The organism is Kitasatospora sp. NPDC092039 (assembly GCF_044756065.1).
Classification (GTDB): domain Bacteria; phylum Actinomycetota; class Actinomycetes; order Streptomycetales; family Streptomycetaceae; genus Kitasatospora.
Map to the genome: position 1 here is coordinate 508,361 of NZ_JBIVSD010000004.1, position 40,402 is coordinate 548,762.

Here is a 40,402-nt window from a genome sequence, read left to right on the forward strand (position 1 = left end):
TCGTACGGCTGCTGCTCGTACGACTGCGACTGCGGCTGCGATTGCGGCGGCTGCTGCTGCGGCTGCTGCTCGTAGCCCTGGTACGGCTGCTGGTACTGCCCGGTGGACCAGTCCTCCGGCCGCCGGCCGTCGTTGCGATCAGTCATGCACCGCTCCTGGATCAGTCCCCGCGCGGCGCGTACAGCGCCCGCTTGTCGATGTAGCGGACCACGCCGTCCGGGACGAGGTACCAGACCGGCTCGCCCTTGGCGACCCGGTTGCGGCAGTCCGTGGAGGAGATGGCCAGCGCCGGGACCTCCACCAGGGAGACCCCGCCCACCGGGAGCCCGGCGTCCGACAGAGTGTGCCCCGGGCGGGTGCATCCGATGAAGTGGGCCAGCGAGAAGAGTTCGTCGGAGTCACGCCAGGACAGGATCTGGGCGAGCGCGTCGGCGCCGGTGATGAAGAAGAGGTCGGCGTCCGGGTGCAGCGCGTGCAGGTCGCGCAGGGTGTCGACGGTGTACGTCGGGCCCTCGCGGTCGATGTCGATCCGGCTGACCGAGAACTGCGGGTTCTCGGCGGTGGCGATGACCGTCATCAGGTAGCGGTCCTCGGCCGGGGTGACGTGCCGGTCGCTCTTCTGCCACGGCTGCCCGGTCGGCACGAAGATCACTTCGTCCAGGTGGAACGCGCTCGCGACCTCACTGGCGGCGACGAGGTGGCCGTGGTGGATCGGGTCGAAGGTGCCGCCCATCACGCCGAGGCGCTTCTTCACCGGTTCCGGTCCGCCGGGATTCCCGGCCTGCTCTCCCATGCCGCCACACCTTACGCGACGCCCGTTACGGTGCGGGAACGGCCGGGTGAGGGTTCTCAGCGGACGCGTGAGGGAGCGGCCGGCCCGGTGGCCGGACGCTCCCCGAGCGGCCCCAGGACCAGGTTCAGCGGTCCCGGTTGAAGCGGGTGGTGATGTAGAGCAGGACCAGCAGGATGACCAGCGCGGCGCCACCGGTCAGGGCCGGGTTCAGGCTGTCGTGGTTGCCCCCCTCGCCCTCGGCGAGAAGGTTCAGAACGGGGAGTGCGGCAGCAGTGCTCATGGTCGGCGGGACCTTCTCGGCTCGGTGAACGGACCTGGGGGTTTGTTCCGGGCCGGTGAGGGCCCACCCGTCATCGTACGGGGGGTCACACGGCAACCGCTCGGCGGCCCACCGCCGCTGACCGGGCGTGAGCGCGAGCCGGCCGGAGCACCGGGACCGGGCCGGGGACGGCCGCGGAGGGGCCGGTCCTAGTTGTTCTTGAACGCGCGGGCCATGAGCCAGACCAGCAGGCCGATCCCCACGAAGGACGCGACCACGATGATCCGCAGGAACAGGCCCGGGCCGGCCTCCTCGGAGATGGGCGCGGCCAGGCTGACAAGGGTGTCGGTGGACATCTGCGGGGGCTCCTCGAACTGCTCGGTACCGCGGCCGGGTCCGGTCTCGGTCGTCCAGTCCTCAGGTTAGACCGGCCTCACACCGGCGCCACCCACCGGCCCCGACGGCCCGCCCGTCGGGGCCACCCGCACCGCCCGCCGCCGCCCCACCGGCACCACCCACCGCCGCCCCGGGCACCGCCCGCCACCGCCCGCCGCCCGCACGGCGGACCGCGCGTACGCTGACCCCGGGGACGAGTACGCAACCACGCGCGTTGCAAAGACAGTCGTTGCAGGCGAAGACCAACGGGGGGCGGGCCAGCGGGCCGCGGCCGCCGTCGACCAGGAGGTACTCAGACCATGACCGACACGACCGCGAAGAGCCCGAGCCGCCGCCGCGAGCGCTTCCCCGGGATCTCCACCCGGGCCTGGGAGCACCCGGCGGACCGCTCGGCCCTGGTGGCGCTGCGCAAGCTGACCGGCTTCGACGACATCCTGAAGAAGCTGGCCGGCCTGGTGTCCGAGCGGGCGATCCGGCTGATGTTCCTGGCCACCGCCGTGAAGACCTCCGAGCGCCAGTTCCCGGAGCTGCACGAGATGGTGCGCGACGCCGCCTACGTGCTCGACCTGGAGAAGGTCCCCGACCTGTACGTCTCCCAGGACCCGGCGGTCAACGCGTACTGCATCGGCATCGACACCCCGATCATCGTGGTCACCAGCGGCCTGGTCGAGCTGCTCGACGAGGAGGAGCTGCGCTCGGTCATCGGCCACGAGGTCGGCCACGCGATGTCCGGCCACGCCGTCTACCGGACGATGCTGATGATCCTCACCAACATCGCCGCCCGGATCGCCTGGGTGCCGCTCGGCAACCTGGCGATCACCGCGATCATCACCGCGCTCAAGGAGTGGTTCCGCAAGGCGGAGCTGTCCAGCGACCGGGCCGGCCTGCTCGCCGGGCAGGACCTCCAGGCGTCCATGCGGGCGCTGATGAAGCTGGCCGGCGGCCACAACCTGGCCGAGATGAACGTCGACGCCTTCCTGGAGCAGGCCGAGGAGTACGAGAAGGCCGGCGACCTGCGCGACGGCGTGCTCAAGGTGCTCCAGCTGCTGCCGCAGACCCACCCGTTCGCGGTGGTCCGGGTCGCCCAGCTGAAGAAGTGGGCGGAGAGCGACGACTACCGCTCGATCATGGCCGGCGCCTACCCGCGCCGCTCGGACGACCCGGACGCCTCGGTCGGCGAGCAGTGGAGGGCCGCCGCCGAGCACTACACGACCTCGGTCAAGGAGAGCAAGGACCCGCTGATGGGCCTGCTCCGGGACGTCGCCGGCGGCGCCGCGACCGTCGGCGGCAAGCTCCGCGACACCTTCACCGGCGGCGCCGGCCGCAACGGCTCCCCCGGCAACGGCTCCTCCGGCGGCAGCTCCGCGGGCAACGGCTCCGCGGACCGCGACGGCAGCTGATCCCACCGGGACGGCCCCACCGGGACCGCGACGGCGGCCGGTGTCCCGCCCGGGGCACCGGCCGCCGCGCCGTTCCACCGCCCGGCGGGTGCGCTCAGCCGCCCGCCAGCACCCCGCACACCTGCCAGCCCGGCCGGGCGTGGTCGGCGGGGTCGACCGGCGCCGGCGGCGCGACCACCGTGCCCTGCCCGGTGGCCAGCACCGGCTGCAGGAAGCCCGCCATCGAGGTGCCGCAGGGCGCCGGCCCGGCCTGCACCACAGAGTCCACCAGCCGCAGCTGCGCCGAGGCCAGGTCGACCCGGTCGAACTGGAAGGTCAGCTGCCGCCGCACGGTCTCCAGGGTGACCGGCGCTCCGGCCGGGGCCCCGGCCGGCTTCAGCGCGTAGACGAAGGTGTGGTCGGTGGTGATCCGCAGGGTCCCGCCGTCCGCCTCGTCGACCAGCATCGCGCCGGCCACCCTCACGGTGTTCGACGCCAGCGCGACCTTCGCCGGGTCGAACCGCACCATCCAGCCGGTCGCCGCGTGGTGCCGGTCGTCCACCGGCTGTGCCACGCTCGCGTCGAACTCGGCCAGCTCACCGGGCGTCACGAAGACCCGGACGTCGGCGGTGGCGCCCTGGACCAGCACGGTCGGGGACATCGAGGAGGCGACCAGGTAGCGCTGGACGGTGTCGAGCGCCTTGGCCACCTCGACCCGGCTGAAGTGCCCGGTGGGGGCCCCGGTCGGGGTGTTCAGCCCGAGCGCGCCGTCCCCGTACCCGGTCGGCAGGGCGGCGAACGGGTTCGCCGGGTCGGCGACCGGGTGGACGGCCGAAGCCGGGCTCAACGCGACCAGGCTGACGGTCAGTTGACTGCCCTCGGGCCGTGCCGCGGTCCCCTTCGGAGAGCTCACCCCGAAGTACACCGCGGTCCCGAAGGCGAGCAGGATGAGCAGCAGCAGGATCAGCGCCTGGCGCGGGACGGTGCCCAGCGGACCGAGCCGCACCCGCGGCCGGGTGGCCTTGCCGAAGGAGCCCGCCAGCCGCTCCCGGGCGGACAGCTCCTGGATCCGGGCAGCCCGGACGAACGATTCGTCGAAGACGACGGACCGGAATTCGTCCTCGTTGCCGGAACCGCCCTCGGGCGTACCCTCAGGAGGTTCTCGCGGGTCACCCACACCACCAGGGTAGGCGGACACCAGCGCCGCCACGAGGGTCCGGGCGCACTTTCCCGGGAACGCTCCGTGACCACCGCCCCGGGCGTGCGCCCCGGAGCGCGCGGAACCTAGCCGGCGGGCGCGGTGACCACCAGCGGAGGCTCGGCCGGGGCCTGCCCCGGGTCGACCCCGGCGCTGCTGCTGCCGGACTCGGGGCGCCGGGGCGTGCCGGCGGAGCCGCCCACGCCCTGGTAGACCGCCGCGACCGCGACCGCCACCAGGCTCACACCCATGATCACCGCGAGCACCCAGGCCACCGGCCGGTGCCAGCGCTGCTGGGCCACGTAGCGGCCGTGGGCGCGCACCGGGTCGTAGCCGCGTCGCCACCGCCGCCGGACTCTGCGGTCGGCCGCCCGGCCCGGCCCCGACCAGGGATCGGGGTAGAGGTGGTCCGCGTCGAGCCCGCTCGGGTACGGGCGCAGCTCCAGCGGGAGCCCGTCCCCGGCCGCCGGAACGTCGTAGCCCCAGCCCGGGCCCGCGGTGTCCGGCTCGAACCGGGCCTCGGCCGCGGCGAGTTGCCGCTCCTTGGCGGTCGGCTCGTGCACGGCGGCGGACCGGACGAAGGCCTCATCGAAGACCACGGTGGCGAACTCGTCGTCCGCACCACCGTGGTCGGCGCCGTCGGGGTACGGAGAGCCCCCCACATCCTCAGCCACGGATTCAGCGTATTACCGGCCGGACGATTTGTCTGTGGCTCCCGGCAGTTGGTCCGTCACACGTGTGACGGCCGCCCCTCACACGCCCCTCACCCGGCGTTCAGCGGGCGTCCGCGTCGCCGCCCACGGTCTGCGTCGCCTCGCCCCGGACGTGCCCGTCACCAGTGACGATGTACTTGGTGCTGGTCAGCTCGGGCAGGCCCATCGGACCGCGGGCGTGCAGCTTCTGGGTGGAGATGCCGATCTCCGCGCCGAAGCCGAACTCACCGCCGTCGGTGAAGCGGGTGGAGGCGTTGACGGCCACCGTGGTGGAGTCCACCAGCCGGGCGAAGCGGCGGGCGGCGGCCTGCGAGGTGGTGACGATCGCCTCGGTGTGGCCGGAGGACCAGCGGCGGATGTGCTCGACGGCGGCGTCCAGCGAGGGCACCACGGCGGCGGCCAGGTCCAGCGAGAGGTACTCGGCGCCCCAGTCCTCCTCGGTGGCCGGCACCACGGTGGCCGGGCCGCCCTCGGCGGCCTTCAGCACCGCCTCGTCGCCGTGCACGGTGACCCCGGCCTCGGCGAGCGCCGCCAGCGCGAGCGGCAGGAACGCCTCCGCGACGTCCTGGTGGACCAGCAGCGTCTCGGCCGCGTTGCAGACGCTGACCCGCTGCGCCTTGGAGTTCAGCAGGATCCCGACGGCCATCGCCAGGTCGGTCTCGGCGTCCACGTAGACGTGGCAGTTGCCGGTGCCGGTCTCGATCACCGGGACGGTCGAGCCCTCGACCACGGTGCGGATCAGCGAGGCGCCGCCGCGCGGGATCAGCACGTCCACGTGGCCGCGGGCGCGCATCAGCTCCCGCACCGAGTCCCGGCTCTCCCCCGGCACCAGCTGCACCGCGTCCGCGGGCAGCCCGGCCGCGGCGACGGCGTCGCGCACCACGGCGACCAGGGCGGTGTTGGAGCGGTAGGCGGAGGCGGAGCCGCGCAGCAGCACCGCGTTGCCGGACTTGAGGCAGAGCGCGGCGGCGTCGGCGGTGACGTTCGGGCGGGCCTCGTAGATGATGCCGACCACGCCGAGCGGCACCCGGACCTGCCGCACGTCCAGGCCGTTGGGCAGGGTGTAGCCGCGCACCACCTCGCCGACCGGGTCGGGCAGGCCGGCCACGTCGCGCACGTCGGCGGCGATCGCGGCGATCCGCTCGTCGGTCAGGGTCAGCCGGTCGATCACCGACTCCGGGGTGCCGGCCGCCCGGGCCCGCTCCACGTCCTCGGCGTTGGCCGCGACGATCTCGGCACCACGGGCCACCAGCGCGTCCGCGACCGCCAGCAGCGCGGCGTCCTTCGCCGCGCGCGGCAGCGGGGCGAGCACGGCGGCGGCCTCCCGGGCTCGGCGCGCTACGGCGAGGACGGGGCTGTCGGCGGTGGCGAGGTCGCTGGTCATGCCGCCAAGGGTAGCGACTTCACCGCCCCCGCCCGGGCGGTATTTCGCCCGGTGAGACGCCACCGCGACGATCCGGCCGGACGGGGCCACCGGTCCCGGCGAAGCCCCCGGCCGGACGGGGCCACCGGTCCCGGCGAAGCGTCCGGCCCGACGGGGCTGCCCGACCCGTCGGGCCGGCTCAGTACGGGTGCACGCCGCCCGGGTGCGGCGGTGGATCGCCGAAGCCCTCCGTCACCCGCTTGCGGTACGTCGCCCGGTCGACCACCTCCAGCCCGACGATCTCCCAGGGCGGCAGGTTCGCGGTGACCTTGTGTTCACCCCACAGCCGCAGCGCGATGGCCGCCGCGTCGTGCAGGTCCCGGGCCTGCTCCCAGTAGCGGATCTCGGCGTGGTCGGCCGCGTAGCGGGCGGTCAGGAAGAACGAGTGGTCGTGCGCCAGCTGCTCCAACGAGGCCCGCAGCGACGGCAGCGGGGTGACCTGCCCGGCCACGCTCAGCACCACGTGCCACAGCCGCGCCTGCTCGGGCACCGTCGGCGGCTGCGCCGCCCGGTCACGGTCGGGCCGCAGCCTGCGCACCCCGCCGGGCTTCTGCGACGGCGGACCGGCCGGCTCGGCGGGGCCGTCCCCGCGTCCGCCGTCGATGCTGGTCAGCCGCCGGCCCGCCGTCCCTGCAGTCAGCGCTGCCTCGCGCCTGCGTTCCACCGGCGGCCTCCTGTTCGGCGATGTCGTGTCGTCCCCACCGGCCCCGTCGGCGCCCTGCCGACGGGTACGGCTGCGCCCCTCCTCGCCCGTGGCCGGGCCGCTCCCGGTACGGAGCGGCCCGCCGTCCGCGCTGTGCCGATCGGCCGGGCGGCCGGTGCCGGCCCGCCGGGCCGGTCAGCCGCCCAGAACGACCAGGTCGTCGCGGTGGACGACCTCGCGCTCGTACGCGGCGCCGAACTCCTGGGCCAGGTCGCGGGTGGACCGGCCGAGCAGGCGGGGCAACTCCCTCGCATCAAAGTTGACCAGTCCGCGCGCCACGATGTGGCCGTTTTCGGCAAGAAGGTCCACCGGATCACCCGCGGCGAACTCCCCGTCGACCCTGGTGACCCCGGCGGGCAGCAGCGAGGCGCCGCCGGAGACGACCGCGCGGACGGCGCCCTCGTCCAGGTGCAGCGTCCCGCGCGGGCTGCTCGCGTGGGCCAGCCAGAGCATCCGGTCGGAAGTCCGGCTGCCGGTGCGCAGGAAGAGCGTGCCGGTGGGCCGGCCGGCCAGCGCGTCGGCGGCCTGGCTGGCGGCGGTGAGCACCACCGGGATGCCCGCGCCGGTGGCGATCCGGGCCGCCTCGACCTTGGTGACCATGCCGCCGGTGCCGACCCCGGCCTTGCCGGCGCTGCCGATCTCGATGCCGTCGAGGTCCTGCGGTCCGCGCACCTCGGCGATCCGGCTGGTGCCGGGGCGGGACGGGTCGCCGTCGTACAGGCCGTCGACGTCGGAGAGCAGCACCAGCAGGTCGGCGCGGACCAGGTGGGCGACCAGGGCGGCGAGCCGGTCGTTGTCACCGAACTTGATTTCGGCGGTGGCGACGGTGTCGTTCTCGTTGACGATCGGCATCGCGCCCATCGCCAGCAGCTGGTCCAGGGTGCGGTAGGCGTTGCGGTAGTGGGCGCGCCGGCTGGCGTCCTCGGCGGTGAGCAGCACCTGGCCGACCCGGATGCCGTACCGGGCGAAGGAGGCGGTGTAGCGGGCGACCAGCAGGCCCTGGCCGACGCTGGCGGCGGCCTGCTGGCGGGCCAGGTCCTTGGGCCGCCGGTCCAGGCCGAGCGGGGCGAGCCCGGCGGCGATGGCGCCGGAGGAGACGAGCACGACCTCCGGTGCCTCGGGGCGGGCGCGCAGCTTGGCGAGCGCGTCCACCAGGGCGTCGACGCGGTCGGCGTCCAGGCCGCCGGCCGCCGTGGTCAGGGAGGAGGAGCCGACCTTGACGACGATCCGCCGCGCGGTCAGCACCTCCTCGCGCAGAGAGTCCTCGCTCATCTCGCTGTACGCCCTTCCGGTGTGGTGCGGGTGCGACGGGGCCCGGGCCCGGCCGTCACCCCCGAAATCTACGCGATCCGCGCAGGTCGCCCGCAGGGTGTTTCACCGGCTGGACCCGGGCCGGTCACGGCCTCGCCACAGCCCGTCCGGCAATCCGGATGACTGGTATGGTCCCTGACCGCAAGCCAGATCGGGGGACGGCTTCTTGCCCGCTGGACCCATGTCGTCATCGACCCTTCCTGTCACGACGGGCGGCGCCGCACTGGGCAAAGGCCGGCAACGGCCGCGGCCGCGCGCCCAGGAGATAAGCGCATCATGCGTTCGTACACCACCAAGCTGACCGTCGCCGCGCTCGCGGCGGCCACCGCCCTGTCGCTCGCCGCCTGCGGGCCGGAGAACGCGGACACCCCGGCCGGTACCGGCGGCGCCACCGGCGCGGCCCCGGCCCAGACCGGCGCGGCCCCGGGGGCCACCGCCGGGGGTGCGGCCGCGGGCGGCGCGGCCGGCGGTTCCACCGCGGCGCCGTCGGGCGCGGCGAGCGGCGGTGCGACGCCCGGCGGCGCCGCGGGCGGTGCCGGCACGGCCGGGGCCGCGGGCGGCGGGGCCGGGGCGGGGGCCGTCCCGGCGGCCGCCACCAGCGTGAAGATCGGCCAGAGCGCCACCGTGGACTTCGCCGACAAGACCGCCAAGGTCGCCACCAAGCTGGAGATCACCGTCACCGGCGTCGAGGTCGGCTCGATCCAGGAGCTCACCGCCGCCAAGGTCAACACCGTCGGCCTGGACGGCCGCACCCCGGTGTACGTCAGCTACACCATCAAGAACGTCGGGGACGCCAGCCTCTCCTTCACCGCCCCGGACTCGAAGTTCGTCCTCTTCGACAGCTCCGGCAAGAAGGGGCTCAACGTCATGTCCGCCGCCAACCCGCTGCCCAAGTGCACCAGCGCGAAGGTCCAGGGCGTGACCAAGGGTGCCGAGACCAAGGGCTGCACCATCATCTCCATCGCCGGGAACACCCCGGCCGCGGTCGGCTACACCGACCTGACCGACCCGCTGAAGCTCCAGGCCTCCTGGACCAGGTGACGCCGCGTCGACGCACAGCACGCCGAACGGCCCCCGCCACCTCGACAGGTGGCGGGGGCCGTTCGGCGTGCGGAGCCCGGCAGGCTCAGTGGTCCTCGTCGTCGTCGCCCTCGATGGCGGCCTGGCGGCCGCTGGAGAGCGCCTCGAAGGCGAGGAACTCGGCCTCGGCCGCGTCCCGGCCCTTCTGCTTCTCGCGGCGGCGGTCGACCGCCGGGCGGGGGGACTCGAAGCGGTGGTCCTCACCGCGGCGGCCGAGCATCTCGGCGCCGGCGGCCATGGTCGGCTCCCAGTCGAAGACGACGGCGTTCTCGTCCGGGCCGATGATGACGGTGTCGCCCTCGTGCGCCCCGACCTTCCACAGCTTGTCCTCGACGCCGAGGCGGGCCAGCCGGTCCGCGAGGTAGCCGACGGCCTCGTCGTTGCTGAAGTCGGTCTGGCGGACCCAGCGCTCCGGCTTGACGCCGCGGATGCGGTAGGCGCCGTCCTCCTCGGTGATGGTGAAGCCGGCGTCGTCGACGGCCTTGGGGCGCAGCACGATCCGGGTCGACTCCTCGACCGGCTTGGCGGCGCGCGCCTCGGCGACGATCCCGGCCATCGCGAAGCTCAGCTCGCGCAGGCCCTTGCGGGAGGCGGCGGAGACCTCGAACACCCGGTAGCCGCGCTCCTCCAGGGAGGCGCGGGTCAGGTCGGCGATGTCCTGGCCGTCCGGGACGTCCACCTTGTTGAGCGCGACCAGGCGCGGGCGGTCGTCCAGGCCGCCGTACTCGGCGAGTTCGGCCTCGATGGTCTCCAGGTCGGTCACCGGGTCGCGGCCGGGCTCCAGGGTGGCGCAGTCCAGCACGTGCACCAGCACCGAACAGCGCTCGACGTGCCGCAGGAACTCCAGGCCCAGGCCGCGGCCCTGGCTGGCGCCAGGGATCAGGCCGGGCACGTCGGCGACGGTGTAGACGGTGTCGCCCGCGGTGACCACCCCGAGGTTGGGGATCAGGGTGGTGAACGGGTAGTCCGCGATCTTCGGCTTGGCGGCGGAGAGCACCGAGATCAGCGAGGACTTGCCGGCGCTCGGGTAGCCCACCAGGGCCACGTCGGCGACGGACTTGAGCTCCATCACGATGTCGCGGGCCTCGCCGGGCTCGCCGAGCAGCGCGAAGCCGGGCGCCTTGCGGCGGGCCGAGGCCAGCGCGGCGTTGCCGAGGCCGCCGCGGCCGCCCTGGGCGGCGACGAAGCTGGTGCCGTGCCCGACCAGGTCGGCCAGCACGTTGCCCTGGCGGTCCAGCACCACGGTGCCGTCCGGCACCAGCAGGACGAGGTCCTCGCCGTCCGCGCCGGTGCGGTTGCCGCCCGCGCCCGGCTTGCCGTTGGTGGCCTTGCGCTTGGGCGAGTGGTGGTACTCGAGCAGGGTGGTGACCTGCGAGTCCACGGTGAGGATGACGCTGCCGCCCTCACCGCCGTTGCCGCCGTCCGGGCCGCCGAGCGGCTTGAACTTCTCGCGGTGCACGGAGGCGCAGCCGTGGCCCCCGTTACCCGCGGCGACGTGAAGTTCGACGCGGTCCACGAAGGTGGTCATGGGTGTGCCTCCAGTGCGCGAGAGTCTGCTTGCTACCTGCGTAAAGCGCGAAGGGTGGACCGGAGAATTCCGGCCCACCCTTCACTGTGGGTCTTCTCAGACCCGGTGAGTCCGTCCGGACCCGGCGGGTCCGTTCAGACTCGGGAGTCCGCGGGGACTCAGGCCTCGACGGCCACGATGTTGACGACCTTGCGGCCGCGACGGTTGCCGAACTGCACCGCACCGGCGGTCAGCGCGAACAGGGTGTCGTCGCCACCGCGACCGACACCGGCACCCGGGTGGAAGTGGGTGCCGCGCTGGCGGACGAGGATCTCGCCGGCGGAGACGACCTGGCCACCGAAGCGCTTCACGCCGAGGCGCTGGGCGTTCGAGTCACGGCCGTTACGAGTAGAGCTTGCGCCCTTCTTGTGTGCCATTTTTCGCTATCCCCTTACTTGCTGACCGAGTCGATGCTCGTGATGCGCACCGCGGTGTGCTGCTGACGGTGACCCTGACGACGGCGGTAGCCGGTCTTGTTCTTGTAACGCAGGATGACGATCTTGTCACCCTTGGTCTGGTCGACCACCTCGGCGTGAGCCTTCACGCCGGCCAGGACCCACGGGTCGGAGGTGACGGCGTCACCGTCGACGACCAGGATGGTCGAGAGCTCGACCGAGTCACCCGGCTTGGCCTCGATGCGGTCGATCTCCAGCACGTCGCCCACGGCGACCTTGTGCTGGCGGCCGCCTGCGCGAACGATCGCGTACATGCGGTACCTGCTTTCCTTGCTCGGTCGGAACCCCCGACGCCAGCCACCTGGGTACGGACACAGGAGCCTCTCCCCGGCCCTCCGCGCGGACGCGGCGACCTCGGGAAGGTGATGTGCTCGGGAGCAATGGCGTAGACACGCCGATGGTCAAGAATACGGACCGGCCGCCCGGGGGGCAAACCGGCCCGTACGGCCCGGGGCGGGATCGCTCCCGCCCCGGGCGTGGGCACTACTCGGACGCCGTATCACCCTCGGCGGCCGCGGCCTTCTTGGCCGCCGCGCTCGTCCGCTTGGTGGCGGTCTTGCGGGCGGTGGTCTTCTTGGCCGCCGTGGTGGTCTTCTTGGCGGCCGTCTTCTTCGCGGCGGTCTTGCGGGCGGCCCGCTTCTTCGGCGCCGGCGCCTCCTCGGCCGGAGCCTCGGCGTCCTCGGCAGCACCCTCGGTGGCCGCAGCGGCCTCGGCGACCTCAGCGGTCTCCGGGGACTCGGCGGCGACCGCGGCCTCCGCGGCCGCGACCGGCTCGCCCGGCGCCTCGGCGACGGCCTCTGCGGCGGCCTCCGCGACCACCGGGGCGGCGGCCTCCAGGGCCGCCTCCAGCGCCGCCTCGGCCTTGGCCTGGAGCACCACGATCTCGGCGGTGTCCGGGGAACCGGCCGGAGCGGTCGCCTTGCGCACCGCCCGGCGGCGCGGACGGCCCGCCGGAGCGGCGGCCGGGGCCTCCGCCACGGGAGCCTCCACGACGGGGGCCGGCACGGCCTCCGCGGCGGCCTCGGCCGGGGCCTCGACGCCCGGGACCTCCAGGGCCAGCTGGCCCTCGATCTCCTCGCGCACCGGCTCCGCCAGGTCGGCGACGTCCTCGACGGTCAGCGGCCCGGCCTCGGCGGCCACCACGGCCTCGACGGCCTGCGACTCCTCGTGGCCCGCGCCGCCCTTGCCCCGGCGACGGCGCTTGCCGCCCGAACCGGCCTCGCCCGCCGCCACCGGGGCGTGGACGTGGGCACTCGGCTGCTCCATGTGGACGATCACGCCGCGGCCGTTGCAGTGCACGCACGGCTCGGAGAAGGACTCCAGCAGGCCCTGGCCGACCCGCTTGCGGGTCATCTGGACCAGGCCCAGCGAGGTGACCTCGGCCACCTGGTGCTTGGTCCGGTCGCGGCCCAGGCACTCCAGCAGACGGCGCAGCACCAGGTCGCGGTTGGACTCCAGCACCATGTCGATGAAGTCGATCACGATGATGCCGCCGAGGTCGCGCAGCCGCAGCTGGCGCACGATCTCCTCGGCCGCCTCGATGTTGTTCCGGGTGACCGTCTCCTCCAGGTTGCCGCCCTGGCCGACGAACTTCCCGGTGTTGACGTCGATGACGACCATCGCCTCGGTGCGGTCGATCACCAGCGAACCGCCGCTGGGCAGCCAGACCTTGCGGTCCAGCGCCTTCATCAGCTGCTCGTCGATCCGGTAGGTGGCGAACACGTCCACCTCGGAGGTCCACCGCTGGAGCCGCTCGGCGAGGTCCGGGGCCACGTTGGAGACGTACTCGTGGATGGTCTTCCACGCCTCGTCGCCGGAGACGATGACCTTGCTGAAGTCCTCGTTGAAGATGTCGCGGACGACCCGGACGGTCATGTCCGGCTCGCCGTACAGCAGCGCCGGGGCGTTGCCGGTCGCGGCCTTCTTCTGGATGTCCTCCCACTGCTGCTGGAGGCGCTGGACGTCGCGGGTCAGCTCCTCCTCGGAGGCGCCCTCGGCGGCGGTGCGCACGATCACGCCCGCGTCGTCCGGGACGATCTTCTTGAGGATCTGCTTCAGCCGGGCGCGCTCGTTCTCCGGGAGCTTGCGCGAGATGCCGGTCATCGAGCCCTCGGGCACGTACACCAGGTAGCGGCCGGGCAGCGAGATCTGGCTGGTCAGGCGGGCGCCCTTGTGGCCGATCGGGTCCTTGGAGACCTGCACCAGCACGGACTGGCCGGACTTCAGCACCGACTCGATCCGGCGCGGGCCGCCGTGGCCGCCCAGCGCGCCGAAGTTGACCTCACCGGCGTACAGCACCGCGTTGCGGCCCTTGCCGATGTCGACGAAGGCGGCCTCCATCGACGGCAGCACGTTCTGGACCTTGCCCAGGTAGACGTTGCCGACGTACGAGGTGGCCTGCTCCTTGTTGACGTAGTGCTCGACCAGCACGCCGTCCTCGAGCACGCCGATCTGGGTGCGCTGGCCGCTCTGGCGCACCACCATGACGCGCTCGACCGACTCGCGGCGGGCCAGGAACTCCGCCTCGGTGATGATCGGCACCCGGCGGCGGCCCAGCTCGCGGCCCTCGCGGCGGCGCTGCTTCTTCGCCTCCAGACGGGTCGAGCCCTTGATGGACTGCACCTCGTCCGGGTCGAAGGACGGCTCGGTGGAGCGGCGGCGCGGCTCGCGCACCTTCACCACCGTACGGACGCCGTCCTCGGTGGTCTCGGCGGTCTCGACGGCGCCGGCCTCACCGCTGCGGCGGCGACGGCGACGGCGGCGGCGCGACGAGGACAGGCCGGCGGCCAGGTCGTCGTCCTCCTCGCCCTCCTCCTCGGCGACGGCCTCGGCCGACTCCTCGGCGGACTGCTCGGTCTCGACGGCCTCGGCGGCCTCGAAGTCCTCGGCCTCGCCACGGCGACGGCGGCGGCCGCCCCGGCGGCGACGGCGCGACGGACGGCCGTCCTCCTCCCACTCGCCCTCGGTCTCCGGACCGGCGGCGGGGGCGGGCGCCTCCACCGCGGGGGTCTCGACGACGGGCGCGGGAGCCTCGACGACGGGCGCGGCGACCGGCGCGGCGGCCTGGGCCTTCGCGGGCGCCTTCGCCTTCGCCTGGGCGCCCTTGCGACGGGTCGGCTCGACCCGGGTGCGGACCCGGCGACGGCGGCCGACACCGCTGTACTCGAACTCGTCCTCGTCCTCGCGCTCGGCCTCCACCTTGGCCTCGGCCTCGGCCGGAGCCTCGACCTGCGCGGGGGCGGCGGGCTGCTGCGGCGCGGCGGGCACGAACGGGGCCGGCTCCTGGAACACCGGGGCCTGGAAGACCGCGGTGGCCGGGCGGACGGCGCGACGGCGCACCCGGTGCGGCGGCTCGGCCTCGGCGGGCGCGGCAGCCGGGGCCGGCGCGGCGGCGGGGGCGGGGGCGGGGGCGGGGGCGGCAGCGGGGGCCTCGGCGACGGCCTCGGCGGCCTCCTCCTCGGACTCCTCGGCGGCGGTGGGCTCCTCGACCGGAGCCTCGACCACCGGCGCGGCCTCGACCACACGACGGCGGCGGGGGCGACGGGCCGGAGCGGCGGGGGCCTCCTCGGCCACCGGCTCGGCGACGGCAGCGGGGGCGGCCTCGGCCACCGGCGCCTCGGCGGCCGGAGCGGCCTCCGCCTCGACGACGGGGGCGCCGGCGGGCGCCTCGGCACGCTTGCGGGTACGGCGCGCCCGGGCGGGCTTCTCGGCCGGCTCCGACGTCTCCGCCGTCCCGGTCGTGTCGGCCGTCCCGGTCGTGTCGGCCGTCCCGGTCGTGTCGGCCGTCCCGGTCTTGTCGGCCTTCGCGGCCCTGGCCTTCGCCGGGGCCTTCGCGGCGGCCGGCGCGGCCGGTTCGGCGGCGGCGTCCGGCGCGGTCACCACGATCGCGGTGGCCTCCGGCGCCCCGGCCGGGGCCTCGGCGCGCTTGCGGGTCCGGCGGGCCCGGACCGGCTTCTCGGCGACCGGCTCGGCCGCCGGCTCCACGGCCGGAGCCGGAGCGGCCTCGGCCGCCGGCGTCTCGGCCGGCAGGACCGTCTCGGCCGCCTCGGCGGCCGCGCCCTGCGGGGTGCCCGCCGGGCGGGACACCGCACGGCGACGGCGGCGCGGCGGCGCGGCGGACGCGCCCTCACCACCGGTCGCGGCGGATTCGTTCTGTTCCGTGGCCGCAGTCTGCTGCGGATCGGTGTTATCGAGCATGCGGGTGGATCTCCCGTCAGGCCCCCGGGCTCCGCATCCGGGCACGGCGCGGCACCGCTGGGCGGCCGGCATCGCTGACGATGCCTGGACCGGACCCTTGGACGGTGCCGCCGCGCGGACGCGAGGCCGCACAGGGGCTCGTAGTCTCGCTCGGCGCCCCGCGCTCGGCGGGGTGTCGAAAGTCTTCTGGTCTGACCAGTCTTCTGAGGTTTTCCCAAGCTGCGCCGTCCCCCAACCCCGGGTGGCTCCCGGACGGGGTCCCGGGCCGGCCGACCTTCCTGGTCGGCAGGCCCCGGGTGGCAGGCCTGTGCTGCGACGACGCTCGCTCCCCTGGGGAGCCGCGGGAACCCTGGAGGACCGTCGGGCCCAGTGAGTCACTGGACCCGGCCTCCCCCCGCTAGGCGGACGCGGTAGCGTGCGGCCCTGCGGCAGGCTCCGAGCCGGCCGGGGCCGCGGCGCGGTCGAGCGCCAGCGGGTCGGTCACCGTGCCGGCCTCCTCGTCGAGCGGCCCCTGCGCCAGCCTGGTCACCTCTGCGGGGACCGGCGGCGCCAGGTCGGCCGTCGCACGGAGACCGGACAATACGTCGTCGGGTCGTACGGCGGGTGTGGCGTGTCGTACTACCAGGCGCAGTATCGCACAGGGACGGCCGGTCCGAACATCGTGGTCGGTTCCGGTCCCGCCGTCCGCACCGGCCTCGACCTGCGCCGAGACGGCTTCCAACGCCGCCACCGCGCCCCGCGCGTCGAAGACCCGCAGGCCGTTCTTGGTGCGGCGCTCGACCTCGACCCGCTCGGCGGCGAGGAACCGCGCGACCGCGTCGGCGGCCACGTCCGGCTCGACGCCGTCCAGCCGGACCAGCCACTCGGAGGCCTCCAGGCGCTCCACGAAGTTCGGCGTGCGCACCTCGACCGCGTCGATCACGTCCAGGCCGGCCGGCAGCGACTCGTCCAGCTGCGCCCGCAGCTGCTCGGGGTCGCGCACGGCGGCCAGGCCGATCTCCAGGTACTCCGCCTCGCTCGCCACCCCGGTGGGGGCCGCGTTGGCGTAGGACACCTTCGGGTGCGGGGTGAAGCCGGCCGAGTAGGCCATCGGAACGGCGGACCGGCGCAGGGCGCGCTCGAAGGCGCGCTGGAAGTCGCGGTGGCTGGTGAAACGGAGCCGGCCGCGCTTGGTGTAGCGGAGACGAATCCGCTGCACCGTCGGCGCGGGCGGCGGACCGTCGGGCGTACGGCGTGCCAGGGTCGCTCAGTCCTTAGTCAGTTGTCCCCGTCCGGCGTGGCGTCTTCCCGCCACTGTCCGGACTCTGTCACCTCAAAGGGTACGCGCCCCGCCGCCCGCCTCGCTCCGCCCCTGGTCAGCTCGCCCCCGCCGCACGCCGCGACCCCCGGCCGGATCGTCCCGGCCGGGGGTCGCGGATGTCGGACGCGCTACTTGTTGACGACCGTCAGGGGCAGCATCTTCTTGCCCGTCGGGCCGATCTGGATCTGGGTGTCCATCTGAGGACACACCCCGCAGTCGAAGCACGGCGTCCAGCGGCAGTCGTCGACCTCGACCTCCTCCAGGGCGTCCTGCCAGTCCTCCCAGAGCCAGTCCTTGTCGAGGCCGCTGTCCAGGTGGTCCCAGGGCAGCACCTCCTCGTAGGAGCGCTCGCGGGTGGTGTACCAGTCGACGTCGACGCCGGTGCCGGCCAGGGCCTTGTCGGCGCAGGCCATCCAGCGGTCGTACGAGAAGTACTCGCGCCAGCCGTCGAAGCGGCCGCCGTCCTCGTAGACCTCGCGGATGATCGCGCCGACCCGGCGGTCGCCGCGGGAGAGCAGGCCCTCGACGATGCCCGGCTTGCCGTCGTGGTAGCGGTAGCCGATGTTCTTGCCGTACTTGCGGTCGCCGCGGATCGAGTCGCGCAGCTTGGCCAGGCGGGCGTCGGTGGCCTCGGCGGACAGCTGCGGGGCCCACTGGAACGGGGTGTGCGGCTTGGGCACGAACCCGCCGATGGAGACGGTGCAGCGGATGTCGTTCTGGCCGGTGACCTCGCGGCCCTTCTGGATGACGTTCTTCGCCATCTCGCCGATCTGGAGCACGTCCTCGTCGGTCTCGGTGGGCAGGCCGCACATGAAGTACAGCTTCACCTGGCGCCAGCCGTTGCCGTACGCGGTGGCGACGGTGCGGATCAGGTCCTCCTCCGACACCATCTTGTTGATCACCTTGCGCATGCGCTCGCTGCCGCCCTCGGGGGCGAAGGTGAGGCCCGAGCGGCGCCCGTTGCGGGACAGCTCGTTGGCGAGGTCGATGTTGAAGGCGTCGACGCGGGTGGACGGCAGCGACAGGCCGATCTTGTCCTCGGTGTAGCGGTCCGCCAGGCCCTTGGCGATGTCACCGATCTCGGTGTGGTCGGCGCTGGACAGCGACAGCAGGCCGACCTCCTCGAAGCCGGTCGCCTTCAGCCCGCGCTCCACCATCTCGCCGATGCCGGTGATGCTTCGCTCCCGCACGGGGCGCGTGATCATGCCGGCCTGGCAGAAGCGGCAGCCGCGGGTGCAGCCGCGGAAGATCTCCACGGACATCCGCTCGTGCACCGTCTCCGCGAGCGGGACCAGCGGCTGCTTCGGGTACGGCCACTCGTCCAGGTCCATCACGGTGTGCTTGGACACCCGCCACGGCACGCCCGGGGCGTTCGGCACGACGCGGCCGATCCGGCCGTCGGCCAGGTACTCCACGTCGTAGAACTTGGGGACGTAGACCCCGCCGGTACGGGCCAGGCGCAGCAGCAGCTCGTCCCGGCCGCCCGGGCGGCCCTCGGCCTTCCAGGCCCGGATGATCTCGGTGATGTCGAGCACGGCCTGCTCGCCGTCGCCGACCACGGCGCAGTCGATGAAGTCCGCGATCGGTTCCGGGTTGAAGGCCGCGTGGCCGCCGGCCAGGACGATCGGGTCCTCGTCGGTGCGGTCGCGGGCCTCCAGCGGGATGCCGGCCAGGTCGAGCGCGGTCAGCATGTTGGTGTAGCCGAGCTCGGTGGAGAACGACAGCCCGAAGACGTCGAAGGCCTTCACCGGGCGGTGGGCGTCCACCGTGAACTGCGGGACGCCGTGCTCGCGCATCAGCGCCTCGAGGTCCGGCCAGACGCTGTAGGTGCGCTCGGCGAGCACGCCCTCGCGCTCGTTCAGCACCTCGTAGAGGATCATGACGCCCTGGTTGGGCAGGCCGACCTCGTAGGCGTCGGGGTACATCAGTGCCCAACGGACGTCGCAGGCGTCCCAGTCCTTGACGGTCGAGTTCAGCTCGCCGCCGACGTACTGGATCGGCTTCTGGACGTGCGGGAGGAGGGCCTCCAGGCGTGGGAAGACCGATTCGACAGTCATGTACTAGGAACCCTTACGACGTGATTCGGTGCCGCGAGTCGGCACGGGAGGGGTGACCCTCAAGGGTAGCCCAATCCGGGGAACGGGCCGTCAGCCGGATCAGGGGCCCTCCGCGCCCCGGCGCGACCCGGTCGCCCGGTGTCCGCCCGCACCCGCCGGTGCCCGCCCCGGCACGCGCGGTGCGCGCCCGCCGGCCGGTGCCGTCCGCCGTTGACACGCCCGGACGGGCCGTGCGGTACTGACAGGGCTCCGCCAAAGAGATCTGCACCCCTTCCGGACAAGGAAGTTGAGTCGTACGCTCGGCCCTCGTCGGTTTTCCGGCCGGCACGACCCCTCCCTCACCACGGGCCGCCCCGGCACGGCCCCGTCCGCCCCTGCCGGGCCCCGCCCGGCCCGCTCGGCCGCCGTTCCCCGGCCCGCGGTGCCACGCCCCAGACTCCCAGCCCCGTCCCCGCCCGCTCCCGTCCCCCGCCCGCACGCCGTGCCCGGCGGCGCACCCGCACGCCCGCGCCCCGGCGGCCGTACGACCGGCGCAAGGAGAACCATGACCGACACCGGTCGGCGGATCCGTCCCCTCCGGCCCCTCGACGCCCGGCCGGCCCGCTACCCCACGCCGGCCCAGGCCGAGTCCGCCGCGCGGCGGCTCGCGCTGCGGCACCCGGACCGCTGCCGGCTGCGCGAGGTGGGCCGCTCCCGGGCCGGGCGCCCGCTGATGCTGCTCTCGGTGGACCGCGGGCCGCGCGCGGTGCTGGTGGTCGGCGGCCCGCACCCCAACGAGCCGGTCGGCACCGCCGGGACGGTCCGGCTCGCCGAGGTGCTGCTGGACCGTCCCGCCCGCCCCGGGCTCTCCTGGCACCTGCTGCTCTGCCTCGACCCGGACGGCGCCGCGCTCAACGCCGGCTGGCTGGACGGCCCGCTCACCATGCGGCGCCACTACGAGCACTTCTTCCGCCCCTCCTTCGAGGAGCAGCCCGAACTGCTGCCCGCCCCCGGCTCCGGCCGCCCGCCGATGCCGGAGAGCCTGGCGCTGACCGGGCTGATCGACGAGCTGCGCCCGTTCCTCCAGTGCTCGCTGCACGGGGTGGACTTCGGTGGCGCGTTCGTCCAGCTCACCGGTCCGGTCCGGGGCCTGGCCGGGCGCTTCGCCCGCTCCGCGGAGCGGGCCGGCGTCCCGCTGGACGTGGACTCCTTCGACGCGATCGGCTGGGCCAGTCCGGACCCCGGCACCTACCTGATGCCGGCCCCGGGCACCGGGGGCTCCCGGGCCCTGCCGGACGAGCCCGAGCTGTCCACCTGGTCCTACGCGGCCCGGTACGGCGCGGTCACCGCGGTGCTTGAGGTCCCGATGTGGGCCGTCGACGCGGTCGGCGACGCCCGGCTCCACCCGGCCGGGGCGCGGGCCCTCGCGGCGGCCGCCCGCGACCTCACCGAGCGGGCCGCGGAGCTCACCGCGCTGCTGCCGGGCGTCCCCGCGGACGGCCACGAGGCGGCCGGGGCGCTGCTGCGCACCGCCGGGTTCAGCCTGGCGGTCGCCCCGCGGGTGGCCGAGGAGTGGCTGGAGCGCTGGGGCGCCGAGCCGCTCACGGTCTCCCGGGTGACCACCGCCGGGCTGGTCGCGGCCCGCGTGCCGCTGCGGGTCGCGTCGGTCCTGCTGCGGCTGCTCGCGGATGCCCGCGGCCCCGCCGCCGAGGCCGCCCGGGACCGCGCCCGCGCCGTCGTCGCCGACAGCCTGGACCGGCTGCGCCACCGCTTCGGCGCCCGCTGGGTGCCGGTCCAGGAGCAGCTCGCCCACCAGACCCGTGCCGTCCTGACCACCGCCGACTGCCTCGTCTAGGAGCCGCCCTGGCAGCCCTGGCCACGTCCTGGCAGCCCTCGCCGCCCCCGGCCGGCACCGGACGACGGAGCGGGGCCGGCCCGGGAAGTCCCGGACCGGCCCCGCCGTGAAGCGCGTGTCAGGCCGCTATCGGCCGCTGGCTCCGCACCGCCTGGAGCAGCCCGACGGCCATCCAGTTGGCGAACATCGAGGAGCCGCCGTACGAGACGAACGGCAGCGGGATGCCCGCGACCGGCATGATGCCCAGGCACATCCCTATGTTCTCGAAGGCCTGGAAGGACAGCCAGGCGATGACCCCGGCCGCCACGATCGTCCCGTACAGGTCGGTCGCCTGCCGGGCGATCCGGCAGGCCCGCCAGAGGATCACGCCGACCAGCGCGATGATCGCCAGCGCCCCGATGAAGCCCAGCTCCTCGCCGGCCACGGTGAACACGAAGTCGGTCTGCTGCTCCGGCACGAACTGCCCGACGGTCTGGGTGCCGTGGAACAGCCCCTTGCCGGTCAGTCCGCCCGAGCCGATCGCGATCCGGGCCTGCGCGGTGTTGTAGCCGACGCCGTTCGGGTCCAGCTGGGGGTTGGCGAAGGCGGCGAAGCGGTCGATCTGGTACTGGCTCAGCAGCCCGAACTTCCAGATCGCCACGCATCCGGCGGTACCGGCCATCAGCAGGCCGAGCACCCAGCGGTTCGCCGCGCCGGAGCCGAGCAGGATGCCCAGCACGATCGCGGCCATCACCATCACCGAGCCGGCGTCCGGCATCAGCATCACTATGGCCATCGGCAGCCCGGCCCAGACCAGTCCGCGGAACACCGCCCGGTGCGAGGGGAACTCCCGCTCCCCGGCGTCCACCTGGTCCGCCAGGACGACCGCCATCGCCAGCACGATCGCGAGTTTCGCGAACTCGGCGGGCTGGATCGAGAAGCCGCCGCCGAGCTGGATCCAGGAGTGCGCGCCGTTGATGGTCGAGCCCAGCGGGCTGAGCGTCGCCAGCAGCAGCACGATCACGCCGACGTACAGGAACGGCACGACGGTGCGGAAGCGCCGGCTCCCTATCGCTATCACCACGGAGCACAGCACCAGCCCGACCACGAAGTTGGTCAGGTGCCGGTACAGGAAGTACTGCGGGTCCCCGTGGGTCAGCGAGTCGCGCCCGCGGGTGGCCGACCAGACCAGCAGCGAGCTGCCGGCCGAGAGGGCCAGCGCGGCCAGCAGCAGTATCCAGTCCAGCCGCCAGAGCGGGGAGTCCTTGGCCAGGGCCTTGGAGACCCCGTTGCGCTGCGGGGCCAGCCGCAGCTGCCGGTACGAGCCGTAGGAGGTCATGCCCGTCCCCTTCCCGGTCCGCGCGTGGGTTCGAGCGCGGCGTTCGCCGCGGTGTACGCCGCCGGACGGTCGGCCGGCGGCGCCTGGTCCAGGAAGGCCGTCGCGGGGGCCGGCCGCGCGGTGGCCGGGTCGAGCGTGGCCGGAGCCGCCGCGACGGCCGGGGCCTGGGCGGCCGGAGCCGTGTCGGCGCCGTACGAGACCGGCTTGATGATCGCGGTGCCGTCCGGGTTGAACTTCGGCAGTTCGGCCTGCGGCGCGGGCAGCAGCGCCTTGGCGTTGTCGATGACGCCCTTGTCGTCCACGCCGTACAGGGCCTGGTAGATCCGGCGGACGGCGTCGCCGGAGCCGCCGGAGCCGGTGCCGCCCTGGCTTATCGTCATGACGACCGCGTAGTCCTTGCTGTACGTGGTCAGCCAGGAGGTGGTCTGCTTGCCCTCGACCTCGGCGGTGCCGGTCTTGGCGTGCAGCGCGATCTTGTCCTGCGGCCAGCCGGCCTGCGCGAACTTCCAGGCGGCGGTGCCGCTCTTGACGACGCCCTCGGTGGCCTGGTTGATGTAGCTGAGCAGCTTCTCGTCACCGGGGAACTTGGCGTCCGCCTGCGGGGCGATCTCGCGGACGAGGTTCCCGCTCGGGCTTATCACCGCCTTGGCGATGGTCGGCCGGTAGAAGGTGCCGCCGTTGGCCAGCGCCGAGTAGATCCGGGCCATCTGGACCGGGGTGACGAGGGTGTCGCCCTGGCCGATCGCGAAGTTGACGGCGTCACCGGCGCGCATCTGGTAGCCGTCGACGCAGTTCTCCCGGGCGATCTGGTCGGAGTAGCTGTTGCCGCCCTTCTGCCCCTGGGCGCACCAGGCGTCCTTGTTGTTGTCGTAGAAGGACTGCTTCCACTGCCGGTCCGGCACCCGGCCGGGGACCTCGGAGGGCAGGTCGATGCCGGTCTTGGCGCCGAGGCCGAACTCGTGGGCGGTCTTGAAGAACCAGTCGGCCGGATCCTTCTTCGGCTTGATGCCGCCGTCCTTCAGCCACTGGTCGTTCGCCAGGCCGTAGAAGACGGTGTCGCAGGAGACCTCGAGCGCCTTCTCCAGCGTGATGGAGCCGAAGCTCTCGCTCTCGAAGTTCTTGAACTCGCGGCCGCCGATGACCAGGCTCTTCGGGCACGGGTAGGTGCCGTCGAGCGGGTAGCCGGCCTGCACGGCGGCGGTGGTGGAGATGACCTTGAAGGTCGAGCCGGGGGCGGACTGGCCCTGTATGGCCCGGTTGAGGAGCGGGAAGTTGGACTCCTTGCTGGTCAGCGACTGGTAGTCCTTGCCGCTGATGCCGCCCACCCAGAGGTTGGGGTCGTAGGTCGGGGCGCTCGCCATCGCGACGATCCGCCCGGTGTGCACGTCCATCACCACGGCGGCGCCGGAGTCGGCCTCGTAGTTGCGGTTGGTGACCTTGTCGAAGGTCTTCCGGGCGTCGGCCATGGCCTGCGCCAGGTTGTCCTCGACCACCTTCTGTACCCGGGCGTCGATGCTGGTGACCAGGTTGTCACCGGTCTGCGGGGCGACGGTGCCGGCGTTGCCGATCACCCGGCCGAGGTTGTCCACCTCCAGCTTGGTGATGCCCGCGGTGCCGCGCAGGTCGCGGTCGTACACCGACTCCAGGCCGGCCCGCCCGATCTGGTCGGCCGGCAGGTAGCGGTCCAGGCCGCTCTTGCCGGCGGTCTTGCTGACCTCCTCGTCGGTGACCGGCGAGAGGTAGCCGAGCACCTGGGCCATGTTGGCGCCCTCGGCACCGGTGTAGCGGCGTACGGCGGTGGGCTGCGCGGTGACCCCGGGGAAGTCCTCGCGGCGCTCCATTATCTGCATCGCCTGCTGGGTGGTCGCCTCCTTGGTGACCGGGATCGGCTGGTAGGGCGAACCGTTCCAGCAGGGCTGCGGGGTCTTGGCGTCGCAGAGCCGGACCTTCTCCTGCACGTCCTTGGCGGGCATCCCCAGCACCTCGGCCAGCCGGGCGAGCACCGCCTTGCCGCCGTCCTTCTGCTGGAGCAGCGAGGTGCGGCTGACCGAGACCACCAGCCGGGTCTCGTTGCCGGCCAGCACCCGTCCTGAGGCGTCCAGGATCTCGCCGCGGACGGCCGGTTCGACCACCTCGCGGATGTGGTTGCCGGTCGCCTTCGCGGTGTACTCCTTGGCGTTGCGGATCTGCAGGTACCACAGCCGTCCGCCGAGGGTGGCGAGCAGCGACAGCACCAGGATCTGCAGCACCACCAGACGGATCGTCACCCGTCGGGTGCGGCCGGTCTCGGGGATGTTGCTCACGTCTCGTGCGCTCCAGGGTGCGGGGAGGTCGGGTGGTCGGGGCCGGGCCGGCTACGGGCGGCGGGCGAAGCCTGGCACGCGCCGCTTCTTGTACGACGGGCCGGTGGAGGCCTCGCGGGTGGTGCGGTAGCGGGCCAGTGTGCCCAGGCCGGAACCGCTCTCGTCGTCGTCCGCGGCGGCCACCGGGTCGCGCCCGAAGCGGCGGCCGAGGTACATCACCAGCGGCACCACGAAGGGCGCCAGCAGCAGGTCGTAGAGCAGGGCGCTGATGACCAGTCCGCCGAGGCCGACGTGCCGGGCCGCGGTGTCGCCGACCAGGGCGCCGACCATCGCGTAGAGCAGGGTGGAGGCGATCGCGGCGGCGCCGACGACCACCAGTGAGCCGCCGACGGAGCGCTGGCGGCCGTGGTCCGGGCGCAGCAGCCCGGCGGCGTAGCCCATCAGGCAGAGGACCAGCGCGTAGCGGCCGATCGCGTGGTCGGAGGGCGGCGCGAGGTCGGCCAGCAGGCCCCCCGCGAAGCCGACCAGGCAGCCGCCGGTGGGTCCGTAGACCATGGCCAGGCCGACCACGACGAGCAGCAGTATGTCCGGGGTGGCTCCCGGGAGCTGGAGCCGGCCGAACACGCTGACCTGGAGGATCAGGCCGAACAGGACGAGGCCGGCGGAGACGGGGATGCGGGCGAGGCGCATGGCTCAGTTCCCCCCAGTGGGCTTGGCGGGCGGGGCGGCGGGCGCGGTGGCCTGGACCTGACCGGGCGCGGCGGCCGGGCCGGGTGCGGCGGCCGGCTGGCCCGCGGCGGGCGCCGGTGGCAGGACGGCGTCGCGCGGGTCGGCGCGCGGCGGTACGACCACCACGCCGACCAGGTCGAGCCGGGTGAACTGGACGAAGGGCTCGACCAGGACGGTCTTGGTCAGCTGGCCGGCGTTGGCCTGGACCTCGACGACCTTGCCGATCGGGACGCCGGGCACGAACGGGCGGCCGCTCTGCGAGCCGAAGGTGACCAGCCGGTCGCCGGCCTTGACCTGGGCCTTGCCGTTGAGCAGGGAGACCTTCATCGGGCTGTCGCCGCCGCCGGAGGCGAAGCCGATCTCGCCGGTGCCCTCCAGCCTGGTGCCGGCCGAGAAGCCGGGGTCGGAGGCGAGCAGCACGGTGGCGGTGGTCGGGGCGACGGTGGTGATCCGGCCGACCAGGCCCTGACCGTTGATCACCGTCATGTCGCGGGTGAGGCCGTCGTCGCTGCCGGCGTCGAGGGTGATGGTCCAGGAGAAGCCCTGGGCCGGGCCGATCGCGATGACCTGGGCGGCCTTGACGGTGTAGCCGCCGGCGCCGGCGGTGCGCAGCAGGTCGTCCAGCTGTTTGGTGCGCCCGGCGGCCATGTCGGAGGAGGCGAGCTTCTGGCGCAGTTCGGTGTTCTCGCGGGCGAGCTGGTCGGTGCGGCCGCTGTCGGTGGCCGCGTCCCGGAAGGCGCGGACGGTGTCGGCGACCGGGTCGACGACGGTGGCGGCGCCGCGCTCGACCGGTCCGAGGACACTGGCGGCGGCGTGTCGGGCCGGGCCGAGCGGGGAGTCCTCGCCGCCCTTGATGTCCACGGTGATCAGCGCGAAGGCGACGGCCACCAGCAGGATCAGCAGCAGCCGGCTCTCTCGGGTGTCCCTCACGGTGCTGGTACTGCCCCTTCGTACCCGGCCGCCGGCCCGGGCCGTGGGGCCCGGGCGGCGGCCCGTTCGGTCGAGTGTCGGATGTGACGCGTGGTGCCGGTGGTGCGGCGACCTGTCAACGACGCGGCGAGGCGTCGAGTACCTGCTGGAGTGCCTCGAACTCCTCGACGCACTTGCCGGAACCGAGTGCGACGGAGTCCAGCGGGTTCTCCGCGATGTGGATCGGCATGCCGGTCTCGCGGCGCAGCCGCTCGTCCAGGCCGCGCAGCAGGGCGCCGCCGCCGGTGAGCACGATGCCCCGGTCCATGACGTCGCCGGCCAGCTCGGGCGGGCACTGGTCGAGGGTGGTCTTGACCGCGTCGATGATCGCGTTGACCGGCTCGTCGATGGCCTCGCGGACTTCGGCGGCGGAGATGACCACGGTCTTGGGCAGGCCGCTGACCAGGTCGCGGCCGCGGATCTCGGCGTGCTCGTCCTTCTCGCCCTCCAGGCCGAAGGCGCTGCCGATGCTCATCTTGATCTGCTCGGCGCTGCGCTCGCCGAGGAGCAGCGAGTACTCCTTCTTGATGTGCTGGACGATCGCGTTGTCCAGCTCGTCGCCGGCCACCCGGATGGACTGGGCGGTGACGATGCCGCCGAGCGAGATCACGGCGACCTCGGTGGTGCCGCCGCCGATGTCGACGACCATGTTGCCGGTGGCCTCGTGGACGGGCAGGCCGGCGCCGATCGCGGCGGCCATCGGCTCCTCGATGATGTGCACCTGGCGCGCGCCGGCCTGCGAGGAGGCCTCGATGACGGCGCGGCGCTCGACGCCGGTGATGCCGGAGGGCACGCAGACCACGACGCGCGGGCGGGCGAGGTAGCGGCGCCGGTGGATCTTGAGGATGAAGTACCGCAGCATCCGCTCGGTGATCTCGAAGTCGGCGATCACGCCGTCCTTGAGCGGGCGGATGGCGACGATGTTGCCCGGGGTGCGGCCGATCATCTTCTTGGCCTCGGCGCCGACGGCGAGGATCCCGCCGGTGTTGGTGTTCACCGCGACGACGGACGGCTCGTTCAGGACGATGCCCTTGCCCCTGACGTACACCAGCGTGTTGGCTGTTCCGAGGTCGATCGCCAAGTCGCGGCCGATGAACGACAGGTTGCTCGCCATGGGGTGTGGGTGCCTTCCCGGGCTCGGAGTTCATGGGGGGTGGACGAACGTGCGCCCACGCTTGGGCGGAGACCAGCTGAGCTGCCTTACCGGGCCCTAAGTCGCGTCCATCGTAGTCACGCCGGGCGGCACGGACGTCGACGTGGGGCATGCCGTCCATTGTCCGGGGCGTGATCGCATCTCCGAGGATTGGGACGCCGTGTCGGCGTCGCCAGTTCCCTATTTCACGATAAGAATGCCCCGGCCGGGCCAATGGTCCCGACCGGGGCGGTACGAACGTCCCGCCGGGCGTGTCGCCCGGGCCCGCTCGTGGAATCAGGCGTGCGAGGGGAAGAAGATCTTGATCTCGCGCTCGGCGGACTCCGGGGAGTCGGAGGCGTGGATCAGGTTCTCGCGGGTGATCGTCGCGTAGTCGCCGCGGATGGTGCCGGCCCCGGCCTCCAGCGGGTTGGTGGCGCCGGCCAGCATGCGGATGCCCTTGACGACCTCCTCGCCCTCGACGATCAGCGCGATCGACGGACCGGAGGTCATGAACTCCAGCAGCGGCTCGTAGAACGGGCGGCCGACGTGCTCCGCGTAGTGCTGCTCCAGCGTCGCCCGGTCGAAGGTGCGCAGCTCGATGGCGGCGAACCGCCAGCCGGCCTTGCGCTCGATGCGGCTGATGATCTCGCCGGCCAGGCCGCGGCGGACGGCGTCGGGCTTGAGCAGGACGAGAGTGCGCTGGGACACGGTGCGTCTCCTGGGGATTCGGTTCGGCAGACAGTCGGGTCGACAAGGGTGCCGACACGGCAGAGATTACCTGGCGTACACGGCGTGTCGGTCCGCCGGTCCGGGCCTCAGACCTGTACCGCGGCGGCCTCCGCGGCCGCCCGGGCGGCCTTGAACTCGTCCACCTTGCGGCCGTAGTGCACCGAGCACCACCACAGGCCGGCGAAGACCACGCCGAGGCCGAACATGGTCGGCAGGATGAAGCCGCTGGCGATCAGGCCGATCTGCAGCGCCCAGCCGATCTGCACCGCGCCGGGGCGGTTGATCATGCCGCAGAGCAGGACGCACAGCGCCATCGCGATGCCGCTGACCGTCCAGACCTCCGCGGCGGACACGTCGGAGAGCCGCATCGCGACCAGGGCGGCGAAGAGGACCAGCAGCGCTTCGCCGATCAGCGTCGAGGAGCAGAGCGTCCTCATGTCACTTCCTCCCGAGCAGCAGGCGGGCCTCGCCCACCGTGATGACCGAACCGGTGACCAGCACCCCGGCGCCGCCGAGGTCGCCCTCCTCCTCGGCGAGGGTGACGGCGGCGGCGATGGCGTCGTCGAGCCGGGGCTCGACCTGGACGCGGTCCTCGCCGAAGACCTCGACGGCCAGGGCGGCGAGCGCGTCGACGTCCATCGCGCGGTGGGTGGAGTTCTGGGTGATGACGACCTCGGCCAGGATCGGCTCGAAGGCCTCCAGCACGCCGGCCACGTCCTTGTCACCGGAGGTGCCGATCACGCCGACGAGCCGGGTGAAGCCGAAGGACTCGGTGAGGGCGGCCACGGTGGCACGGGCGCCGTGCGGGTTGTGGGCGGCGTCCAGGACGATCGTGGGGCTGCGGCGGACGACCTCCAGGCGGCCCGGCGAGGAGACGCCGGAGAAGGCCTGGCGGATCTTGTCCACGTCCAGCTGGCCGCCGCGCGCGCCGCCGACGCCGAAGAAGGCCTCGACCGCGGCCAGCGCGAGGGCCGCGTTGTGCGCCTGGTGCTCGCCGTGCAGCGGGATGAAGACGTCCTCGTACTCCTCGCCGCCGAGGCCGCGCAGCGTCACCAGCTGGCCGCCGACGGCGAGTTCACGGCGGATCACGCCGAACTCCATGCCCTCGCGGGCGACCGTGGCGTCGATCTCGACGGCGCGGCGCAGGATGGTCTCGGCGGCGTCCAGCTGCTGCTGGGCGACGACCGCGACGGAACCGGTCTTGATGATCCCGGACTTCTCGACCGCGATCTCGCCGGTGGTCTCGCCGAGCTTGTCGGTGTGGTCCAGCCCGATCGGGGTGATCACCGCGACGACGGCGTCGATGACGTTGGTGGCGTCCCAGGAGCCGCCCATGCCGACCTCGACCACGGCGACGTCCACCGGGGCGTCGGCGAAGGCGGCGTAGGCCATGCCGGTCAGCACCTCGAAGAAGGACATCGGCACCGGCTGCGCCGCGTCGACCATCCGCACGTAGGGCTCGATGTCGCGGTAGACCTCGACGAAGCGCTCGGGGGTGATCGGGGCGCCGTCCAGGCTGATCCGCTCGGTGACGGACTCCACGTGCGGGCTGGTGTAGCGGCCGGTGCGCAGCTCGAAGGTGTTGAGCAGCTGCTCGATCATCCGGGCGGTGGAGGTCTTGCCGTTGGTGCCGGTGATGTGGATGGAGGGGAAGGACCGCTGGGGCTGGCCCAGGATGTCCATCAGCGCCTCGATCCGATCGAGCGAGGGCTCCAGCTTGTTCTCCGGCCAGCGCTCGGAGAGCTCCGTCTCGACGTCGCGCAGGGCGTCGCCGGTGCCGCCGTCGGCGGGGCGGATGGTGTACGGGTTCGGGTCGGCCTTGTCGCTCACGACCACAGTCTACGGAGCGCTGGCGGCTCCTCCTCACGGGGTGAGAACGACCACTTTGCCCGTTCTTTCCCATGATCATCTAGTTTCCCCCCTTTACTATTGATTTAGCGATCTGAACCGCAATGAAGCATCGATTCGCAGCCGACAGGAGCCTTCAGCCTTTGATCATGAGGAGCATTGCGCCATGCCCGACGCCCTGCACGAGTGGGTCGTGCTTCGCCAGGACGCCGTCGTCTGGGTCGCCGGACTGATCTCGCTGGCCCTCGTCGGCTACATGGCCCTGGTCTTCGGGCGCTTCCTCGTGTACTGGGCGGGCTCCCGGCACGCCTTCCGGCACAACCGGCCCGCCGAGCCCGGCGACCCCGCCACCCTCCAGTGGCACCTGGTGATCCCCTGCCGCGACGAGGAGGCCGTGGTCACCCAGACCCTGGACGGCCTGCGGACCAGCGCGCCTGAGGCCCACCTCTGGGTGATCGACGACGACAGCGAGGACGCCACCCGCGACCTGGTGCTCGCCGCCGCGGCCCGCGACCCGCGGGTCCACCTGGTCCAGCGCCGCCGCCCGCACGCCCGGATCGGCAAGGGCGCCGCCCTCAACGCCGCCTACCGGGAGATCTCCGCCTGGCTGCCCGAGGACACCGACCGCTCCCGGGTGGTGATCGGCGTGGTCGACGCCGACGGGCAGCTCGACCCGGGCACCCTCGCCCAGGTCTGCAACGCCAAGGCGCTCGGCCGGCCCGACACCGGCGCCGTCCAGATCGGCGTCCGGATGCGCAACGCCGACGACGAACTCCCGCTGCCCGGTCGTGGCCGGGCCGCCAACGCCCTGGCCCGCGCGCTGGTGCGGATGCAGGACGTCGAGTTCCAGGCGAACAACGCCGGCATGCAGCTGCTGCGCCGCCGCACCGGCAGCGTCGGCCTCGGCGGCAACGGCCAGTTCGTCCGGCTCACCGCCCTCGACTCGCTGACCGCCGAAGAGGGCCGGGCCGGCCGCCCCTGGCCGGAGCGCGCCCTGCTGGAGGACTACGAGTCCGGCCTCGACCTGCGGCTGGCCGGCTGGCGGCTCACCCACGTCACCGAGGCCCAGGTCTCCCAGGAGGGCCTGATCTCGCTGCGCCGCTTCCTCACCCAGCGCACCCGCTGGGCCCAGGGCAACATGCAGTGCCTGCGCTACACCGGCCGGGTGCTGCGCTCCCCGCACTACACCCTGTCCGGCAAGGCCGAGGTGCTGTACACCTTCCTCCAGCCGGTGGTCTGCGTGCTGCTGGTGCTGCTCTTCCCGCTCTCGCTCGGGATCACCGGCGCCGGCCTGGTGCTCTTCCCCGAGGAGACCGCCGAGTTCCAGCTCCGGTTCGGCCCCTGGATGCTGCTCGTCTTCGTGCTCGCCACGCTGCCGATGGTGTTCTGGGGCCTCGCCTACCGCCGGCTCGTCCACCCCGACCGCGGCCGGCTCACCGGCCTGCTCTGGGGCGTCCTGGTCTGGCTCTACGCCTACCACCTGTTCGTGGTCGCCGCCCGGGCCGCCGTCCGGATGCTGCTCGGCCGCAACGGCTGGGCCAAGACCCGCCGCAACGCCGAGAAGGTCTCCCTCGGCGCCCCCACCGCGCTCGAGTCGTGAGCCCCGCGCCCACCACCCCCTCGCCTCCCCTCCCCCACCGCCTCCGGAGTCCCCGCATGAGCCCGTGCCTGCCCCCGTCCAGCGTCGCCGTCGTCCTGGGCACCCGCCCCGAGCTGGTCAAGCTCGCCCCGCTGATCCACGAGCTCGGCGACGCCACCCGGCTGGTGCACACCGGCCAGCACTGGGACGAGGCGATGTCCGGCCGCTTCCTGCGCGACCTCGACCTGCCCGAGCCCGAGCTGCTCACCGGTGTCGGCGGCCGCCCCCGGGCCGGCCAGATCGCCCAGTCGCTGGGCCAGCTGGACGCCGCCTTCGCCGAGGACCGCCCGCTCGCCGTGGTCGTCCAGGGCGACACCAACGCCACCCTGGCCGGCGCGCTGGCCGCCAACGCCCGGGAGATCCCGCTGGTCCACGTCGAGGCCGGGCTGCGCAGCTTCGACCGGGCGATGCCCGAGGAGCACAACCGGGTGATGGTCGACCACGTCTCCGACCTGCTCTGCGCCGCCACCGGCGAGAACGTCGCCAACCTGCGCGCCGAGTCGCTGGCCGAGGACCGGATCGAGCTCACCGGCAACACCGTCGTCGAGGTGGTCCGCCGTCAGCTGCCGGACGCGCCCGCCCGCGCCGCGCTGCTCGCCGCGCACGGGCTGCGCCCGGACGCGTACGTGCTGGCCACCGTGCACCGCCCGGAGAACACCGACACCGCCGAGGCGCTCGGCGCGGTGCTCGCCGAGCTGGACCGGATCGCCCGGGCCGGCACCCCGGTGCTGTTCCCGATGCACCCGCGCACCCGGGCCGCCGTCGAGCGGTTCGGCCTGGACGGCCTGCTGGAGCGGCTGGCCGTCACCGGCCCGGTCGGCTACGGCGACTTCCTGGGCCTGGCGAGCCACGCGGCGCTGCTGGTCTCCGACTCCGGCGGCGTGCAGGAGGAGTGCACCGTACTCGGCCGCCCGCTGCTGGTGGTGCGCCGCTCCACCGAGCGCCCGGAGGCGATGGCGGCCGGCTTCGCCGCGCTGGTGCGCCCCGGCGAGGAGCTGGGCGCCCTGGCCCGCGCCTGGCTCTCCGACACCCCCGAGCGGCTCGCCCGGCTGGCGGCCACGCCGAGCCCGTACGGGGACGGCCTGGCCTCGGCCCGGATCGCCGCCCTGACCGCGGCGATCGCCGAGTCGGCCGAGGCCGAGGCCGAGCTGCTGGCCGCGTAAGGCCCCCTTGACAGCAGAATTGGTCTACTCCACCTTGTGAGGCAAGTCTCCTTTCCCGACAGGGACTTGAGTTGACGGTAGCTCCCGCACGCACCATCGACACCCCGGACGGCGCTCCTCCCCCACGAGGCGCCGCCGGGCCTCCCCCACTGGAGACGGCCTCATGCCACCTGCCCGACCCCGGCGCCCGCGCGCCGTCCACTCACTGCTCGCCGGAGCGAGCGCCCTGGTCATCGGCCTGGGCGGACTCGTCCTGGCCGGCGGCACCGGCGCCCACGCCGCCGACACCGACCTGATCACCAACGGCGGCTTCGAGAGCGGGAACCTGACCGGCTGGACCTGTTCGAGCGGCACCGTCCAGAACACCACCACCCACTCCGGCGGCTACGCCCTGCGCTCCACCCCGGCCGGGAGCGACACCGGCGAGTGCACCCAGACCATCGCGGTGAAGCCCTCCTCCTCGTACACCCTGAGCTCCTGGGTGCAGGGCTCGTACGTCTACCTGGGCGCCCGCGGCACCGGCGGCACCGAGCCCAGCACCTGGACCCCGGGCGGCACCGCCTGGTCCCAGCTGAGCACCGGCTTCACCACCGGCCCGAACACCACCAGCGTCACGGTCTACCTGCACGGCTGGTACGGGCAGCCGGCCTTCGCCGCCGACGACGTCTCGCTGCTCGGGCCCGGCGGACCGCAGCCGTCCCCGAGCCCGACCGCGACCGCCACCACCACCGCCTCGCCGAGCCCGACGGCCACCGGGACCGGCAGTCCCTCCCCGACCGCGACGACGACCGCGACCGCGACGACGACGGCGACCCCGACCAAGCCCCCGGGCCTGCCCAAGCACATCCTCACCGGCTACTGGCAGAACTTCGACAACGGCGCCACCGTCCAGCGGATCAGCGACGTCCCGGCCGCCTACGACATCATCGCGGTCTCCTTCGCGGACGCCACCGCCACCCGCGGCGGCCTGAGCTTCACCCTCGACCCCGCCCTCTCCTCCCGCCTCGGCGGCTACACCGACGCCCAGTTCAAGGCCGACATCGCGGCCAAGCGGGCGGCCGGGAAACGGGTGGTGCTCTCGGTCGGCGGACAGAACGGCACGGTCTGGGTGGGAGATTCCGCCTCCGCCGCGAACTTCACCGGCACCGCCTGGGCGCTGATGCAGAACTACGGCTTCGACGGGATCGACATCGACCTGGAGAACGGCATCAGCTCCACCTACATGGGCCAGGCGCTGCACGCCCTGGCGGCAAAGGCGGGGAGCGGATTCGTCCTCACCATGGCACCGCAGACGATCGACATGCAGTCGACCGGCATGGAGTACTTCAAACTGGCGCTGAACGTGAAGGACATCCTCACCATCGTCAACATGCAGTACTACAACTCCGGTGCGATGAACGGCTGCGACGGGAACGTCTACTCCCAGGGCACCGAGAACTTCCTCACCGCGCTGGCCTGCATCCAGCTCAAGGGCGGGCTGCGGCCCGACCAGGTGGGCCTCGGGGTGCCGGCCTCCACCAGCGCCGCGGGCGGCGGGTACGTCGCCGCCGGCACCGTCAACAACGCGCTGGACTGCCTGGCCTCCGGCACCAACTGCGGCAGCTACAAGCCGGATACCACGTGGCCGGGCATCGGCGGCGCGATGACCTGGTCGACCAACTGGGACGCCAAGGCGGGCAACCCGGTCGCCAACACCATCGGCTCGCACCTGCACGCCATGCCGTAACCGGCACGGCCGGCCTGCCGGCGGCCCGGGTTCAGACCCCGGCCCGGGCCTCCGGCACATGCGCGGCACCGCCGTGCCGACGGCGCAACTCGGCCGTGATCTCGGCCAGTTCACCCTCCGGCAGCAGCGGCAGCATCATCGCGACGCCCTGCAGCAGACCGCCCAGCAGGAAGGTGGTGTCGGGCGTCGCCGCCACCAGGCCGCGGACCTCGGCCACCTCGCCGGCCGCCACCGCCTCGATCAGCTGGGCGGCGCTCGCGGTCTCCTCGTCCACCTCGACCCCGCCGGTGTCGTCCGGGGCGCGCCGGGCCATCGCCCGCAGCACCCGGTCGCCGACCTCGGGGGCGTACGCCTTGCGGACGGCCTCGGCGGCGATCCAGGCGAGCAGGGTGGTCACCTCGCGCTCGGCGTGCTCGGCGAACAGCAGGTCCAGCTCGTGGTCGAACGCGAGCTGGTTCCCGTGCCGGAACGCGAGCAACAGGGTCGCCGCCCTGGCCTTGGCCTCCTCGACCGCCTCGGCAGGCAGTTCGTCGACCAACTCCTCGGTCACCACCACGCCATGCCCTCCCGTCCGTCGCTCAGCTGGAACGCTCAGCGGAAACGCCCATTCGGAAACTCCGTGCACACGGTACACAGCGGACCTGCAAACTTCCGCGAACCCGCGCGGGCAAGACCGGAATCAATTCGCTCGGAATAGGACCTCACCCGGTCGCAGGATGATAATTCGCCGGAAGGGAGCAATGTTCCTGGGCTATTTGGTGTAGTGAAAGCACCGGGAAGCCGTTCCGGAAGCGGGCCCCGGAAAAGCCCGAGGGGCCGCACCCCGCGTGTCGCGGCGTGCGGCCCCTCGGGACCGGTCCGGGCTCAGCCCTGCGGCAGCGCCGCCAGCTGGGCGGTGATCCGGGCGATGTCGGCCTCGGCGGCCTCCTGGCGGCCGCGGATCTTGGCGACCACCTCGTCCGGCGCCTTGGCGAGGAACGCCTCGTTGCCGAGCTTGGCGGTGGTCTGGGCCTTCTCCTTCTCGGCGGCCGCGAGGTCCTTGGCCAGGCGCTTGCGCTCGGCCTCGACGTCGATGGTGCCGGAGAGGTCCAGCGAGACGGTGGCACCGGCCACCGGCAGCGAGGCGGTGGCCGTGAAGCCCTCCTCGGGGACGGTCAGCCGCAGCAGCGAGCGGATCGCGTCCTCGTGGGCGGCCAGCACGGTGCCGCCCAGCTCCACGGCGGCCGGGACGCGCTGGCGGTCCTGCAGGCCCTGGTCCGTACGGAACCGGCGGACCTCGGTGACCACCTGCTGCAGCGTGGCGATCTCGGCCTCGGCCGCGGTGTCGCGGAAGCCGCTGTCCTTCGGCCACTCGGTGACGACCAGCGACTCGGCGCCGGTGAGGGTGGTCCAGAGCGTCTCGGTGACGAACGGGACGACCGGGTGCAGCAGCCGCAGGGTGACGTCCAGAACCTCTCCGAGGACCCGGCGCGAGGCGTCCGCCTGCGCGTCGCCCTTGGCCAGGGTGGTCTTGGAGAGCTCGACGTACCAGTCGAAGACCTCGTCCCAGGCGAAGTGGTACAGCGCGTCCGAGACCTTGGCGAACTCGAAGTCGTCGTACAGCGCGTCGACCTGGGCGACGGTGGCGTTCAGCCGCGAGAGGATCCAGCGGTCGGCCGCGGTCAGCTCCTCCGGCGCGGGCAGCGGGCCCTCGACGGTGGCGCCGTTCATCAGCGCGAAGCGGGTCGCGTTCCAGATCTTGTTGCAGAAGTTGCGCGAGCCCTTGACCCAGTCCTCGCCGATCGGCACGTCGGCGCCCGGGTTCGCGCCGCGGGCCAGCGTGAAGCGGACGGCGTCGGCGCCGTAGGCGTCCATCCAGTCCAGCGGGTCCACGGCGGTGCCGGAGGACTTCGACATCTTCTTGCCGAACTCGTCGCGGACCAGTCCGGTCAGGGCGACGGTCTTGAACGGCGCCTCGCCGTCCATCGCGTAGAGGCCGAACATCATCATCCGGGCGACCCAGAAGAAGATGATGTCGTGGCCGGTCACCAGGACGTCGGTCGGGTAGAACTTCTCCAGGTCGGCGGTCTTCTCCGGCCAGCCGAGCGTGGAGAACGGCCACAGGCCGGAGGAGAACCAGGTGTCCAGGACGTCCGGGTCCTGGACCCAGCCCTCGCCGGTCGGCGGCTGCTCGTCCGGTCCGACGCAGACGACCTCGCCCTCGGGGCCGTACCAGACCGGGATCCGGTGGCCCCACCAGAGCTGGCGCGAGATGCACCAGTCGTACATGTTGTCGACCCAGTCGAAGTAGCGGCGCTCGAGCTCCTTCGGGTGGATCTCCACCTTGCCGTCGCGGACGGCGTCGCCGGCCGCCTTGGCCAGCGGCTCGACCTTGACCCACCACTGGAGCGACAGCCGCGGCTCGACCACGGTGTGGCAGCGCGAGCAGTGGCCCACGGCGTGCATGTACGGGCGCTTCTCGGCGACGATCCGGCCCTGCTCGCGCAGCGCGCCGACGACGGCCGAGCGGGCCTCCAGCCGGTCCATGCCGAGGAACGGGCCGTGCACGGTGATCGCACCGCGGTCGTCCATCACGGTCAGGTTCGGCAGGTCGTGGCGCTGGCCGATGGCGAAGTCGTTCGGGTCGTGCGCGGGCGTCACCTTGACGGCGCCGGTGCCGAACTCCGGGTCGACGTGCTCGTCCGCGACGACCGGGATCTCGCGGTCGGTCAGCGGCAGCTTGATGGTTCGGCCGACCAGGTGCTTGTACCGCTCGTCCTCGGGGTGGACGGCCACCGCGGTGTCGCCCAGCATCGTCTCGGCCCGGGTGGTGGCGACGACGATCGAGTCCTCGCCCTCGCCGTAGCGGATCGAGACCAGCTCGCCCGGGGTGTCCTCGTGCTCCACCTCGATGTCGGAGAGCGCGGTGAGGCAGCGCGGGCACCAGTTGATGATGCGCTCGGCGCGGTAGATCAGGCCGTCGTCGAACAGCCGCTTGAAGATGGTCTGGACGGCCTGGGACAGGCCCTCGTCCATGGTGAAGCGCTCGCGCGACCAGTCCACGCCGTCGCCGAGCCGGCGCATCTGGCCGAGGATGCGGCCGCCGTAGCTCTTCTTCCACTCCCAGACCTTGTCGACGAAGGCCTCCCGGCCCAGGTCGTGCCGGGACAGGCCGGCCTCGGCGAGCTGCTGCTCGACCTTGTTCTGGGTGGCGATGCCGGCGTGGTCCATGCCCGGCAGCCAGAGGGTCTCGAAGCCCTGCATGCGCTTGCGGCGGGTCAGCGCGTCCATCAGCGTGTGCTGGAAGGCGTGGCCCAGGTGCAGGACGCCGGTGACGTTCGGCGGGGGGATGACGATCGTGTACGCGGGCTTGTCGCTCTTCGCGTCCGCCGTGAAGTACCCACGCTCTACCCAGCGCTCGTACAGCTCGCCCTCTACGTCCGCGGGGGTGTAGGTCGTCGGGAGGGTTGCTGCTTCGTCCCCGGCAGAGGTGCTCACGGGGCGCTGGTTCGTCGTGTCGGTCACGACGCACAGTTTACGTAACCGGGAGGAGGGTCACGAACCGCTTTCGGTCCGCGGACCCGCCGCGCCCGGACGGGCCCCGGCCGGGCGCCGTGCGGTACCGTGCCCGGGCACTCGTCCGGCGGAACGGACGGGCACGGAACGACGGACACCACGACAGGCCGCGGATGCGGCGGGGGAGCGCAGACGCAGATGTACGGCCAGGGACAGCAGTACCCGCAGGGACAGCCGCAGCCCTACGGGGGCCAGCCGCAGTACGGCCAGCCGCAGCAGCCCTACGGCGCGCCCCAGCCCCAGTACGGCTATCCGCAGCAGCAGCCCTACGGCGCGCCCCAGCAGCCGTACGGCGTGCCGCCGCAGGCGCCGTACGGCCAGCCGGGCTACCCGGTGGCCCCGCCGCCGAAGGGCAAGGGCGGCCTGGTCGTCGGCCTGGTGATCGGCGCGCTGGTGCTGGGCGGCGGCGGCTTCGCGGCGTGGAAGTTCCTCGGCGGCAGCGACGCGGGCGGCCAGTACAAGCTCAGCGCCCCGCAGACGCTGCTGGACGGCTACGTCCAGAAGTCGGCGAAGGAGGAGGCCGCCGACATGAGCAAGCCCGACGTCGCGAAGGTCGGCAAGGACCTGCACGCGCTGGTTGCCAGCTACAGCAAGGGCACCGACGTCAAGAACGTGGACTCGCTGTCGGTGGTCGGCATCTACGGGGACATCAACGACCCGGACCAGATCATCACCGAGTCGAAGTCCTCGAGCGGCGCGGCGACCTGGACCACGCCGATGGCCGACTACCCGGCGAAGGACAGCCGTGCCTCCGCGGGCAAGCTCAGCTGCGGCGTCATGAGCGTCCTCGCCGGCAAGACCGGCTCGACGGTCTGCGTGTGGGCGGACAAGTCCACCTACGGCCGGGTGACCTTCACCAAGATGAGCCTGACCGCCACCGGTGACGCCGGCGGCCAGGGCATCACCCCGGACCAGGCCGCGGAGAAGACCCGGGCGATCCGCGACGCCATGAAGGTCGCCAAGTAGCGCGCAGCACGCGAAGGGGCCCCGCACCGGATCGGTGCGGGGCCCCTTCGCGTGCCGGAGGCCTCGGGTCAGGCGCTCTTCTCCCGGCGCTCGCGCTTGATCATGTCGCGCGGCACCAGGGTGGGGATGGCGTGCTTGGAGACCACGTCACCGGTGACCACCACGCGGGCGACGTCCTGGCGCGAGGGGACCTCGTACATCACGGACATCAGCACCTCCTCCATGATGGCCCGCAGCCCGCGCGCGCCGGTGCCGCGCAGGATCGCCTGGTCGGCGATCGCCTCCAGCGCGTCCCGGGAGAACTCCAGCTCCACGCCGTCCAGTTCGAACAGCTTGCGGTACTGCTTCACCAGCGCGTTGCGCGGCTCGGTGAGGATCTGGAGCAGCGCCTCGCGGTCCAGGTTGTGCACGCTGGTGATCACCGGCAGACGGCCGATGAACTCGGGGATCATGCCGAACTTGACCAGGTCCTCGGGCATCACCTGGCGGAAGTGGTCGCTGGCGTCCGACTCCCGCTTGGAGCGGATGTTGGCGCCGAAGCCGATGCCCTTGGCACCCGCGCGGCCCTCGATGATCCGCTCCAGGCCGGCGAACGCGCCGCCGACGATGAACAGCACGTTGGTGGTGTCGATCTGGATGAACTCCTGGTGCGGGTGCTTGCGCCCGCCCTGCGGCGGCACCGAGGCGGTGGTGCCCTCCAGGATCTTCAGCAGGGCCTGCTGCACGCCCTCGCCGGAGACGTCCCGGGTGATCGACGGGTTCTCGCTCTTGCGCGCGACCTTGTCGATCTCGTCGATGTAGATGATCCCGGTCTCGGCCTTCTTGACGTCGTAGTCGGCCGCCTGGATCAGCTTGAGCAGGATGTTCTCGACGTCCTCGCCGACGTAGCCGGCCTCGGTCAGCGCGGTGGCGTCCGCGATCGCGAACGGCACGTTCAGCATCCGGGCCAGGGTCTGCGCCAGCAGCGTCTTGCCGGAGCCGGTGGGGCCCAGCAGCAGGATGTTGGACTTGGCCAGCTCGATGGCGTCCTCGCGGCCGTTGCCACCGCTGCGGCCCGCCTCGCCGGCCTGGACCCGCTTGTAGTGGTTGTAGACGGCGACCGACAGCGCCTTCTTGGCGAGGTCCTGGCCGACCACGTACTGGTCCAGGAACTCGTAGATCTCGCGGGGCTTCGGGAGCTCCTCGAAGCGCACCTCGGAGGTCTCGGCGAGTTCCTCCTCGATGATCTCGTTGCACAGGTCGATGCACTCGTCGCAGATGTACACGCCTGGGCCGGCGATCAGCTTCTTCACCTGCTTCTGCGACTTGCCGCAGAACGAGCACTTGAGCAGGTCGCCACCGTCTCCGATGCGTGCCACGAGGTGCTTCCCCTTCGCCAGGGGCCCCGCAGGGGTTCCGGGGCCTGGTGCTGTGGACCGTCAACGCCGACGGCGCTCGGTCTCGCTATCCGACGGTACTCTGCCGGGCCCGTGATTCCGGCCTCTTCGCCAGGTCTGCCCTACGCCCTGGGCGAATTGATACCGAACAGATGCCGTCGCGCGGGCCCGCGGATGGGCCGGGGCGGGGGGGGGGGCCCCCCCCGGGCCCCCCCCCCCCCCCCCCCCCCCCCCCCCCCCCCCCGGGCGCGGGGGGGGCCCCCCCCCCGCGGGGGGGCGGC

Annotated in this window: 32 protein-coding genes; 7 read left to right on the forward strand and 25 right to left on the reverse strand. The window is 73.1% G+C overall.

Going from position 1 to position 40,402, the window contains the following annotated elements:
- Window positions 1-160: 160 nt before the first annotated feature.
- The 3 genes from nadD to ACIQI7_RS11865 all read right to left on the reverse strand — a co-directional run bounded on the left by nadD (window position 161) and on the right by ACIQI7_RS11865 (window position 1,408).
- Window positions 161-793: a nicotinate-nucleotide adenylyltransferase gene (nadD, locus tag ACIQI7_RS11855; RefSeq protein ID WP_049658574.1), complete on the reverse strand. Its 633-nt coding sequence runs from the start codon at window positions 791-793 to the stop codon at window positions 161-163.
- 124 nt (window positions 794-917) lie between these two features.
- Window positions 918-1,073, reverse strand: coding sequence for a hypothetical protein (locus ACIQI7_RS11860; RefSeq protein WP_387748244.1), 156 nt, complete (start codon window positions 1,071-1,073; stop codon window positions 918-920).
- 188 nt (window positions 1,074-1,261) lie between these two features.
- On the reverse strand, window positions 1,262-1,408 hold the full coding sequence (locus ACIQI7_RS11865) for a hypothetical protein (protein ID WP_387748242.1): 147 nt from the start codon (window positions 1,406-1,408) through the stop codon (window positions 1,262-1,264).
- Window positions 1,409-1,747: 339 nt separating this feature from the next.
- Here ACIQI7_RS11865 and ACIQI7_RS11870 point away from each other — a divergent pair, with 339 nt between their 5' ends.
- Window positions 1,748-2,848, forward strand: a complete 1,101-nt coding sequence (locus ACIQI7_RS11870) for a M48 family metallopeptidase (protein ID WP_401107836.1) — start codon at window positions 1,748-1,750, stop codon at window positions 2,846-2,848.
- A gap of 94 nt (window positions 2,849-2,942) precedes the next feature.
- Here ACIQI7_RS11870 and ACIQI7_RS11875 read toward each other — a convergent pair whose 3' ends face one another.
- From ACIQI7_RS11875 to proB, 5 genes are all read right to left on the reverse strand, one after another.
- Window positions 2,943-4,004 carry a hypothetical protein gene (locus ACIQI7_RS11875; protein WP_401107839.1) on the reverse strand — a complete coding sequence of 354 codons (1,062 nt, stop codon included), beginning with the start codon at window positions 4,002-4,004 and terminating at the stop codon, window positions 2,943-2,945.
- 107 nt (window positions 4,005-4,111) lie between these two features.
- Window positions 4,112-4,699, reverse strand: coding sequence for a hypothetical protein (locus ACIQI7_RS11880; RefSeq protein WP_387748236.1), 588 nt, complete (start codon window positions 4,697-4,699; stop codon window positions 4,112-4,114).
- Between the two features lie 100 nt (window positions 4,700-4,799).
- Window positions 4,800-6,122, reverse strand: coding sequence for a glutamate-5-semialdehyde dehydrogenase (locus tag ACIQI7_RS11885; protein WP_401107842.1), 1,323 nt, complete (start codon window positions 6,120-6,122; stop codon window positions 4,800-4,802).
- Between the two features lie 178 nt (window positions 6,123-6,300).
- Window positions 6,301-6,825 carry a hypothetical protein gene (locus ACIQI7_RS11890; RefSeq protein WP_401107844.1) on the reverse strand — a complete coding sequence of 175 codons (525 nt, stop codon included), beginning with the start codon at window positions 6,823-6,825 and terminating at the stop codon, window positions 6,301-6,303.
- 174 nt (window positions 6,826-6,999) lie between these two features.
- The gene (proB, locus tag ACIQI7_RS11895) at window positions 7,000-8,136 is read right to left on the reverse strand and encodes a glutamate 5-kinase (protein ID WP_401107845.1); all 1,137 of its coding nucleotides are present in this window, start codon (window positions 8,134-8,136) and stop codon (window positions 7,000-7,002) included.
- 315 nt (window positions 8,137-8,451) lie between these two features.
- On the opposite strand from proB, the gene ACIQI7_RS11900 reads away from it, so the two are divergent.
- Window positions 8,452-9,216 (forward strand): hypothetical protein, encoded by a 765-nt coding sequence (locus ACIQI7_RS11900; protein ID WP_401107848.1) that lies wholly within the window; start codon window positions 8,452-8,454, stop codon window positions 9,214-9,216.
- 85 nt (window positions 9,217-9,301) lie between these two features.
- Here ACIQI7_RS11900 and obgE read toward each other — a convergent pair whose 3' ends face one another.
- The 6 genes from obgE to ACIQI7_RS11930 form a co-directional block, all read right to left on the reverse strand.
- Entirely contained in the window at window positions 9,302-10,783 is a 1,482-nt protein-coding gene (gene obgE, locus ACIQI7_RS11905; protein ID WP_401107851.1) for a GTPase ObgE, read from the reverse strand.
- A 158-nt stretch (window positions 10,784-10,941) separates the two neighbouring features.
- Window positions 10,942-11,199 carry a 50S ribosomal protein L27 gene (gene rpmA, locus ACIQI7_RS11910; RefSeq protein ID WP_030058248.1) on the reverse strand — a complete coding sequence of 86 codons (258 nt, stop codon included), beginning with the start codon at window positions 11,197-11,199 and terminating at the stop codon, window positions 10,942-10,944.
- A gap of 14 nt (window positions 11,200-11,213) precedes the next feature.
- Window positions 11,214-11,531 carry a 50S ribosomal protein L21 gene (gene rplU, locus ACIQI7_RS11915; RefSeq protein WP_045696828.1) on the reverse strand — a complete coding sequence of 106 codons (318 nt, stop codon included), beginning with the start codon at window positions 11,529-11,531 and terminating at the stop codon, window positions 11,214-11,216.
- A gap of 229 nt (window positions 11,532-11,760) precedes the next feature.
- Window positions 11,761-15,474, reverse strand: coding sequence for a ribonuclease E/G (locus tag ACIQI7_RS11920; protein ID WP_401107854.1), 3,714 nt, complete (start codon window positions 15,472-15,474; stop codon window positions 11,761-11,763).
- Between the two features lie 397 nt (window positions 15,475-15,871).
- Entirely contained in the window at window positions 15,872-16,672 is an 801-nt protein-coding gene (locus ACIQI7_RS11925) for a TIGR03936 family radical SAM-associated protein (protein WP_401107856.1), read from the reverse strand.
- Between the two features lie 230 nt (window positions 16,673-16,902).
- Complete coding sequence (locus tag ACIQI7_RS11930) at window positions 16,903-18,831, reverse strand: TIGR03960 family B12-binding radical SAM protein (RefSeq protein ID WP_401107859.1); 1,929 nt, start codon at window positions 18,829-18,831, stop codon at window positions 16,903-16,905.
- Window positions 18,832-19,375: 544 nt separating this feature from the next.
- Between ACIQI7_RS11930 and ACIQI7_RS11935 the strand changes: the two genes are divergently transcribed.
- Window positions 19,376-20,665 carry a M14 family zinc carboxypeptidase gene (locus ACIQI7_RS11935; protein ID WP_401107860.1) on the forward strand — a complete coding sequence of 430 codons (1,290 nt, stop codon included), beginning with the start codon at window positions 19,376-19,378 and terminating at the stop codon, window positions 20,663-20,665.
- A 118-nt stretch (window positions 20,666-20,783) separates the two neighbouring features.
- Here ACIQI7_RS11935 and rodA read toward each other — a convergent pair whose 3' ends face one another.
- From rodA to ACIQI7_RS11975, 8 genes are all read right to left on the reverse strand, one after another.
- Window positions 20,784-21,983, reverse strand: a complete 1,200-nt coding sequence (gene rodA, locus ACIQI7_RS11940; protein WP_401107862.1) for a rod shape-determining protein RodA — start codon at window positions 21,981-21,983, stop codon at window positions 20,784-20,786.
- Entirely contained in the window at window positions 21,980-24,286 is a 2,307-nt protein-coding gene (gene mrdA, locus ACIQI7_RS11945; protein ID WP_401107865.1) for a penicillin-binding protein 2, read from the reverse strand. Before mrdA ends, rodA begins: the two co-directional genes overlap by 4 nt.
- Window positions 24,287-24,337: 51 nt before the next feature.
- Window positions 24,338-24,976: a rod shape-determining protein MreD gene (gene mreD, locus ACIQI7_RS11950; protein WP_387748208.1), complete on the reverse strand. Its 639-nt coding sequence runs from the start codon at window positions 24,974-24,976 to the stop codon at window positions 24,338-24,340.
- A 3-nt stretch (window positions 24,977-24,979) separates the two neighbouring features.
- Entirely contained in the window at window positions 24,980-25,945 is a 966-nt protein-coding gene (gene mreC, locus ACIQI7_RS11955) for a rod shape-determining protein MreC (RefSeq protein ID WP_401107868.1), read from the reverse strand.
- Between the two features lie 115 nt (window positions 25,946-26,060).
- The gene (locus ACIQI7_RS11960) at window positions 26,061-27,086 is read right to left on the reverse strand and encodes a rod shape-determining protein (protein ID WP_049648984.1); all 1,026 of its coding nucleotides are present in this window, start codon (window positions 27,084-27,086) and stop codon (window positions 26,061-26,063) included.
- 327 nt (window positions 27,087-27,413) lie between these two features.
- Window positions 27,414-27,827, reverse strand: a complete 414-nt coding sequence (gene ndk / locus ACIQI7_RS11965) for a nucleoside-diphosphate kinase (RefSeq protein ID WP_401107870.1) — start codon at window positions 27,825-27,827, stop codon at window positions 27,414-27,416.
- Between the two features lie 107 nt (window positions 27,828-27,934).
- Window positions 27,935-28,285: a DUF4233 domain-containing protein gene (locus ACIQI7_RS11970; protein ID WP_401107873.1), complete on the reverse strand. Its 351-nt coding sequence runs from the start codon at window positions 28,283-28,285 to the stop codon at window positions 27,935-27,937.
- A 1-nt stretch (window position 28,286) separates the two neighbouring features.
- Window positions 28,287-29,678 carry a bifunctional folylpolyglutamate synthase/dihydrofolate synthase gene (locus ACIQI7_RS11975; RefSeq protein WP_401107874.1) on the reverse strand — a complete coding sequence of 464 codons (1,392 nt, stop codon included), beginning with the start codon at window positions 29,676-29,678 and terminating at the stop codon, window positions 28,287-28,289.
- A gap of 184 nt (window positions 29,679-29,862) precedes the next feature.
- On the opposite strand from ACIQI7_RS11975, the gene ACIQI7_RS11980 reads away from it, so the two are divergent.
- From ACIQI7_RS11980 to ACIQI7_RS11990, 3 genes are all read left to right on the forward strand, one after another.
- Window positions 29,863-31,296, forward strand: coding sequence for a glycosyltransferase family 2 protein (locus ACIQI7_RS11980; protein ID WP_401107877.1), 1,434 nt, complete (start codon window positions 29,863-29,865; stop codon window positions 31,294-31,296).
- Window positions 31,297-31,352: 56 nt separating this feature from the next.
- Window positions 31,353-32,498: a non-hydrolyzing UDP-N-acetylglucosamine 2-epimerase gene (wecB, locus tag ACIQI7_RS11985; protein WP_401107880.1), complete on the forward strand. Its 1,146-nt coding sequence runs from the start codon at window positions 31,353-31,355 to the stop codon at window positions 32,496-32,498.
- A 163-nt stretch (window positions 32,499-32,661) separates the two neighbouring features.
- A complete protein-coding gene (locus ACIQI7_RS11990; RefSeq protein ID WP_401107882.1) occupies window positions 32,662-34,224 on the forward strand; it encodes a chitinase in 1,563 nt (520 codons plus the stop codon).
- A 31-nt stretch (window positions 34,225-34,255) separates the two neighbouring features.
- Here the strand turns inward: ACIQI7_RS11990 and ACIQI7_RS11995 are convergent, their stop codons facing one another.
- The gene (locus tag ACIQI7_RS11995) at window positions 34,256-34,780 is read right to left on the reverse strand and encodes a hypothetical protein (RefSeq protein ID WP_387748194.1); all 525 of its coding nucleotides are present in this window, start codon (window positions 34,778-34,780) and stop codon (window positions 34,256-34,258) included.
- Between the two features lie 308 nt (window positions 34,781-35,088).
- Window positions 35,089-37,728, reverse strand: coding sequence for a valine--tRNA ligase (locus ACIQI7_RS12000; RefSeq protein WP_401107885.1), 2,640 nt, complete (start codon window positions 37,726-37,728; stop codon window positions 35,089-35,091).
- 189 nt (window positions 37,729-37,917) lie between these two features.
- On the opposite strand from ACIQI7_RS12000, the gene ACIQI7_RS12005 reads away from it, so the two are divergent.
- On the forward strand, window positions 37,918-38,745 hold the full coding sequence (locus ACIQI7_RS12005) for a hypothetical protein (protein WP_401107888.1): 828 nt from the start codon (window positions 37,918-37,920) through the stop codon (window positions 38,743-38,745).
- A gap of 68 nt (window positions 38,746-38,813) precedes the next feature.
- Here ACIQI7_RS12005 and clpX read toward each other — a convergent pair whose 3' ends face one another.
- Window positions 38,814-40,103, reverse strand: coding sequence for an ATP-dependent Clp protease ATP-binding subunit ClpX (gene clpX / locus ACIQI7_RS12010; RefSeq protein WP_045696864.1), 1,290 nt, complete (start codon window positions 40,101-40,103; stop codon window positions 38,814-38,816).
- Window positions 40,104-40,402 lie beyond the last annotated feature (299 nt).

Coding starts and splice junctions, on each gene's coding strand:
- ACIQI7_RS11990 (WP_401107882.1), top strand. CDS start 32,662: ATGCCACCTGCCCGACCCCGGCGCCCGCGCGCCGTCCACTCACTGCTC.
- ACIQI7_RS11900 (WP_401107848.1), top strand. CDS start 8,452: ATGCGTTCGTACACCACCAAGCTGACCGTCGCCGCGCTCGCGGCGGCC.
- rplU (WP_045696828.1), bottom strand. CDS start 11,531: ATGTACGCGATCGTTCGCGCAGGCGGCCGCCAGCACAAGGTCGCCGTG.
- rodA (WP_401107862.1), bottom strand. CDS start 21,983: ATGACCTCCTACGGCTCGTACCGGCAGCTGCGGCTGGCCCCGCAGCGC.
- obgE (WP_401107851.1), bottom strand. CDS start 10,783: ATGACCACCTTCGTGGACCGCGTCGAACTTCACGTCGCCGCGGGTAAC.
- ACIQI7_RS11920 (WP_401107854.1), bottom strand. CDS start 15,474: ATGCTCGATAACACCGATCCGCAGCAGACTGCGGCCACGGAACAGAAC.
- wecB (WP_401107880.1), top strand. CDS start 31,353: ATGAGCCCGTGCCTGCCCCCGTCCAGCGTCGCCGTCGTCCTGGGCACC.
- nadD (WP_049658574.1), bottom strand. CDS start 793: ATGGGAGAGCAGGCCGGGAATCCCGGCGGACCGGAACCGGTGAAGAAG.
- ACIQI7_RS12005 (WP_401107888.1), top strand. CDS start 37,918: ATGTACGGCCAGGGACAGCAGTACCCGCAGGGACAGCCGCAGCCCTAC.
- ACIQI7_RS11885 (WP_401107842.1), bottom strand. CDS start 6,122: ATGACCAGCGACCTCGCCACCGCCGACAGCCCCGTCCTCGCCGTAGCG.
- proB (WP_401107845.1), bottom strand. CDS start 8,136: ATGAGCGAGGACTCTCTGCGCGAGGAGGTGCTGACCGCGCGGCGGATC.
- ACIQI7_RS11935 (WP_401107860.1), top strand. CDS start 19,376: ATGACCGACACCGGTCGGCGGATCCGTCCCCTCCGGCCCCTCGACGCC.
- rpmA (WP_030058248.1), bottom strand. CDS start 11,199: ATGGCACACAAGAAGGGCGCAAGCTCTACTCGTAACGGCCGTGACTCG.
- ACIQI7_RS11980 (WP_401107877.1), top strand. CDS start 29,863: ATGCCCGACGCCCTGCACGAGTGGGTCGTGCTTCGCCAGGACGCCGTC.
- ACIQI7_RS11860 (WP_387748244.1), bottom strand. CDS start 1,073: ATGAGCACTGCTGCCGCACTCCCCGTTCTGAACCTTCTCGCCGAGGGC.
- ACIQI7_RS11865 (WP_387748242.1), bottom strand. CDS start 1,408: ATGTCCACCGACACCCTTGTCAGCCTGGCCGCGCCCATCTCCGAGGAG.
- mreD (WP_387748208.1), bottom strand. CDS start 24,976: ATGCGCCTCGCCCGCATCCCCGTCTCCGCCGGCCTCGTCCTGTTCGGC.
- ACIQI7_RS11870 (WP_401107836.1), top strand. CDS start 1,748: ATGACCGACACGACCGCGAAGAGCCCGAGCCGCCGCCGCGAGCGCTTC.
- ACIQI7_RS11930 (WP_401107859.1), bottom strand. CDS start 18,831: ATGACTGTCGAATCGGTCTTCCCACGCCTGGAGGCCCTCCTCCCGCAC.
- ACIQI7_RS11970 (WP_401107873.1), bottom strand. CDS start 28,285: ATGAGGACGCTCTGCTCCTCGACGCTGATCGGCGAAGCGCTGCTGGTC.